38 protein-coding genes are annotated in these 41,256 nt (G+C 53.5%); 35 read left to right on the top strand and 3 right to left on the bottom strand.

Annotation, left to right across the window (positions count from 1 at the left end):
- Positions 1 to 402: 402 nt before the first annotated feature.
- From MSL71_RS25670 to MSL71_RS25695, 6 genes are all read left to right on the top strand, one after another.
- Positions 403 to 762 (top strand): DVU0772 family protein, encoded by a 360-nt coding sequence (locus tag MSL71_RS25670; protein ID WP_180147170.1) that lies wholly within the window; start codon positions 403 to 405, stop codon positions 760 to 762.
- A gap of 197 nt (positions 763 to 959) precedes the next feature.
- Positions 960 to 2,288: an NAD(P)/FAD-dependent oxidoreductase gene (locus tag MSL71_RS25675; protein WP_180147174.1), complete on the top strand. Its 1,329-nt coding sequence runs from the start codon at positions 960 to 962 to the stop codon at positions 2,286 to 2,288.
- A gap of 35 nt (positions 2,289 to 2,323) precedes the next feature.
- Complete coding sequence (locus tag MSL71_RS25680) at positions 2,324 to 3,148, top strand: rhodanese-like domain-containing protein (protein WP_180147177.1); 825 nt, start codon at positions 2,324 to 2,326, stop codon at positions 3,146 to 3,148.
- Between the two features lie 277 nt (positions 3,149 to 3,425).
- Complete coding sequence (locus MSL71_RS25685) at positions 3,426 to 3,803, top strand: desulfoferrodoxin (protein WP_180147180.1); 378 nt, start codon at positions 3,426 to 3,428, stop codon at positions 3,801 to 3,803.
- A gap of 2 nt (positions 3,804 to 3,805) precedes the next feature.
- Positions 3,806 to 4,321: a ferritin gene (locus MSL71_RS25690; RefSeq protein WP_180147183.1), complete on the top strand. Its 516-nt coding sequence runs from the start codon at positions 3,806 to 3,808 to the stop codon at positions 4,319 to 4,321.
- A gap of 202 nt (positions 4,322 to 4,523) precedes the next feature.
- Positions 4,524 to 5,471 (top strand): phosphotransferase enzyme family protein, encoded by a 948-nt coding sequence (locus MSL71_RS25695; RefSeq protein WP_180147186.1) that lies wholly within the window; start codon positions 4,524 to 4,526, stop codon positions 5,469 to 5,471.
- 453 nt (positions 5,472 to 5,924) lie between these two features.
- Here the strand turns inward: MSL71_RS25695 and MSL71_RS25700 are convergent, their stop codons facing one another.
- The gene (locus MSL71_RS25700) at positions 5,925 to 8,093 is read right to left on the bottom strand and encodes a thioredoxin domain-containing protein (RefSeq protein ID WP_180147189.1); all 2,169 of its coding nucleotides are present in this window, start codon (positions 8,091 to 8,093) and stop codon (positions 5,925 to 5,927) included.
- Positions 8,094 to 8,768: 675 nt separating this feature from the next.
- Here MSL71_RS25700 and MSL71_RS25705 point away from each other — a divergent pair.
- The 18 genes from MSL71_RS25705 to MSL71_RS25790 all read left to right on the top strand — a co-directional run bounded on the left by MSL71_RS25705 (position 8,769) and on the right by MSL71_RS25790 (position 28,098).
- Positions 8,769 to 8,948, top strand: a complete 180-nt coding sequence (locus MSL71_RS25705) for a rubredoxin (protein ID WP_180147192.1) — start codon at positions 8,769 to 8,771, stop codon at positions 8,946 to 8,948.
- Between the two features lie 185 nt (positions 8,949 to 9,133).
- Positions 9,134 to 9,763 carry a nitroreductase family protein gene (locus MSL71_RS25710; protein WP_180147195.1) on the top strand — a complete coding sequence of 210 codons (630 nt, stop codon included), beginning with the start codon at positions 9,134 to 9,136 and terminating at the stop codon, positions 9,761 to 9,763.
- Positions 9,764 to 10,372: 609 nt separating this feature from the next.
- Positions 10,373 to 11,164, top strand: coding sequence for a TIGR02757 family protein (locus MSL71_RS25715; RefSeq protein ID WP_246317956.1), 792 nt, complete (start codon positions 10,373 to 10,375; stop codon positions 11,162 to 11,164).
- A gap of 378 nt (positions 11,165 to 11,542) precedes the next feature.
- Complete coding sequence (locus MSL71_RS25720; RefSeq protein ID WP_180147200.1) at positions 11,543 to 11,830, top strand: hypothetical protein; 288 nt, start codon at positions 11,543 to 11,545, stop codon at positions 11,828 to 11,830.
- Positions 11,831 to 12,036: 206 nt separating this feature from the next.
- Positions 12,037 to 12,948: an MBL fold metallo-hydrolase gene (locus MSL71_RS25725; protein WP_180147203.1), complete on the top strand. Its 912-nt coding sequence runs from the start codon at positions 12,037 to 12,039 to the stop codon at positions 12,946 to 12,948.
- A 43-nt stretch (positions 12,949 to 12,991) separates the two neighbouring features.
- The gene (locus MSL71_RS25730) at positions 12,992 to 13,642 is read left to right on the top strand and encodes a class I SAM-dependent methyltransferase (RefSeq protein ID WP_180147206.1); all 651 of its coding nucleotides are present in this window, start codon (positions 12,992 to 12,994) and stop codon (positions 13,640 to 13,642) included.
- Positions 13,643 to 13,813: 171 nt separating this feature from the next.
- Complete coding sequence (locus MSL71_RS25735) at positions 13,814 to 15,406, top strand: eCIS core domain-containing protein (RefSeq protein ID WP_180147209.1); 1,593 nt, start codon at positions 13,814 to 13,816, stop codon at positions 15,404 to 15,406.
- A 66-nt stretch (positions 15,407 to 15,472) separates the two neighbouring features.
- The gene (locus tag MSL71_RS25740) at positions 15,473 to 15,763 is read left to right on the top strand and encodes a ssr3402 family protein (RefSeq protein ID WP_180147212.1); all 291 of its coding nucleotides are present in this window, start codon (positions 15,473 to 15,475) and stop codon (positions 15,761 to 15,763) included.
- Between the two features lie 76 nt (positions 15,764 to 15,839).
- Complete coding sequence (locus MSL71_RS25745) at positions 15,840 to 16,454, top strand: hypothetical protein (protein ID WP_180147215.1); 615 nt, start codon at positions 15,840 to 15,842, stop codon at positions 16,452 to 16,454.
- Between the two features lie 38 nt (positions 16,455 to 16,492).
- Positions 16,493 to 17,323 (top strand): gluzincin family metallopeptidase, encoded by an 831-nt coding sequence (locus MSL71_RS25750; protein ID WP_180147218.1) that lies wholly within the window; start codon positions 16,493 to 16,495, stop codon positions 17,321 to 17,323.
- Positions 17,324 to 17,350: 27 nt separating this feature from the next.
- Entirely contained in the window at positions 17,351 to 18,196 is an 846-nt protein-coding gene (locus MSL71_RS25755) for an ion transporter (protein ID WP_180147221.1), read from the top strand.
- A gap of 140 nt (positions 18,197 to 18,336) precedes the next feature.
- Complete coding sequence (locus MSL71_RS25760; protein ID WP_180147224.1) at positions 18,337 to 20,187, top strand: sigma 54-interacting transcriptional regulator; 1,851 nt, start codon at positions 18,337 to 18,339, stop codon at positions 20,185 to 20,187.
- Between the two features lie 370 nt (positions 20,188 to 20,557).
- Positions 20,558 to 21,787 (top strand): NAD/NADP-dependent octopine/nopaline dehydrogenase family protein, encoded by a 1,230-nt coding sequence (locus MSL71_RS25765; RefSeq protein ID WP_180147227.1) that lies wholly within the window; start codon positions 20,558 to 20,560, stop codon positions 21,785 to 21,787.
- A gap of 77 nt (positions 21,788 to 21,864) precedes the next feature.
- Positions 21,865 to 23,310: a trimethylamine methyltransferase family protein gene (locus MSL71_RS25770; RefSeq protein WP_218951142.1), complete on the top strand. Its 1,446-nt coding sequence runs from the start codon at positions 21,865 to 21,867 to the stop codon at positions 23,308 to 23,310.
- Positions 23,311 to 23,330: 20 nt separating this feature from the next.
- Positions 23,331 to 24,179: a 3-methyl-2-oxobutanoate hydroxymethyltransferase gene (gene panB, locus MSL71_RS25775; RefSeq protein WP_180147232.1), complete on the top strand. Its 849-nt coding sequence runs from the start codon at positions 23,331 to 23,333 to the stop codon at positions 24,177 to 24,179.
- A gap of 110 nt (positions 24,180 to 24,289) precedes the next feature.
- Positions 24,290 to 25,699, top strand: a complete 1,410-nt coding sequence (locus tag MSL71_RS25780) for a trimethylamine methyltransferase family protein (RefSeq protein ID WP_180147234.1) — start codon at positions 24,290 to 24,292, stop codon at positions 25,697 to 25,699.
- Positions 25,700 to 25,734: 35 nt separating this feature from the next.
- Positions 25,735 to 27,327, top strand: coding sequence for a BCCT family transporter (locus MSL71_RS25785; protein ID WP_180147236.1), 1,593 nt, complete (start codon positions 25,735 to 25,737; stop codon positions 27,325 to 27,327).
- Between the two features lie 135 nt (positions 27,328 to 27,462).
- On the top strand, positions 27,463 to 28,098 hold the full coding sequence (locus tag MSL71_RS25790; RefSeq protein WP_180147239.1) for a corrinoid protein: 636 nt from the start codon (positions 27,463 to 27,465) through the stop codon (positions 28,096 to 28,098).
- Positions 28,099 to 28,294: 196 nt separating this feature from the next.
- Here the strand turns inward: MSL71_RS25790 and MSL71_RS25795 are convergent, their stop codons facing one another.
- Positions 28,295 to 28,858, bottom strand: coding sequence for a cupin domain-containing protein (locus MSL71_RS25795; RefSeq protein ID WP_180147241.1), 564 nt, complete (start codon positions 28,856 to 28,858; stop codon positions 28,295 to 28,297).
- Between the two features lie 510 nt (positions 28,859 to 29,368).
- Between MSL71_RS25795 and MSL71_RS25800 the strand changes: the two genes are divergently transcribed.
- Together MSL71_RS25800 and MSL71_RS25805 are read left to right on the top strand one after the other, a co-directional pair.
- Entirely contained in the window at positions 29,369 to 30,040 is a 672-nt protein-coding gene (locus MSL71_RS25800; RefSeq protein WP_180147243.1) for a Crp/Fnr family transcriptional regulator, read from the top strand.
- 146 nt (positions 30,041 to 30,186) lie between these two features.
- Positions 30,187 to 30,504 (top strand): cupin domain-containing protein, encoded by a 318-nt coding sequence (locus MSL71_RS25805; protein ID WP_180147245.1) that lies wholly within the window; start codon positions 30,187 to 30,189, stop codon positions 30,502 to 30,504.
- Positions 30,505 to 30,545: 41 nt separating this feature from the next.
- Here MSL71_RS25805 and MSL71_RS25810 read toward each other — a convergent pair whose 3' ends face one another.
- A complete protein-coding gene (locus MSL71_RS25810; RefSeq protein ID WP_180147247.1) occupies positions 30,546 to 30,839 on the bottom strand; it encodes a hypothetical protein in 294 nt (97 codons plus the stop codon).
- 1,503 nt (positions 30,840 to 32,342) lie between these two features.
- On the opposite strand from MSL71_RS25810, the gene MSL71_RS25815 reads away from it, so the two are divergent.
- The 9 genes from MSL71_RS25815 (at position 32,343) to MSL71_RS25855 (ending at position 41,137) form a co-directional block, all read left to right on the top strand.
- A complete protein-coding gene (locus MSL71_RS25815; protein WP_180147250.1) occupies positions 32,343 to 33,539 on the top strand; it encodes an SIR2 family protein in 1,197 nt (398 codons plus the stop codon).
- Complete coding sequence (locus MSL71_RS25820; protein ID WP_180147252.1) at positions 33,532 to 35,343, top strand: ATP-binding protein; 1,812 nt, start codon at positions 33,532 to 33,534, stop codon at positions 35,341 to 35,343. Before MSL71_RS25815 ends, MSL71_RS25820 begins: the two co-directional genes overlap by 8 nt.
- The gene (locus MSL71_RS25825) at positions 35,336 to 35,548 is read left to right on the top strand and encodes a KTSC domain-containing protein (RefSeq protein ID WP_180147254.1); all 213 of its coding nucleotides are present in this window, start codon (positions 35,336 to 35,338) and stop codon (positions 35,546 to 35,548) included. The genes MSL71_RS25820 and MSL71_RS25825 overlap by 8 nt, the downstream gene beginning before the upstream one ends.
- 109 nt (positions 35,549 to 35,657) lie before the next feature.
- A complete protein-coding gene (locus MSL71_RS25830; protein WP_180147256.1) occupies positions 35,658 to 36,716 on the top strand; it encodes a pentapeptide repeat-containing protein in 1,059 nt (352 codons plus the stop codon).
- A gap of 149 nt (positions 36,717 to 36,865) precedes the next feature.
- On the top strand, positions 36,866 to 37,342 hold the full coding sequence (locus MSL71_RS25835) for a hypothetical protein (RefSeq protein ID WP_180147258.1): 477 nt from the start codon (positions 36,866 to 36,868) through the stop codon (positions 37,340 to 37,342).
- A 131-nt stretch (positions 37,343 to 37,473) separates the two neighbouring features.
- Positions 37,474 to 37,764: a hypothetical protein gene (locus tag MSL71_RS25840; protein WP_180147261.1), complete on the top strand. Its 291-nt coding sequence runs from the start codon at positions 37,474 to 37,476 to the stop codon at positions 37,762 to 37,764.
- 170 nt (positions 37,765 to 37,934) lie between these two features.
- Positions 37,935 to 38,342 carry a hypothetical protein gene (locus tag MSL71_RS25845; RefSeq protein ID WP_180147263.1) on the top strand — a complete coding sequence of 136 codons (408 nt, stop codon included), beginning with the start codon at positions 37,935 to 37,937 and terminating at the stop codon, positions 38,340 to 38,342.
- Between the two features lie 531 nt (positions 38,343 to 38,873).
- The gene (locus tag MSL71_RS25850) at positions 38,874 to 39,371 is read left to right on the top strand and encodes a hypothetical protein (protein WP_180147266.1); all 498 of its coding nucleotides are present in this window, start codon (positions 38,874 to 38,876) and stop codon (positions 39,369 to 39,371) included.
- 1,289 nt (positions 39,372 to 40,660) lie between these two features.
- Complete coding sequence (locus MSL71_RS25855; protein WP_180147269.1) at positions 40,661 to 41,137, top strand: DUF2569 domain-containing protein; 477 nt, start codon at positions 40,661 to 40,663, stop codon at positions 41,135 to 41,137.
- The last annotated feature ends 119 nt before the right edge of the window (positions 41,138 to 41,256 follow it).

A 41,256-nucleotide genomic window follows, 5' to 3' on the forward strand; every position in this document is an offset into this window, starting at 1 on the left:
CCCTATTCCCTATTCCCTATTCCCTATTCCCTATTCCCTATTCCCTATTCCCTATTCCCTATTCCCTATTCCCTATTCCCTATTCCCTATTCCCTATTCCCTATTCCCTATTCCCTACCTGATACACAGGTGTATCGACCATGTGTTGCATGGGGATTTGTGAAACACATAGCTCACTGTTAAATATGCTGTAAAAACGGTCTTGTATCTCTTTTTTATGGCTTTGGCACGGCTCTTGTAATGTATCTTGTCAACGGGCAAGGATGGCGGGTGCCACGCCTTGCAATGGACAGCCTGGACGGTAATGAAGAGCTTCATGGGGCCATCGGCTCCGGAGGGCAAGGCACGGGAACTTCGGGCCGGATGGGCATGGGATGAACGCCACGACACAGGAGGCGCCGAATGAAACGATTGGAAGAGCTTAAAAATGACCTCTCCCTGCTCAACAGCGTGGACTGGAACATCAACCCCGCCGCAGCGGTGGGACGTCATCTCGAGTGGGGCGCCGGCTGGTATTGCGACGAGCAGCGGGGCCGCGGAAGCGAGGACGAGTCCACCTATTTTGCCATCAATACCTGGGGTGAATATCCGGTGATCACCCTGGTGCACCGCAAAGGGTTCGATATGGAGGAGCTTGCCGTGTTCCGCATGCCCCCCAAGCTGGAGAAGGCGTTTATGAAGTCCATCAACAACCATCGCGGCATTTATGAACTGGACCCGAACATCAAAAGCTGGCTGAAAGATCAGCTCAATGTTCACTGATCAAGGCCAGGTGAAAGGGGCTCCCCGGCATGATCGGGGGCTGAGCCTGTATAAGAAAAAACGGATCTGATAAGGTGGGGCATCACGGCTTGTAAAAAGCCCGGTTTGCCCCACTTTTTTTCTTTTTGGCGTTTGTCTCCTGAAGCACGCACGTAGCGATCAACTGTTATCTATCTCAAAAACGGGAATCTGCGATTATGACGAAAGAGGTGATTATTGTCGGCGGAGGCTTTGCCGGCCTCAAGGCCGCCAAGGTCCTTGGCAACAAAGAAGGCATTCAGGTTACGCTCATCGACAAGGCCAACCACCATCTGTTTCAGCCCCTGTTGTACCAGGTGGCCACGGCCGGGCTCAGCCAGTCCGACATTGCCATGCCCATTCGGAGCATTTTATCGGAGTTCAAGAACATCAAGGTACTCCAGGGAGAGGTCTCCGGTGTGGACTTCGACGGACGCACCGTGATGACCGATTTCGGGCGATTGTCCTACGATCACCTGATCCTGGCCTGCGGGGTCCGCCACTGCTACTTCGGCAAGGAAACCTGGGAACCCCACGCACCGGGCTTAAAAACCCTGGAGCAGGCCCTGGAGATCCGGCGGCGCATTCTGAGTGCCTTTGAGGTGGCCGAGCGGGCCGAAGACGAAGCCGTGCGCCGTCGCGCCCTGACCTTTGTGGTGGTGGGCGGAGGCCCCACCGGCGTGGAGCTGGCCGGAGCCATCGGGGAGATGACCCGTTACACCCTGGGCCGTGATTTTCGCAACATCGACCCCAAACTCACCCGTATTATCCTGGTGGAGGCCGGAGACCGTATCCTTTCCTCCTTTCCCAAAAAACAGAGCAGCCGCGCCACCCGTGACCTCGAAAACTTAGGGGTCCAGGTCTGGACCAAGAGCCCCGTAAGCGGGATCCGTGAAACCTCCATTGAGGTGGGCTCGGAAAAAATCGAGACCATGACCGTGCTCTGGGCTGCCGGGATCACCGCAACGGACCTCAACCGGGGCCTTGGGGTGGAAACCGGGGTGCAGGGGCGCATCGTGGTGGACGCCTGCCTCAACGTTCCCGGTCGAAGGGACGTATTCGTGGCCGGGGACCAGGCCGCCTTTACCGATCCCTCGGGCAAGGTCCTTCCTTGTCTCTCGCCCGTGGCCATTCAGCAGGGGCAGTGCATTGCCGAAAACATCCTTCGGGATCAGGCGGGTGAGGCCATGGAGCCCTTTGATTATGTGGACAAGGGGCAGATGGCCACCATCGGCCGCAGTCGGGCCATCGTGGATTTCGGTTTTTTCAGGCTCCAGGGTTTCATGGCCTGGTTGACCTGGCTCCTGGTGCACATCTATTTTATCTCCGGTTTCAACAACCGCCTCTCCATCTTTTTGAAGTGGTGCCTTTCGTATCTCACCAACAAAAAAGGGGCTCGGATTATTTCTGGTGCAACGTGGCGATTTTTTGATACATTACCGAAAAGCAACCCGGGTGATGCATCCGGTGCCCCCTCAACCTCGACATCTTTCAAAAAAGCAGAGTAGTCCTTTCCCACCATTGAGCCCTTTCGGAGGCCCCCATGAGCGAAAACCGTGTTGTTGATGCAACCCCTGAGTCCGTCAAAGCGTATATGAGCGAGCATGAGGAGAGCGAATACCTCCTGTTGGACGTGCGGGAGCCCCAGGAGTACGAGCAGGCCCACATCCCCGGCGCCAGGCTTCTTCCCCTGGGGCAGCTGGAGACCCGCCTGGGGGACCTTCCCGAACACCGGGACATTATCTTTGCCTGCCGAAGCGGGGCGCGTTCGCGGGTGGCGGCCCACATGGCCGTGGAGAAGATGCCCCGGCACCAAAGCATCTACAACCTGGAGGGCGGGATCCTGGCCTGGCAGGGACATACCGTTACGGACTTTCCCCGGGTAAGGCTTTTGGTCCTCGAAGAGGGCATGCAGCAGACCCTCATGGCGGCCATGGACCTTGAAAAGGGGGCGTGGAATATCTATCGGCATATCCTTGAGGCGTACCCCGGCACCGCCCTGACCCGGACCATCGAGTCCCTTTGCCAGGCGGAGCTGGCCCATGCCAGGGCGCTTTACGACGCCTGGCAACGCCGGGAGGAGATTCCGCCCCGGTTCGAGGATCTGTTTGAGGGGCTCAAGGGCGAAATCCTGGAAGGGGGCATGCTCCTTGAGGAGGCTCTGCTTCGCCTGGAGAGCACCATGGTTCCCATGGACCTTGCCATCTATGAGCTTGCCCTGGACATTGAGTTCACCGCCTACGATCTCTATCGCTACGCCGGAGAAACCACCGGCGATCCCGCCTTGAAAGCCCTTTTCCTGGAGATCAGCGAGGGGGAGAAAAAACACATGAATACCATTGTGGGGGCCCTGGACACTGCTTTTTGAGGTGGCTTTCCGTGAGACACTTTTTGCGTCGGGTGTCTCATGGCCCGTATCGTCTCTTTGTTGCTTCCGAGCCCTGACGAATTCTGGGCCCGGACACCTTGTCATGAAATCAGTGTGTTGTCTCTTTTTTGTGCCGGCGACGCCGTGTGGCATGCTTATTGAAAAGATTTCCTGGGCAACAGGTTAAGGAAAGGGACCGAGCCCAAGGGGCTTGGCTCCGGCATGATCACATCCCTGCGGCGGATACAGAATCGGAAACGGAAAAGGAGACCCCACCATGATGAGGCGCAATCAACTCTACGCATGCGAGCACTGCGGCAATATCGTTGAAATCATTCAGGCTGGCGGCCCCACGGTAAGGTGCTGCGGGCAGGCCATGACCCTTTTGGAAGAGAACACCCGGGACGCCTCCCGGGAGAAGCATGTGCCCGTCGTGGCGGAGGCGGACGGGGGCATTCGCGTCTCCGTGGGCGAGACAGCCCATCCCATGACAGAAGAACACTGGATTCCCTGGATCGAGGTGACCCAGGGGGCAACCATCCTGCGAAAACACCTTCTGCCCGGTGAGAAACCCGAGGCGTTCTTCGCAGGGATCACAGGACCTGTGGTGGCCAGGGCGTACTGCAACCTTCACGGCCACTGGACAAGGGGGTAACCATGTTGAAAACAGAGGTTGAAGACGCACTGAACCTTCAGTTGAACCGTGAGATTTTTTCCGCGTATCTCTACTTTTCCATGTCGGCATGGCTGGGCAGCCGGAATTTGACCGGTTTCAGCCACTGGATGTACGCCCAGGGCGTGGAAGAGCTGACCCACTCCCAGAAGTTTTATGACTACATCCAGCAGCGGGGCGGCACGGTTCGTTTAAGCGCCGTGGAAGCGCCCAAGGCAGCCTGGGAATCTCCCCTGGCCCTGTTTGAAGAGACCCTGGAGCACGAGGTTTTTGTCACCGGGTCCATCAACGCCCTTGTGGACATTGCCCGTGACGCCTCGGACCACGCCACCGGGATTTTCCTCCAGTGGTTTGTCACCGAGCAGGTGGAAGAGGAAGAGAGCGTTGAGCAGGTCCTCCAACGGCTGCGCCTTGTGGGCGACAACCCCTCGGCCCTGCTCATGATGGACCGCGAGATGGCCGGACGCGCCATGCCTGCGGCAACCGCACCTGTTGAGTAGCGACGCGTACATTCAAAAGGCCAACCCACATTCCCATGACCGGACAAAGACCGCTTGCGAAAGCCGCATGCGGTCTTTTGGTTTGGATGGCCGCAGCCCCGGAGCATCGGCGAATCTGTTGCTCGCTTTCAGGCTCTGCCTGGGGGACGAAACCATACGAAGGGGGGCGTGGAACCGTGACCCAAAAACGAGATGAGAAACCATGGATGAGACAACGATAGAACAGGCTGCCCGGGCCTGGGGAATTGAAGGCGCGACGCTTTGCAATAAAGAAGTGCCTGCCGGGAGCCCGGAGCGCTCCCTGGGGCGCTGGGTGGTTGAAGGGAAGGAGGGGACCCGTTTTCTCCTGGAGCGCATCGACCCGGCAACAGCACCGAGAAAGCGGGAGATGGCAGGGTTTATGGGTGCCCTGGCCAAGGCCGGGCTTTCTGTGGCAGCACCCTGTGCCACCCAGGCCGGTGATTTTTTATCAACCCATGCAGGAAATCTCTGGCAGCTGACGCCCTTTGTGCAGGGGCTGCCCCTGGATCGGCCTGGGTACACACAAGAGGCCTGGCGGGGCGAGGTCCTGGCCGGGTTCCTGACGGATCTGCGCACCGCATCCGTTCCCCTTGCCCCCTCTTTTCCGGGGGCGGCCTTTGATCTGCCTGGGTACATCGATACCTTGACGGCAACCATCCAGGCACGGAGGCCCAAGGTGTCCTCCGCCCTTGACGAGGCCGTTCGTTACCTCTCCCATCGCCTCTACCCACACTGGTCTGGTCTTACCACGGCCCTGGCCCACGGGGATGTCCACGGCGTCAACATTCTCTGGAAGGAGAAGGGCATCGAAGCGGTCATCGACTGGGAGTTCTTCGGCCATAAACCCCTGCTCTACGATGTGGCCAACATGGTCGGCTGCTGCGGTATGGAGACCCCCGACGCCCTCCTTCACGGCCTGGTCCCCGCCCTGGTCCGAGCCCTTCGCCAGGCTGATTTTGCCGATGCAGCAAGCTGGAACCTTCTTCCCGAGTGCGTCATGGCCCTGCGCTTTGCCTGGCTCTCGGAGTGGCTCCGCAAAGACGACGCCGAGATGATCAACCTCGAACTCTCCTATATTTACCTGCTGATGGATAATCGAGAAAAATTGGTGGCGTCTTGGGGCATTTAAGAGGGGGCGCTACCCGACCATGGTGCACAGAGTGCACCCTAAGCGTCGTCGTTTAGCGATCCATAGTGCCATGTCCATGTCTTCGGTGGGCAAAGTCGATGGGATGAACCAGCCCCGTTGGAAGCCCCGTGGCCCGTAGGGTGCGTCCTACGCACCGAAACCGCAGGGCAACGCTCCTTGAAGCCGCCACTGCCACGATGTCCGGCCTGTCCTCAAAAGCGGGGGAAAAGTCCTCATGGGCGTGCTGCGTCGGCCACAGGGTACCCGGTCATGGTGCACAGAGTGCACCCACCGTGCCGTCACCTGAGCGATCCATCTCACCATTCTTATGCCTTCGTCCGGCGAAGCAGAAGGGCTGAACCAGCTCCATTGGAAGCCCCGTGGCCCGTAGGGTGCGTCCTACGCACCGAAACCGAAGGGCAACGCTCCTTGAAACAGCCTCTCCCACGATGTTCAGCTTTCCAAAACCGCCTTCCCGAATGCCCCCGGATCCGACACCGGGAGGCCGCATGTGCCCTCTTTACAGGGGTACAGGGTGGGGGCACCATCCAGAACGACTTTGCCCTTGGCCGCAGGCAGGTGTGCCTCCATGTTTTTTGTATCGTCGCCCTCCCGCAAGGGCGCTGTAACGGTATAGGGGGCGTACAAAGATGCCAGGGTACTTACGGCCTTGGTGTCTTTGGACGACGGTGTCTCCGGCAGGATCAGGAGCAGGGCCTTGGGGCCTGCCAGGTGAAAGTCCAGGGCCGCCACAAGGGTGGCATAGGGGGCCGGAGAACGGTCCGCTGCAAGGAAGGCTGAAACCGTTCCCAGGCCCTGGGTGAGAAGGGCCGCGTCTCCTGTGAGGGCGTAGAGCCTGAACAGGTTCATGGCAGCCACGCTGTTTCCCGAGGGCAGGGCGCCGTCTGTGCCTGGTTTTTCCCGGGTGATCAGGGCCTCGCCGTCGCTGCCGGTCATATGGTAGCCGCCCTTTTCCGAGGCAAAGAGGCGCTGGGTTTCGCCCTGGAGGTGAAGGGCACGGGTGAGCCAGGTGGCGTCGCCCGTGGCCTCGAAAAGGTCGATGAAACCTGCAATGACAAAGGTGTAGTCTTCTAAAAATCCCAAGGGCCCCAGGCCTTCCAGGCGGCTGCGGTGGAGTCTGCCGTCCCGGGTCAGGCAGGTCAGGACAAATCGTGCGGTGCGCTCTGCTGCGTCCAGGTACTTCTGGTTGCCAAAGGCGCGCCCGGCACGGGCAAAGGCCGAGATGGTCAGTCCGTTCCATGCGGCGATGATTTTTTTGTCGGTAAGGGGCGCTTGCCTTGCTGTTCGGGCTTGGCGCAGGATCTCCCGGGCGTTGTCCAAAAGAGCTTCAAGCTCTGCCACGTCCAGGCCGTGCTTTTTTGCGGTTTCCTTTACGTCCCTTCGGATGTGGGGAATGTAGCGCCCCTCGAAGTGGGGTACCCCGGTGAGGCTGAAGTGGTCCAGAACCGCTGCCCAGGAATCCCCGGGCAGGGCCGCGTCGAGTTCGGCCTTGCTCCAGGTAAAGAAGTATCCCTCTTCTTTGTGGCCGTCCGGCGTGAGGGAGTCGGCGTCCGTGGCCGAGTAGAATCCCCCTGCCGGGTCTTCCATCTCCCGCAAAAGGTAGGCCAGGGTGGCTTCGGCCACGGTTTTGAAACGCGGATTTTCCGTGGCCAGGAACCCTTCCACGTAGGCAGAGACCAGAAGGGCGTTGTCGTAGAGCATTTTTTCAAAGTGGGGGACCAGCCATTTGGGGTCGGTGCTGTAGCGATGGAACCCGCCCCCTGCCTGGTCGTGGATGCCTCCGTCGGCCATGGCTGTGAGGGTGTGCTCCGCCATGTGGCGGTACGCACCGATGCCTGTGCGCTGGTGGGCCCGCAAAAGGAGCTGGACGGGCAGGGTGGCAGGAAATTTGGGGGCGCCCCTGGTGCCGCCGAAGCTCGGGTCGTAGCTTTGGGAAAACAGGGCCACGGCCTTGTCCACCCACGCTCTGTCGGGCAGGGTCCCGCTCTCCTGACCGCCCCCCAGGCGGTCAATGGCCTGGGTGAGTTGGCTGGCGGAGAGATCCACCTTTTCCCTTTCCTTTTCATAGACCTCGGCAAGGCCCTTTAAGACGGTGAGAAATCCCGGGTGGGGCGGTCTGTCCCCGTCCCGGGCCGGAAAATAGGTGCCTCCGTAAAAGGGTTTGCCGTCCGGGGTCAAGAAGACATTCAGGGGCCAGCCGCCCCCGCCGGTGAGTACCTGCACCGCGCCCATGTATATGGCGTCGATGTCCGGCCGCTCCTCCCTGTCCACCTTGACCGGCACGAAATGGGTGTTCAGGAATTCGGCGATCTCCACGTCCTCAAAGGACTCTTCCTCCATCACATGGCACCAGTGGCAGGTGGCGTATCCGATGCTCACGAAAAGCGGGCGGTTCGTCTCCTTTGCCAGGGCCATGGCCTCTTCCCCCCAGGGGTGCCAGTTTACGGGGTTGTGGGCATGCTGCAAGAGGTAGGGGCTCTCCTCCAGAAAGAGCCGGTTCGTATAGGTTGCCGTGCCGTCGGGGTTCAGGTGTCGGGTGCGCGGAACGTACGCCGGACCTCGGGCTTTTGCTTTTTCTTTGATGCGGTCGTCAAGGCTCATGGCAGGTTTTTCCTTGGCTATGGGTGAAAAAGGCAGTCCCCCTTGCTCTCCGTGGTTCGAACAGTCAGGGTGAGAAGAGGCCCATGGTGACGACGGGCGTTGATGCTCGGCACAGGAGAAGCAAGGGATGCCAAAGTGGAAAAAACATGGACACCTTCATCATGGACTCGGGATCCACGCTGTTTCCCTCAGGGCGGTTCGGTTAGGGTAACCCCCGGGAATGTGTGTTGATCCCGAAACATGTGATCCGGCCACCTTGGCGGGGTGGGACCGCCTGGGAATAGTCCTGCAAGATGAAGACCATTGTCGCGAAAAATCGTGACGGCCGCTGACGCACCATTGACAGGGCAGCTTAACAGGCAGAGACTAAGGGGAATGCGTCGAAACTGTCCCGGAGAGAGCAGGCACATGAGACAGAATCATCTCATGATCTTCCCTGGTGACACCTCACCTTCCATGCCGCGCAGCTGATTTTACCATGATATGGCTCGAAATTTCAGAAGGATAATGCCTGCTTTGGGACCAGGGCTCGCAGATGGCATGCTTTTTGATATATTGTCGTCACTGTGAAGACCAGGGAATACGCCGGTGGCCCTGTTCCACGGCATGTTTTTGTATATTATTCATCGGTCCCGCCTGTTACGGCCCGGACCGCGATACCTGAAAGGAGATACCATGAGCCAGCCCCACGAAATGTACCAGTGCCAGATCGCCAACTGCGGATGCATCTACAACCCCGATAAAGGAGACAGAAAGGGCAAGATCGCCAAGGGAACCGCCTTCGAAGACCTGCCCGAGGACTGGAAATGCCCGGTGTGCGGGGCGAGTAAGAAAGCCTTTAAAGCATTGGGGTAAATAAAGAGGGCATAGGAAAAAAAGGTCGTAGATCATAGGGGAATAGGGAATAGGGAATAGGGGCGGCTGTTGCATCACGTCTCTTGCCGTGGGGTTGTTTCTCATGCACAGGGCGGATGCACGTTGTCCCGGCAACAGGTGAAACCTGAAAGGTTGTGAACCATTTCAACACGCAAGGAGGAACCATGGATTTTTCCGACGTTATTGCCACCCGCCGCGCAGTCAATCATTTTGACTCCAAACAAGATGTGCCGGATGCCCTGTTGAGAGAAGTCGTGGAGATGGCCGCCACCACCCCGTCGTCCTTTAACCTTCAGCCCTGGAGCCTCATGGTCCTGCGGGACGAAGAGGAGAAGATGCGGCTTCGCAAGCAGGCCATGGGCCAGGCCAAGGTGAGCGAGGCTCCGGTGACCCTCATCGTTCTGGCAGACCGCAGGGGCTGGGCCCCGGGCACCCCCTTTGCCGAGAAGAACTTCCAGGAGATGATCAAGGCCGGAACCATGACCGAAGACCGGCGGGACTGGTTTGCCAACGCCTGCACCAACCTCTACGGCACCTCCGAAGAGTCCCAGGTTGCCTTTGCCACCAAGAACACCGGTTTTTTCGCCATGGCCCTGATGCTCGCAGCCCGGAGCAAAGGCCTCCATACCCACCCCATGGATGGCTTCTCCCGGGAAGGCGTCATGAAAGAGTTCAACATCCCCGACCACTACTGGATTCCCCTTCTCATGGCCGTGGGTTATTTCAACGACGGAAAAGAACTCGCCCCTCCCAAATGGCGCAAAACCTATGATGAGATTGTTGTAAAATTTTAAAGAGAGAGTACCACCGGAAGCACCTGTGCCTATAAATGGTGTACGGAGTGAACCTTACGGTGTGGAATAAAGCCGCACAGGGGTGCGGCGCTCCACAGGCGAGGAAGAAAACCGGTTTTGACCGCATAAGCCGCCACCATTGGAAGCGCCGGGGCCCGTAGGGTGCGTCCCACGCACCGGAACCGAAGCGTAACGATCCTTGGAACGCATCCCAAAAACCAGGGCCGTTGGGTGTTCAATGATGGTGGGTGGAGTGCCCTGGCGGTGTTGCGGTTTGCGACCTTCGTCATGATGCCCCGGCCAGTTATGGACCAAGCGGTGATAAAAAAAGCCGCACAGGAGTGCGGCGCTCCACAGGCGAGGAAGAAAACCGGTTTTGACCGCATAAGCCGCCACCATTGGAAGCGCCGGGGCCCGTAGGGTGCGTCCCACGCACCGGAACCGAAGCGTAACGATCCTTAAAACGCATCCCAAAAACCAGGGTTGTTGGGTGCTCAACCATGGTGCACGGAGTGCACACGATGGGTGTGACGGTTGGCGATTACGGTTACGATGATCCGGCTTGCCATTGAAACGAAGGCAAATTGATAAAAACGAAGGACGGATTGGTTGAATAAAAAAGAGAAAGCCCTGAAAGCCCGGCTGGACGATCTGCATGACCGCTGGAACCGGCGCGAATACGTGAGCCCTGACCCCCTTGAGACCCTTTACGATTACGAGGATCCCATGGATCGCGAGGTGGTGGGCATGGTGGCCTCGGGCCTGGCCTACGGGCGTGTGGCCCAGATCCTCATCAGCGTTCGCAGGGTCCTTGGGCTCATGGGGCCGTCTCCCCGCGGATGGCTTCTCGACCGGGAGCCTGCCGACATCGAGGCGGCCCTGACGGGCTTTGTCCACCGCTTTACCAAGGACACCCATATGGCGGCTCTCCTCGTGGGCATCCGGGAGGCGCTCCTCACCCACGGCTCCCTGAAGGCGTGTTTTCTTGCCGGGTACGATGCCCGGGACAAGACCCTCCTGCCCGCCCTGTCTGCCTACGCAAAAAACATCAAAGGGAATCGGGACCTTCCCGGCCACCTCCTCTCCGACCCCGACGGCAAGAGCGCCTGCAAAAAGGCGAACCTCTTCCTGCGCTGGATGGTCCGGTGCGACGAGGTGGACCCCGGGGGCTGGCACGATGCCCTCCCTTCTGCCAAACTCATCATTCCCATCGACACGCACATGCATAAAATCTCCCTGGCATTAGGCCTCACCACCCGCAAAGCCGCAGACCTCAAAACCGCCGTGGAGGTGACAACCCGCCTCGGCCGCCTCTGCCCCGAAGACCCCACCCGGTACGATTTTGCCCTGACCCGCTTTGGAATCCGCGGCGAGTTGGAGCTGAGCGAATTGCTCGGGTAGCTTCCGCTTCTCAATTACTCGTACGGCGTGATCCGTTTCATAGTGAAAATATTGTGGGAAGGGTAGATACCTTTGCGCGTGGGTGTCCGGCACGGCTTCAGGCCGGGTTCCCGGGGGGGCGGGATTTGAAATATAAGAAAAGAGAGATGTACCTATTCAGCTATGCCTCCGGCGGGTCGCTTTTTTAAAAAAAGCTCCGCAAAAAACTTTTCTAACGCGGGTGCGAAAATGTCGAAATTGTTTCGGCGTAGCCTGGAAGACTTACTTAAGACCTGTTTGTCAAACCCGACTCATAAAATCGGGCAAAAGTTTGGCCCCCGGCAGGGCCGCCGGAGGCAATTTTGAGCTGAATAGTTACAGAGAGATAAGGAATCGATTATGGATGAGAAGGTGACGGTTTACAGGTTTGTGGGAGAAAAAGGCGAGAGCACAACCATCGAGGCTTATTTCAAGGGAGACAAGCTGGTGGTTCAGGGGTGCGACACAGGCGCTTCGGCAACCGGGGCGTTGGGGGACTGGGACTACGAGTACTGGCTCTATGCGGACAAGGCCATCTGCCCCGGCAATATCCTGGAGATTTTAAAAAGTGGTTTTCGTGGTTTTACGGCCATCAAGCAGTGGTTTGACGAGCAGCAGATTGGCTATGACGTCGTTTCCTATGCCTGAGTTTTCACGCCTGGATTTCTGGGTGCCATATACGTCACGTTGTCGACACAGGACCACATATGACCCCGTGTGATGCCGCATGCGATCCTTTGTGTGGGGTGCCGGATGTAAATTGCCCAAAACGGGGGGAATTTGATGTTCGGCATGGAACTTGATTCCGATACGTCCAGGCACAGCCCTTTTGTATGGTGAAGGGGCCGGGAGCCATGGCGCGGATCAATATCCGGGATCGCACACAGGAGGAGACAATGGACGCAGGCAAGGCAATATCCGGGAAAAAATATCACACCTGGGATGAGGTGTTTGAGGTGTCAACGCCCATGGCATTCAGGGCTCTCAACACGGGGACGATTACCTCCCCCCTGACGCCTTACACCCAGGCGGAGAGTATTCCGGCCGGTGTGGACACATCGAAGACCGTCTCCCACGCGGTGATGGCGTTTTATTTTCACCACCCGGAGAAGGGCGATATCCTCATAGACAGCGGGTTTGACAGGTCGTTTTACGAAAATCCCCCCTTTGGGAATTTGTCGCCCTTTGTCATCGATTTTCTCGAGGGCAACAGGGCCCGCTACACCCAGCAAAAAGATGAGGACTTAGAGTCCCGGCTTCGAAAAAACAATATCCATCCTACCCACCTCTTTTTGACTCACATGCACCCGGACCATACCGCCGGGATACCGGCCCTGTCTCCCTCGTGCAATATATGCTATGGAAAGAAGGAGAATTCGGCGCACTACCGCCTGATGACGGGGAGTCACCTGAAAGGAAAGGGGGATATCTCTCTTATTGATACCGATCCAGCTCCGGCGATTCCTCCGTTTGATCATGCGGTGGACCTGTTCGGGGACGGCTCTTTCTGGGCGCTGTCCACACCGGGCCACACAACGGACCATCTTGCCTACCTGATCAATGCGGAACCGTTCCCCATCCTTGTCGTGGGGGATGCGGAACTCTCGGCCTGGGGCATGACCCAGGGGGTGTTCATGAACTCCGATGGCGGGAAAGAAGGGCAGCAGGCCGTTCGGGAATCGGCAAATGCGATTCGCGGGTTTCATCGGATGTACCCCCGCGTGGCCGTGTGGTTTTCCCATGATGAAAAGCCCCTGGCCCCATGAGCGCCCAGACCTAATTACCCTGCAAAGACAGTAAGGAAGAATCATGGAAACAACAGCCCGCAGCCCCTGGGATACCGATTACAAAGGCACCGAACCGTCCCCTGTCTACGAGCCGCTCTGGCACATGCTCCAGCAGTTTCTGGGTGACTTTCCGGCGACATCGGTGCTGGATTTCGGATGCGGAGACGGTAACTATGCCTACCTCATGGCCGAAGAGGGGCTTCGGGTAACAGGGGTTGATATCTCGTTACGGGCCGTAGAAAAAGCCGTGGCCCTGGGCAACGCGCGGACGAACGGACGATGCCGATTCATGAGGCACGATTCCATTCCCGAGGACGTGCCCGACGGCTCCTTTGACGTGGTGGTGATGCTCAATGTCCTTCATTGCTTAACGTTAAAAGAACGGGTAGACTTACTCGTCAAGGCAAAGAGGGTGTTGAAACAGGGCGGGGTACTCTTCGCCAGCGTGCTGGACGTGGAGGACGAATCCTACCCGAGGCACGAATGGACGGAAATCGAGCCACATACCTTTGACGACGGCACCGGTAAACTCTTTCATTTTTATTCGCGGGAAGAACTGGCCGAAGAGTTGAAAGGGTTTTCCATTTCCGAGTGCGACATGCTTCGGAACATCCATCCTGATGTGGGAAGGCAAAGCGCCTTGTTTGTGGTGACTGCAACGAACAAGGGGTAAGGGCACGCATTCTGTGCCGTTTATCAATTGGGACTTGCTTCACACTGAAAAATATACAGATTCCATGGGAATACTTGCTGACGGTGGCGTTGAGGTACTCTCAACGCCAAGGGCGGGCTGAGACAATTCTGACAAACAGGCTTGTGCCTTTCGGGTGAAGGGAGACGTGCCATGCGTGTGTCGGCGGGAAAATCCAGGGCAGCGGAGGAGCGTACGGCAACGGCAACGGCAACGGTTACGGGTGCCGGTGTGCCACACCGGCCACATGCCGGGCCCTCCCTGTACGGCGGTCCGAACATCGCCTTGCAGCGGGCCCTTGGCAATCGGTCTGTGGAGAGACTGGCGCGGCAAGGCACCCATGCTTCCGTTCAGGCCGGGCTGAGGGTGAGTGCCCCCGGCGACGCCTGTGAGGGGGAAGCCCATCGCATCGCCGACGAGGTGGCGTGCAAGGCCTGCGAGGGCAGCACAGAGCCTTCCGTGGCCATCACCGGGCGGCCTGCCCCTGGCACCCCCTGGCTTTTTCAGGGGAAAGGCACCGAAGCGGTCACCCCCATTCCCCATGGCGGTGGAAAACCCCTGCCCGGAAAAACCAGGGCGCGTTTCGAATCCTCCCTGGGCCGGGATTTTTCCCGTGTCCGAGTCCACGCCGACCATAAAGCCGCCTTGTCTGCGGAGCGTCTGAACGCCGAGGCATATACTTGTGGCAATGATATTGTCTTTGCAAGGCAGCGATACGCCCCCGAGTCACCTTCGGGCCGCCACCTGCTCGCCCACGAACTCGTCCATGTGGCCCAGCAGCAGAGGGGCCCTGCACACCCCCAGGTGATCCAGCGCTCCTGCGCCAATAATTTTGCGGGCAACACCCCCCAGACCTGTCGCGGGAGCATCGATGTTCGGGCAGGGGAGATCTCCATGCCCAATATCTCTTTTTTTCACCTCTATGTGGTGTTCACCGACGCCAACGGCGACCCCTGGGCCATCCGGGGCGGCCCGGCAGGCGGGGGCCGGGGGTACGGCAACATCGTGACCAATTGCGGCGCCTACCGGCCGGGGTTCATCGATTACGACACCCGCTCTCCTTCGGTGACGGTTTATCAGGGGAACCAGGCGTGCACCAAGGCCCGGACCATGAAAAGCCACGCCAGGCAGATCAACGGCTGGAACATCCCGTATGCCCCGGACGGACCCAACTGCAACTCGGTTGTGGCCTCCATGCTGAGGAGCGCCGGGCTCCCCATGCGAAAGCCCAACGTGGCGGCCCCGGGATTCGACACGGTGCTGTCCCCCACCGGGCCGGTGAGCGCAGGGGGGCTGGGGGACAGGCGGCACCGGGTCTTTCTCCAGGTGAACAGCCTGGACCAGTTCCGCACCCTGGGTTTTGGCTACAGCATCGACACCTTTGAGGTGAGCGGCATCTCCTTTCCCCTGGTGCTCGGGGCCGAATACTCCATCGGAAACCAGGCTCTCCTGGGCAGGCTTGGCCTCGGGGTGGAGCTGCCTCTGCTCAACATCCCCACAACGCCTCTGGCGCCCACCCACCTGCGGCTGTCCGGCGGGTTCCAGGGCGGGGGCCAGCGTTCGGAAGAGGGGAGCGAACGGCGCATGGATACCCTTGTGGGCGGGTATTTCCAGGCCCAGCTCGGCCTGGACATCAGCCGGTTCCGGATCAGCCCGTTTTACAGGTTCAGCGCCCTGCGCAACATCAGCGACAGGACCACCACCAAGGCCCATGTGGGCGGTATCAACCTGGGGTTTACCTTTTAACGCAATGCGCTTCAAGCGCCCTTGGACAGGAGTGTCATGAACCGATTTCACAACGGGAGACGCCGGATGAAATGGATCGGTCTGTCGGGGATTGTTCTGGTTTGGGCATCTGTTGCCGTGGCTGCACTGCCACCCCAATACCAGAACATGAAGGACCTGGACGTGATGATGGACTATATCAAAAAACACCCCGAAGTGGCGGCCACGGTGACATCCATAGATTTGGAGACATACACCGTTTATTACGGCCAGGGGTGCAAAGCCGTCTTCGGACGGAAGGAAACGACAAAACCAAAAGGGTTTGTCGGACCGGCCGACCCTTTGGAGTTTAAGAAGCAAAGCTGCTCCGAACGCTAACCCGTCTATTTCACGAGCCGAGTGCACCCGTAATCCGGGTGAGGGGCGTATCCAATTAACCCACAAGGGGGAATGCATGAGCTATATCGATTCGTATGATCATGAGTACATCGGGTCCCTGGGCTATTTACCCATCTATCATCCCCTGGAGGAGATCGAGGGCGATGACTGGGGCGGCTATGATTTCAGCGCGTCCCCTTCGGACCTCATCCTGGGCGGGGGAAGCGGCGAGCACCCGGGCCTTGTGATCCATAAGCTGGAAAGCCCGGCGGCAAAGTTTCTGTACGATCAGCTCACCGAGGAGGAAGAGGAGACCCTGGCCGATGCCGAGCGGTCGTACCTCCTTGAGCTTTGCTACGCAGACGACGTCCTGGAGTTCTGCGACTGGTCCGTGCGGCAGTACGCCAACCTGGCTGCCATGGCAGCTTCGGAGACCTTCGGGGCTCCCCTGGGGGAAGACGAGTCCGTGGAGGACTGGCTGCGCAAATCCATCGGTGAGCTGGTCTATTACTCCCTGCCGGAGCTGAACCCCGAGCACGGAAAGCTGACGGAGATGTTCAGCCGCTTCAGCATCGATGCCACCATGCGCAATGTGCTGTGCGTGCCCCCGGGGTACCCCGCCTGCGGCGGTCGGAAGACCACCGACGGGGAGTCCACGTGGGGATATCACCGGTGGGGCGTGGCGCCCTGATGCGGGTTTGTGAAACAACGAAAGCACTGGTGTTCTGAATGATAAAAAAAGGTCTGATAGGTGTTCTTTTCCTGGTGTTGTCTGGCGTGGTGTACCTCTTCCTCTGGGGGTTTCTCTTTCCGTGGTCACCGGTGAAGCCCGGGTATGCCCACGAGGGGAACGCCCGGTGGTCGGTGTATTACCCCGAGGGTACGGCGCTGCCCGATGACTACGGGCATATCGGGGACCTGATGGAGGAAACCGAGGCCTTTCACCACCTGGCATACACCCATCCCGTGAAGGTGATCCTGTGCGCCACATCGGCGCAGTACCGCAGGTATTCGACCCAGCGATCCCATCTGTGCACCATGGGGACCGGGACGGTCATCTATGTCAACCCCACGGTAAAGGAGACAAAACGGGATATCCGAAGTTTCCTGAAGCATGAGTTGTCCCATGCCCTTGTTTTCCAGCACATGACCCTGCCCCATGCATTCAAGCTGAAGCGGTGGATCAGGGAAGGCCTTGCCGTGTACTACGGGAACCCCCACCATTACTACCAGGGCGATGCGTTTCTCTCCCTGGCCGTGGACAAAGGGTACTTTTTTGATTTCACCGGTGACGACGGGGAAAACCCTTCCCTGATCGGGCATATTCCCGCCGACCGGCGATACCTTTTTGAATACGCCGAGTACCGGTGTTTTGTTGATTACCTGATGACGCACTACGGTTCGGAACGATTTTTTGCCTTTCTGAACCTGGATATGCGTGCCCCAGAGGCTGAGAATGAAGCGTTCCGGCAGGTCTATGAGGTTGAGTTGTCGGCTGTGTTCCAGCAATTTAAACAAGAGGTGATGGCCAGGCACTGGCCGGGGCATTCTGATGCGTAGCCCTCGTCTTTTTATGGAGAATTGACAATGGCCGTTGCAAAAGAAGCGGTGCCGGGGTATCGACACCGGCTCCATGAGATCATCTTCGAAGCCGATACCCGGGCCGGGAAATGGTTTGACGTGGTCCTGATCGTCTCGATCCTGTCCAGCGTTCTGGTGGTGATGCTGGACAGCATTTCGGGCTTCAGCGCCCGTTACGGGTATTACCTCTACGGGTGGGAATGGGCCTTTACCCTGATGTTCACCCTGGAGTACATCCTGCGGCTGGCCTGTGTGAACCGGCCCTTGGCCTATGCGGGCAGCTTCCTGGGGATCGTGGACCTGCTGGCCATTTTGCCTACCTACATCAGCCTGCTGGTTCCCGGCAGCCAGTATCTCATCGTGGTCAGGGTCCTGAGGGTGCTGCGCGTGTTCCGGGTGTTCAAGCTGGTGAATTACGTGGGCGAGGCCTCGGTGCTGGTGCGGGCCCTGCAGTCGAGCCGTCGGAAGATCACGATTTTTCTCCTTACCGTGCTGACCCTGATGATTATTTTCGGCTCTCTCATGTACATGATCGAGGGCCCGGAGCACGGGTTCACCAGCATCCCCAGGAGCATCTACTGGGCCATTGTGACCATGACCACCGTGGGCTACGGGGACATCTCTCCCAAGACAAACGCCGGGCAGGCCCTGGCCGCACTGATCATGGTCATGGGCTATGCCATCATCGCCGTACCCACGGGCATCGTCACCTCCGAGTTGAGCCTGGCGGGCCAGAAGCGGGTTTCCACCCAGGTGTGCCCGGCCTGCATGGCCGAGGGCCATGACCCCGATGCGGTTTTCTGCCGGGTGTGCTCGGAGCGATTGAACCCGGAGACCGGCCGGGACACCTGACCCGGCTGCCATGGTGCCTCAACACTCTCCTTTGGATCCTCAGTAAATCAGTTCTTTAATTTCTAAATTATTTATTTTAGTATCTTCAGTTATCACGTCATTATCTGTGTTTTTCCATGATTTGATTTCTGGAGTGTGTGATGGCACAAGCGCCCAGTTATGAAGAGTTGGAGAAAGAACTTGCCTACCTCAAATTCAGGCTTTGCCAGCTGAACCCCGAGGAGCTTTTTTTTGAGGAGCGCAGTGCGCCCTACGAAACGGAAGAGCCCAAGCTGTGGGAGTGGGTGGCAGGGGAGGACAAAGCGGTGTGCAGCAGCGGCTACTATGCCATGCTGGGATACGCCCCGGATGAGCAGGACCCATCCCCCGGTATCTGGATCGACTATATCCACCCTGAAGACAACCGCGCCATCCGCAGAATCATGGCCCGGGTGCTGACCCAGCGAAGGGGGGCGGTGCAGGTGGCCTTTCGCCTCCGTGCCCGGGGCGGCGCCTATTACTGGACTCTCTGCCGGGGCACCCTTGATGAGAGCCCGGGCAGGCCCCTGCGTCTTTCGGGGCGTGTCTCCAGTATTTCGGGCAAAGAGGACTGGCAAGAGGCGTTTCTTGAGAGCCAGAGGCGCCATCAAACGCTTCTCCAGAACCTTCCCGGGATGGCGTATCGGTGCCGGGAGGTGGCGGCCAACGGCTGGGTCATGGAGTTTGTAAGCGACGGCAGCCTGGAGCTCACCGGCTATTCCCCCTCGGAGCTCATGGGCGACCGGGAGATTTACAACAGCCTTATCCATGAAGATGATCGCCCCCTGGTGTGGGACCAGGTGGAAAAGGCCCTGGGCCGAAAGCGGCGCTATGAGATCGTCTACCGCATCACCACGGCCACCGGCGGTGTTCGGTGGGTTTGGGAACGGGGCACGGGGGTTTTCGGCAACAGCGGTGAGCTGGTCTGTATCGAAGGGTTCACCATGGACGTCACCGCCCAGAAAACCATCGAGCAGGAGCTTCTGCATGAGAACCTGAGGCTCAAATCCCTGGTGACGGGGGAACCGGGGTTCGGGGAGATCATCGGAAACAGCCCGGCCATGCAGGACGTCTACGAGCTCATCGCAAACACCGCCGGGTCCCAGGCCAACGTCATCATCTACGGCGAGTCCGGCACCGGCAAGGAACTGGTGGCCCGGGCGATTCATAACCGCAGCAAACGCAGCAAGGGCCGATTTGTCTCGGTGAACTGCGGCGCCATCCCGGAGTCCCTTCTCGAGAGTGAGTTTTTCGGATGCAAGAAAGGGGCCTTCACCGGGGCCACGGCAGACCGGCCCGGCTACCTGGAGATGGCCGACGGCGGCACCCTGTTTCTTGACGAGGTCGGTGAGATCAACCTGTCCATGCAGGTGAAGCTGCTCCGGGCCATTGAAGACGGCGGGTTCACCCCCGTGGGGGGCCAGGAGGTGAAACGCCCCGATATCCGCATCATCGCAGCCACCAACCGAGATCTTGAAGAGCTGGTCAAAAAGCAGGCCATGCGTCAGGATTTTTTCTTTCGCATCCACATTGTCCCCATTTACCTTCCCCCTCTGCGCAAGCGGCGAAGCGATATCCCTCTGCTTATCTATCGATTCCTCGAAAAGTTCAGCGACGACAGCCACATCGCCACCATGCCCGAACATGTGATCCGCTCCATGCAGAATTATCACTGGCCGGGCAACGTGCGTGAGCTGCAGAACATGGTGCAGCGCTACCTCACCCTCAAGCAGGTGGATTTTATTGCCTCCACATGTCCCGAAAGCCCGGTGCCTGAAGATGGGGAGACCCTTGCCGTCTCTGTGGGCACGGAGAGCCTTTCAGAGGCCGTGGCACGGTTCGAAAAGGAGTTTCTCTTAAAGGCCCTGGAACGCCATGGCGGAAATCGGACCCATACGGCAAAGAGCCTGGGGGTGGGGCTCCGCACCCTGCAGCGACGGCTGCGTCAGCATGGAATCTCGCAAGGGGACTGAGGGCGCCAGGTATGACGCATGCGTCAGGATTGGCGGACCTGGGCCGTAACCCCTTTCAACACAAACTCTTTTTCAGGCAGTGCGTGCAACCGCGCCATTTTTGGCGCGGTTTTTTTGTCTCCGCCAAAAGGGGCGGTGGATTGAATAAAGCCTTTGTTTACAGGGTGTTGAACAGTGGGTGCGGCTGCTGGCACGACTCTGGCAATACCCAGAAGGCAGTTTCACCAAACGAGAGACGAAAAAAAGGCCAATTCGATGAAGGGGTTACCCCGGGTGATGCAAGGCCCTTTGTTTTTCGTCCAAGCCGTTTCACGGACACCCGTGAAGCCCATCATACGAGACTGTCTGAGCAACAAAGGAGATGTGACGCATGAACTTTATCGAGAATGTTCAAAACAAACCCATTGCCGTTTTGGGTGCCGGTGGCGTCGGCAAGGCTGTGGCCGGGGACTGCGTCCTGGCCGGGAACACTGTGCGTCTGTGCGACCTTCCCCCCTTTTCCGACCAGACCCTTTTCGGTGTGGAAAAGCAGGGCCTGAAGTTTTACGGCGATCAGCTCAACCTGTACGGGTTTGAACGTTCCGGTCGTGTGTTTTTTGACGGTGTGACAACGGATGTGGCCGAAGCGGTGAAAGGCGCGGGCATCGTCATCCTCACCACCCCGTCCCTCGGGCACCGGGCCTTTTTTGAAAAACTGATCCCCGCCCTTGAAGACGGCATGATCATCCACATCATTCCGGATAACTACGGATCGCTCCTGCTTCGAAAGATGATGCGTGAAGCCGGGTGCGACAAGAAGGTGATCATCGGCGGATGGTCCAGCTCCCCCTACGGAAGCCGGGTGGACATCAAGGGCGGGGTGGTGCTCCCCAGCATTCGCGCCTACTACCGCGCCATCACCCTTCGGGGGGCGTCCCTGCCCTCCCTGGACCAGGATGTTTTCCTGGAGTCCACCAAGCACATCGGTGCCTTTGATGCCATCACCAACGGGGATGGCGTTGCCGGGGGCGACACCGTCATGGACACCGGTTTTTCCAACGTCAACCCGGTCCTTCACTGCCCCGGCGTGATCCTGGGGGTGGGCGTCATGGAGAACTGGGGCGTTATCTACGGCGAAGAGAAGAACGACTTTTCCATTTACTCTCATGCCTATTGTCCCTCCATCTCCAAGGTTCAGTACGGGCTGTATGAAGAGCAGTGCGCCCTGGCCGAGGCCATGAACGTGGGCATCCAGTTTTTTGAGAAGAAGCAGTTTTTCTCCCGCGAGAACATCCTGGGCTGCGAGTACATGGGCCCCGATTACGAGATCCCCTTTGAAGAGCATGATTACATCCAGTACGGCACGGGGCCGTTCACCGTCCACAACCGCTACATCACCGAAGACATCCCCGTGGGCTGCCATGTCTATCACGAGCTTGGCAAGAAGTTCGGCGTGAAAACCCCCATCGTGGATTCCCTTATCAGCCTGGCCGGAGTCATGACCGAATCGGATTACTACGAGACCGGTTACACCCTGGACTACCTGGGAATCGGCCATATGAGCGGTGACGAGATGCTGGAGTACCTGCACAAGGGCACCTACAAGCCCCTGGAAGCCTAATCGCGAAGAGAGACAGGCCTGGGCCCCCCTTTTCCCCGGGGGCCCCAGGCGATTGGGAGGAGAGCATGGGAATTGAGATGAAGCGACAGATCGATGTCACCTTCCTCGGGCCGGAGAAGGTGGCGAAGATTCATGAGGCGAGCCTCACCCTTTTGGAAACGGTGGGCATGCGCGTGGGCGGGGAGCGCGGCATCCGGGTGCTGCGTGACGCCGGGTGCGAGGTGGACGCCGACGGCATGGTGAAGATCCCCAGGGCCCTGGTGGAAGAGGCTTTGGAGACGGTCCCCAAGGAACTGGTGCTCTACAACCGTGCCGGTGAGAAGGCCATGGTGATCAACGCAGAAAACGCGGTCCATTTCGGTACCCACGCCGATCAGCTGGAGTTTGTGGACCCGGACACCGGCAAGGTGCGCCCCTTTCTCAAGGCCGACACCAAGACCATGTGCACCCTGGCCGACGCCCTGCCCAACATCGACTTTATTCTGTCGGTGGGCATGAGCAAGGACGTGGCCCCGGAGATCCAGACCCAGATCTCTTTTATCGAGACGGTGAAGCATTTCAGCAAGACCATTAATTTTTCCACCAACGACATCGACAGCCTTCAGGAGGTGATCGATATCGCGGCCGTGGTGGCCGGCGGCAAAGAGGCCCTGGCCGAAAAGCCCTTTATCTTTAACTACTGCGAACCCATTCCGCCCCTCTCTCACCCGGAAGAGAGCACGGAAAAACTGATTATCAGCGCCTTGAACCGCATTCCCGTGGTCTATATGCCGTACTGCATGATGGGGGGCACCGCGCCCATGAGTTTTTCCGGTGCCCTGGTGCAGTGCAACGCCGAAGCCCTGGGAGGCCTTGTGGTGCACCAGCGCACATGCCCGGGGGCTCCGTTTATCTACGGTGCCATGCCCTCCATCATGGACATGATCTCATCCATCGGCAGTTACGGCGCGGTGGAGTTCCACCTGATGGTGGCGGCGGCGTCCGAGCTGGTGAGTCACTATGGCCTGCCTTTCTACGGCACGGCAGGGTGTACCGATGCAAAGGGACTGGACATCCAGGCGGTGTCGGAGGTGACCCAGGAGATTTTCTCCACCCTTCTGTCCAAGGCCAACCTGGTGCACGACGTGGGGGTCTCCGATCATTGCAACAGCGTCAACCCCGAGCTGGTGGTGCTCTGCGATGAGATTATCGAGAATCTCAAGCACTATGTGCGCGGCGTGGATGTGGACGACCTTGACGAGATGGTGGAGATCATCACCCGCACCGGTCCCGGTGGGGCTTATCTCACGGAGAAGCACACCATGAAGAACTTCAGGACCATCCATTATCCCAAGTTCTTCAGCCGCAAGATGAAAAACCCGGAGACGTCCGAGGTGAGGGCAAAAATCCGCGAATCCATGCACGCCATCCTTGCCACCCACAAGGTACCTGCCCTTGATGAGGCCATTTTGGCTGAACTGGACGCATGGACCCGGACACTTGAGGCAAGGCCCAACAGCAACCCGATGTCAGACGCGTCATAGACACCAGAGCGAGAAAGCACATGAAACGCAAACCCACCCGTTTTGACCTGCAGAAGATGAAGGAGAACCAGGAGAAGGTGGTCTGGCTTACCGCCTACGACTACCCCACCGCTGAGTTTGCCGAACAGTCCGGCGCCGAGATGATCCTCGTGGGAGATTCCCTGGGCATGTGCGTCTACGGCTACGACGGCACCGTGCCCGTGACCATGGACCAGTGCCTCATGCACTGTGAGGCGGTGCGAAGGGCCGCCCCGAATACCTTTATCGTCGGCGACATGCCTTTTTTGAGCTACCAGGTGAGCGTGGAGGACGCCGTGCTCAACGCCGGGCGGTTTTACAAGGAAGCGGCGGTGGACGCCATCAAGCTGGAAGGCGGCAAACGCGTCTGTCCCCAGATCCGCGCCATCTCAGACGGCGGCATGCTGGTCATCGGTCACATCGGGCTCACGCCCCAGAGTTCCGGTCAACTGGGCGGGTTCAAGGCCCAGGGCCGAACCGCCGAGACCGCCATGGCCCTTATCGAAGATGCCTACGCCATCCAGGAGGCCGGGGCCTTTGCCCTTCTGGTGGAGGCCGTGCCCCCTGAGGTGATGAAGATTATTACCGAGGGACTGGACATCCCGGTCTACAGCATCGGCGCAGGCATCCACGCCGACGGCCAGCTCATGATCTGCAGCGACGTCCTGGGGATTTTCCAGGCCTTTACCCCCAAGTTTGTCAAGAAGTACGCTGCCCTCGGGGCCGAGATCCGCAAAGCCTTCGAGGCCTACGGCGAGGAGGTGAGGGCGGGGCAGTTCCCGGCCGATGAGCACACCTACAAGATGGTGGAGGGCGAGCTTCCCAAGCTCCTTGACTGCCTTAAAAAGTGACCCGTGATGGGATGCCCCCCTTTTTCCGGTACGGGATCGCTCCGACAGGGGAGGGGGGCCTTGAAGCGGCCCAGCGTCTTTGCGAGTACACGCCATGAGAAGGAGGTGTAATGAACAGCCCGTTAAGCAGTATCCATGAAGCATCCATGAGCATCCTTGAAACCCTCGGCGTCCGGATCCACCATCCGGAGCTGCTGGAGATGCTCTCGGATCGCGGTATTCGAAGGGACGGCGATACCCTCTTTTTCACGCGGACACAGGTGGAGTCCCTCATCGCCTCAGCGCCGTCGGAGATCAGGCTCCACGCGGCAAACCCGGCATATGACATGGTGCTGGGGGGAGATCGGACGTATTACGGCGCGGGCTACGGGTGCCCCTCCATCCTTGATGGGGAGGGCGTGCGGCGAAGCGCAACCTTTGAGGATTACCTCACCTTCCTGAAGCTTGTGGAGAGCAGCCCGGCTTTTTGCCTCAACGGCGGGGTCCTTGTGCAGCCCTCGGACATCACCCCGGAGCACAGCTTTCCCCTGATGCTCCGCGCGGCCATCCTGCACAGCGAAAAGTGCCTCATGGGCATGCCGGGGCATGGCCGTGAGGTGGAGATTCTCATGGAGATGATGGCCATTGCCCGGGGAGGAAAAGAAGCCCTTGAGGCAAAGCCCCAGATCCTCACCCTGGTCAACGCCACCAGCCCCCTTCAGTTTGACAGCATCGCCCTGGAGACCATGGAGGTCTGCGCCCGCTACAGGCAGCCGGTGATCATCTCTCCGGGCCCCATCGCCGGTGCCACGGGACCGGTGACCCTGGCCGGAAACCTTGCCCTGGGCAATGCTGAGGCCCTGGCCGGTGTGGCCATCACCCAGCTGTTGAGGGAGGGGACCCCGGTGGTGTACGGGCTCCAGGCCACCACCGCGGACATGGCCACCGGCGGGGTCTCCATCGGCTCGCCGGGCTTCTCCCTTGAGGCCATGACCACAGCCCGCCTGGCAAAACGCTACGGCCTTCCCTGCCGCGGCGGTGGAGCCGGAACCGATGCCTGCTGCGTCAATGCCCAGAGCGGCTATGAGAGCATGATGTCCCTTATGGTCTCCCGTCGCGAAAAGGTGAACCTGATGCTGCACAGCGCCGGGATCCTCGATGCATACGGGGCCATGAGCGTGGAGAAGTTCATCACCGACCTTGAGGTGATCTCCATGGTGGAGTACCTGGAGGGCGGGTATGAGACCGCCACCGATGACCTGGCCGTTTCCGTCATTGAGCAGGGGGTGGAAGGCGTCCCCTTCCTGGCCCACCCCCACACCCTGAAAAACTGCCGCACCACTCCCTGGATCCCGTCCGTCAGCTGGCGGGGGCCCCTGAAGGGCCGTACGGGAAAAGAGGTGTTCGACGACCGCATCGACGCCGCCCGTGATCGCCTGCTGAGCGCATATAAACCGCCGCACCATGAACCGAACCGTCAGAACCAACTGGACACCTTCCTTGAATCATTGGGCATACCCGTCGGCCATACGGCAGGGTAGTGCCCGGCCAAAATGACATGAAGATGGAGGAACAGATGAAGACAAATCAAACGGATCGTCCCTGGCATCAACGCATAGAAATCCCGGTCGTCTTAAGCACCCTGGCCGTTGTGCTCGCTTTTTTCTCTTGGGCATTCACCGACACCGACGGCATGGGCGAGGTCATGAACCGCGCCTTTAAGGTGGCCACCCATCAGTTCGGCTGGCTCTACCTGCTGGTGGGCTTCCTTCTGGTGATCTTCGCCTTCTGGCTTGCCTACGGCCGCTACGGTGAGATCAAGCTGGGAGGCCCGCAGGACAAGCCCGAATATTCCTATTTCTCCTGGTTCGCCATGATCTTTGCCTGCGGTTACGGCGTGGGCCTCGTCTACTGGGGCGCTGCCGAGCCCCTTTCCATCTTCAAGGCCCCTCCCTTCGGGGTCGAGACCGGAACCCCCGAAGCAGGGGTGCTCTCCCTGGCCTACGCTTTTTTCCACTGGGGATGGACGCCTTGGGCCATCTACATGGCCATCGGTGTGCCCATGGCCTATTTCATGCACTGCAAGGGCGCAAGCCCCCGCTTTTCAGCCGCCTTTCGGCCCCTCATGGGGAACCGCGCCGACGGGTGGGCTGGCAAGGTGATGGACTCGTTTCTCGTCATCGGTGTTATCGGCGGCGTTACCACGGCAACGGGACTCGGCATCATGCAGCTTGCCTCCGGCCTCAACTCCCTGTTCGGGATCCCCGAAACGAAAATGGTTTATATTCTCATCGCCGTGGTCTGGATCTCCATCTTTACCTTCAGTACCGTCAGCGGCATCGACAAAGGCATCAAGGTTCTCAGCAACATCAACATCCCGCTGGCCATGGTTCTCATGCTGTTCGTCTTCTTCGCAGGACCCACCATTTTTCAGATCAACATGGGCATGGACGCCTTCGGCCTTTACCTGACCAACTTCTTCAAGATGAGCTTCTGGACCGACTCCGTGAGCAAGGGGGGCTTTCCCCAGGGGTGGACCATCTTTTACTGGGCGTGGTGGATTGCCTCGGCCCCTGCAACGGGCTTGTTTGTGGCCAACATCTCCAAGGGGCGGACCATTCGTGAGATGGTGCTCGTGCACATGTTCGTGGCCCCCATTGCCACATGGCTCTGGTTCACCGCCTTCGGCGGCACCGCCCTCTATCAGGAACTCATCGCCAAGACCGGCCTGGTGGACTCCATGGCAGAGACCGGCACCGGTGGCGTGGTTTTTACCATGCTTGAACAGCTCCCCATGGGAAGCGTCATGGCCGCAGCCTTTTTGATCCTTGTGGTGATTTTTCTCTCCACCACCGTGGACTCGTACTCATACGTCTGCGCCCAGGTCTCCACCCGCTCCGATGCAAACCCGGATCTGCCCCCCAAGGGAATTCGCGCCCTGTGGGCCATCGTCATCGGCCTTTTAGGGATCACCCTTGTCATGGTGGGTAAGGGGATCTCAGGGCTTCAGCTCTCCTCCATCATTGCCTCGTTGCTCATTATCTTCATCATGGTGGGCATGTGCGTCAGCATGGTGGTGTCCATGCGAAGGGACGACCCGCGTATTCCCGATTCCGAGGAGTGCGGCCCCGCCCCTGAGGTGCAGGAAAAGGAGCCTGTGAACGCTTGATATAACCATGGATGACAAAGAAAGGGCCCTGCCTCCGGCGTGTCGCCTTTGGAAAAACGCACCAAAAGGGCCGTCGGAGGCTGGTTCCAACGGAATAGTCACTTTGCAGTCACCACATCACAGAGGAGAACGTTCATGTCTAATCACGATGCCATCATGGCCTCATTGATGTCAGGAGATACCGACCAGCTCATTGATCGGGTCAACAGCTCACTGGACGCCGGTATTCCAGCGGTGGAGATTTTGAATGAGGGGCTGATCGCCACCATGGATCTCGTGGGTGAGAAGATGGAATCCGGGGAGATGTTTATCCCCGAGGTGATCATGTGCGCCCAGGCCATGACCTCCGCCGTGGAAATCCTTAAGCCCCAGTTGGGAGAAGGGGACAACCGCAACGTGGGCACCCTTGTCATCGGCACGGTCAAGGGCGACCTGCACGACATCGGCAAGAACCTGGTGCGTATGATGCTTGAAAGTTCGGGGTTTGGGGTGGTGGATCTGGGCGTGGACGTGGAGCCCGAGGCCTTTGTGGAGGCGGCCCGGAAGCATGATGCGGATATCGTGGCCCTGTCGGCCCTTCTCACCACCACCATGCCCATGTTGAAGAAGACCATGGACGCCTTCGAGGAGGCGGGCCTTCGCGATTCGGTAAAGATCCTCATCGGCGGCGCGCCGGTGAACCAGGGGTTTGCCGACGAGATCGGTGCCGACGGTTACGCCCCGGATGCCGGTTCCGCCAGCAAGCTTGCCAAGGCCGTGGTGACAGCATGAGTCCCCTGGCCCATGGCATGAATCGATTGAACAGCAACACCAAGGATTCTTTCGGATAATGGCAGATTTACAATTTACCGCCGGGTAAGGCACCGTTGTGCCTTCGACCCATGGAGAAGGGGGGCGATCCTGTGTGGGCAGTGACGCTGAAAGCGCCTGCCCGCAGGGACGATCTGCCCCCCCTCTCACCGAGCCATCACCTCTTGATGTCAATGATGTTTTGCAGGAGATGCCTGCACTTTCCACAGCCATTGCCAGCCCCTGTTGCCTCAAGCATTTTTTCAACGGTATCGGCACCTCCATGGAGGGCTTTCACCGCATCGTCCATGGACACATTGGTGCACCCGCAGGCAATGGACAGGATGTGTTCGATCTCCCCGATACAATTCCCGCACCCTGTACCCGCACCGGTGATTTCCTGAATTTCTTCCACTGTACGGGCCCCACAGGCCATGGCCTTCCTGATATCCGCGTAGCTGACCTGGTTGCAGTGGCAGACAATCCTGTTCACTGGGATGAGAATGGCCGTCAATACCATGGGCTCGTCATTTCGGATGGAGTGCATTTTCCCGGCAGGTGCCACAAACACATCCCCGGCCTTCAGCTCGAATTCCCGGTCTTCCACGATTCCAACGCCAGAGCCCTCATTGCAATAAAACACTTCGTCCAGGGTCGGGTGCTCGTGCAACGGCACCTCCCTGTCAGGTTGAATATGATATACCTTTGTTTCAATCGTTTCCTTCAGTGCGTCTATATCCATCTTTTCACTCCTTGTTTCTTTTTTTTCGGGGCGCTTTCATGGCGTTTTCTGCAACCGGGGTCGACGATGCTCTGGCATTGTGCCTTTGCATCGTCTTTGGTCCCGGGGTAAGTGATTGAAACCAAAGGCGCCTCTGATGTGGGACTACTGTAGCCCGTCCAACGAAGAGAAAAAATAACATTTGTTACGTTTTAAATTTCATGTGATCCATGGCATGAACCCGGCAGGCAGAAATGGGAGGTTGGTTATGGTTTCATCACGTCGTTGCCCGATGCCGGGCAAACCAGCCATGAGTTGCGGCTGCTGATCCGGCAGGGGTATGATAGTGTGTTGGTGGGACTGAATGACCGGCGGGATATTACGAAGCAGGCGCTGAGCCCGGATATGTCACGAGTCGAGTGCGCCAACATTCAAGGCGTCAGAGCTGCGGGTATGGTTGCTTCGTAACGATATTTTACTGATTTGGCCTGGCCGTTTTTCCATGAACTATCCGGGTGAGAGCAAGGGGGCATGATGACAGAAAGGCCATACGGCTTTCCGGACCATCAGAAGGTAAACATCATCATTGAAGGGATGAACACCTGCTGGAAAGAGATCCTTCACATGGCAACCCTGCAATCTTTTGCCAGGGGGCAGGTGGTGGACCAGGCGGCTGACGGGGTCTACCTGATCAAAGAGGGGTGCCTGAGCTACAGCTGCTACCTGGACAGCGGCGAAAAGCGTATTTTGTATTTTGTGGGGCGAGACTCCCTGTGCAATGAGGCCGGTTGCATGATTCACCACAAGGACCGGGTCTCCTTCGAGTTCCTGACGGATACCCAGGCCTATGCGTTTTCCCCGCGTCAATTCATGGATACCGATTTTGTCCGCACATACCCGGAGCTGTCCATCAACCTTTCCCAGTACATTATCTACAAGCGGATCTACCTCAGCCATTTCGTGGCAAACCTTTCAAACAACAAGCCCATCACCCGGGTCGCTGAAATCCTTTTCCAGCTTTATGAAAGAGATAACGAGATCACCATCAGCCAGCAGGACATCGGCAATTTTCTCGGTCTCCATCTCATGACCGTGTCCAGGGCTCTGGCCCAACTGCGCAGCGAGAATATCATCGGCAAGATCACCAAGAACAAGTTTGAGATATTCGATGTGGAGGGGCTTGCGGACTACGCTGCGTGGTGAGCCCTTTTGCTTTACTCTTCCGTGAACCATTCGGGATAGGTATGGGCGTAGGACGCGTTCTGTGGTTTAATTCCGGCGGCCTTTATGAATGACGTGTGTTGTTCGGTTTTGGCAGATCCTTTATCTATGAAGAAAGAGAAAAAAGAATGAATGATTTTATCACACCCAGGAATCACAAAGCGTTTAAGGCACTGGTTCTCTCGTCACACATCGATGACGAGGTAAAGGACTGCGCCATTGCCTACATCGACCCCCGGGGCGGTGGCCCCGACCCCGACCACACGCATCCCCATGACCACCTGTTCACGGTGATTGCGGGCGAAATCGAGATCAGGATGGACGGAGAGAGCTTTGCCGTAACAGAAGGGATGTCCCTGAGGGTTCCGGGAGAGACACGCCACTCCGTCTGGAATACAGGGCTAACCACCGCAAAGGTCATGGGGATTTCCCTTCGGAAGGAATAACGTATCCATCCGGCTCTGTGTGAGCTGCCCCGGATTTCCCGTCACCCCCTGTCTCTCCGGGCCATTTTCTCCTGTTCGCCTTTGTAAAACGCCACAATGTGCTCCACGGCCTGGTACTGCCGCTCCAGGAGATCCTCCGTGATGGTGCGAAGGCCCCATTTCTTGAAGTCAATCTGAAGGCCGTTTCCTCCCGGCGCCTCAGCGCCTTCCAGTTCGGAAAAGAAGGCCCCCACGGACGTGAGGAGGCGATGAACGTCTTTGATGGCGTCACAAAGCTCGGGTATCTCCGATCCCGAAAACATACCCGGGCCGGGTTGACTGTCCGATGAGATCATGATGAACCCCCATTTTTTTGTGAAGAGTAAATAGGCACGGGACTGCCCGGAGCCCTTTACAGAGCCCCGGGAGCCACCACCCCGTAGGGTGCACTCTGTGCACCATTTTCGTGAGTCGTGAGTGGTGAAGAGTGAATAGAGATGGGGCTCCGGGGTCCTTTACCGCGCCCCGTGAACCACCAGCCCGTAGGGTTCACTCTGTGCACCATTATCGCGACTCGTAAGTGGTAAATAGAGATCGGATTGATCGGGCCCACAACAGGACACCGGAGACAACGCACTACGTGGGCCCGTGAGGCTGATAGGTATAGGGGATAGGGGATAGGGAAGGGCACCATGGAATCGTACGGACCCCATGACCCATTGCCTATGATCTCCAATCACTACTCCCTATTCACCAATCACTATTCAAAAATAGGCCATTTATAAAGGCGGTTGCGTTGATGGACGGGGCGCAGGGTTGCGCGTGATGAGGAAAATACGACTTGAAAAGGGGGTGGGGGTGGTGTAAAAAACCGTGTAGCCATGACGACCTCCTGGTTAGGTTGTTTTGGTCAGGCCTGGCAGGATGTTGCTGCATCCTGTCGGGTCGCATCTTGAATTCCATGATTACCGTAATAACTAGTTATTACGTTCCACCCTAATTCCATCCTTTTTGCGTGTCAATAGTTTTTTTTTGTTGGTAAATCCCGCTGTTATTCATTTCGAAAACCACCGAATCAATTCCCTTCCCGGCATTTTTATCCTCATCATACCTTGCGGGCCTGTTTCCCAGTCCCGGGCTCACCGTTCATTTTTTCGATACCAAAAAAGATTACTCTCCTCTTTGGATCAATAAAAGAATCTACAGGTGGTGTTCAGGTTGATGTGGAAACCGAAGAGACATAGGCATGTCTGTTGAAGATAAAGAGTTATTTATACAGATTTACAGCCTGTTGTCCAAAGTTCTCTTCCAGGGATAGTGAGTTTTTGAGTTGAAAAATGGAGGTTTACGGCGTATGACTAAAAATACTGATCGGGCCTTGGTGCTCAGGGCACAGGTTCCTGTCTGGTGGAAAAGGTCCTGCGCATTACTCTAAGGCAGTTAGGTTGTGTGCGAAGCCTTTTTGCAGGGGGGTATTAAAGGCCAAACAAGGAAAATTTTCCGGGTATCGCCGTATTAAGGGACAAACACGGAAAATGTAATCGGGGTGTATCAATACCCTGTGTGGTTGGTGGCTACATGGTGGGTTGGCTCAAAATCTGAATAATATCAAACGGATTTTATAGGTGAGATGCTCGCGGTTTTTTTGGCGTGCAAACTATCTGGTTGTTGAGTGTACCGTTCAGCAGTATTGAACAGCAAAAAGTGGAATCTGAAACGGATATTTTTCCACTTTAACCCCTTGAATATCCGATACCCTGGAAAATTATCCATTTTATATGGGTGATACCTGGAAAATTGTCGGGGTATTCCTAATGTTATGTAAAAACCATATATCTACATTGAATAGGAAAAAATAAATGAAGAAATTTAATCTTGTAAGGGAAATTAGAGAATTAAAAAACCAACTTTCTTATTCTAAAAAATATGGTTTCTTTTTTGGTGCAGGTACTTCATGCGCACTTGGTGTACCCAACATTGCGACTTTAACAACCGAGGTGGAGAATGGTTTAGAAGTCGATTCTAAAGCTAATTTTATAAAAACAAAAGAAGACTTAGAAACTACGTACCCTGATAAGACTATAAACATTGAAGACATTCTAAATCATTTACGCCAAATAAGGTCAATTACTGGAGGAAAAAAAGATAAAAAATATATAGATATAAGTGGTGAAACTGCAAAGAAACTTGATAGTGAAATATGCAAAAAAATATACACTATTATTAGTGAAAAAGAATCGAAAGCAGATCTTTCAAGTACCAAAAAGTTTTTTGCTTGGCTGAACATGCAAAATAAAAACTATTCGACTGAGTTATTTACATCAAATTATGATTTGATAATTGAAAAATCACTTGAAGCTATCAAAGCACCTTACTTTGATGGTTTTGTTGGTTCATACGAACCTTTCTTTTGGCAAGAAAGTATTGAAAGATTTGTTGATAAGTCTGACCTGACTCAAAATTGGCTTAGGCTATGGAAGATTCATGGATCATTAAATTGGTTTTGGAAAGAAAACGGTAAAGCTGATTCTCATAGTATTTTTCGTGGAGGAAAAATTCCAAACATTGAAAATGTTAAAAATGAATTGGTAATTTATCCTTCTAAGGAAAAATATGATTCTTCAAAAAAACAACCATTTGTTGCATATTTTGATCGATTAAAAAGTGTACTAACTGCTGGTGAACTACTTTTTGTTTTTAGTGGTTATTCATTTTCAGATCAGCATATAAATGAGATTATATTTAATTCTCTTCGGCAAAATAATCGATTATCCGTTTTGGTATTTTTTTATCAGGACTCAGAAGTTGTAGAGCTATATAAAGCCTCTTCTTCATATCTAAATTTAACAGCTTTTGGGCCTACAAAGTCAATTGTCAATGGCACAATGGGCGAATGGGAATACAATGAATCAGATTTAAAACCAAATGAGAAATCAAACACTTACTGGGACAAAACAGAGAAGATACTGACACTTGGAGATTATAATAACCTTGTTGAATTTTTTATCACTAATTCTGGAAGGAAGAAAACTATAGAGGACGTTGCAAATGGATAGTGATATTACATATCTCGGGAAAATAATAAGAGTTGATTCAAGTACTGTTGAAGTAGAAGTTTCTGATGACATTCCCTCTTCGGCACCAATAATTAATGGGCGGTTATATAAAATTGGACAAATAGGCACTTTTGTAAAAATGCCAATGGGCAATATAATCACTTATGGGATTGTATCATCAGTAAGTAATACTCCAAGTAAACAAGAAGATAATCAAACTAAGCAAATTGTAGGTTCAAGATTTCTAAGTGTTCAGCTAATCGGTGAAAAAATTGGTGATGATGATTTTGAAAAAGGTATTGGAACATACCCAACAATTAATGATGAAGTTCATCTTGTTGTTGAACAAGATTTATTTGATATTTATGGCGAAAAGAATGCTGGCTCAATTGAAATTGGCAAACATTCTTCTTCTGATAATTTAAGTGTATATGTTGATATTCATAAACTTATACTGCGGCATTGTGCGATTTTGGGCTCTACTGGAAGTGGGAAATCAAATACCACTGTTAGTATTCTTAAAGCGATATTAGATGATTATCTTGGTTCACGGATTATTTTAGTCGATCCCCATGGAGAATACGCTTCTGCATTTCCAAAATCAAAAGTTTTTAGGATTAACGATTCTTCAGCTCCTTTGAATGTCCCTTTCTGGCTGATGACTTTTGATGAATTAGCATTTTTTCTTGTTGGAGCCAAGCCTACTGATGACCAAAGACCTGAGTATAGATTGTTGAGAGAATGGATAACAAATTTTAAAAAAGAGCATTATCAACTTAAGTCGGGCAATGTGAATCCAGATTTTATTACTGCTGATTCTCCAATTCCTTTTAGTGTTAGAAAGCTCTGGTACGAAATGAATTGGTGGCTTAATGCAACTTTTTCAGAATCAACAAAAGACAAGCAAACAAAAGATACGGTAGAGTTGGCAAAGGATGAAAATGGAAAATCTAAAAATGGCGATTATGAGAATTTAAAGCCTGCAGAATTTAAACCATACCCAATGGGTAATAGTGCACCATATAAATCCAAACACCAAGATTTCTATTCATATGAAAAAAAATTGTTATCACGTCTTAAAGATTCCAGATTTGATTTTATGTTCCATCCTGGCGATTACAAAGATATATCTTCCTCAAAAGATTTACATGATTTGTTAAATGATTGGATCGGCAGTGAAAGTAAATTAGCAATACTTGATTTAAGCGGAGTCCCTTTCGAGATTTTAGATATTACAATCGGACTAATTACAAGATTTGTTTATGACAGTATGTTTTGGGGCCGGAATAAATCTTACACGGGCAAAAATAGACCAATATTACTTGCATATGAAGAAGCTCATACTTATTTAAGCAAAAATGACAATAACAGTTATTCAAAAAATGCAGTTGAACGCATTTTTAAGGAAGGTCGAAAATTTGGGGTTGGTGCCTTAGTAATCTCACAACGCCCTTCCGAAATTTCTGAAACTATTCTTGCCCAACTTGGAACTCTTATCGCGTTAAGGTTAACAAATTCAGGTGATCAGTCAATTGTAAAATCTTCATCTCCCGACAATCTGAATAGTTTGATTGACTTATTACCATCATTGAGAATTGGTGAAGCCGTTATCGTTGGTGAATCAATAAAAATACCTTCCAGAGTTAGAATAAAACTTAACAACCCAAGGCCTACCAGTGAAGATCCCAAATTAGTGGAGTGCTGGAGCAAGAAGCATGAACCATGCGATGACAATTACAAGTCAGTCGTAACAAATATAAGAGAACAAAGAATAAATTCCACAAAAGGAGATTCAAATGGATAGAAAAAACATTGAATCATCAATGATTCGCAGTATTGGTTATGATTCAAGCAACTCCACTCTTGAAATAGAGTTTAATAGTGGAGCAGTGTGGCAGTATTTTGATGTCCCAGAAACATTATGGTATGAATTCGAAGGTGCTGAATCACAGGGGAAATTTTTCCACAGAGAAATAAAAAATCAGTATTCTGAATCACAAGTCGGGTAAAATTACATAACAATGCAAATTAACTCGGACTGGTAAAAGACGCGCCGCTTTGCTCTGCGCCTTTTCCAGCCGGTTATTTGCGGCGTTAGGTTTTAAAAAGGAGAAATTCTTGCCAATTTCGAAACATATAGAAATTTGGAAAAAAGGCGCTAAAGAATGGAATAAATGGCGAGATCTTAATCCAGATATTAGTCCTGATTTAAGTGATTCTAATTTTTTATCTGACCTATATGATTCTGAATATTTATATGATTTACCAGAATACAATGGTTACAACTTATCAAATTGTAATCTTAACAGAGTTTCATTGAGAAATTGTGTTTTCTGTGATTGTAACTTTTCAAAAAGTGACTTTCATTATTCGGATTTGGTAGATTCATATTGTTATAATTGCGACTTTAGCTTCGCACAGCTACAAGTTTCAAAAATTGGTTCCGCAAAATTTCAAAATTGTAACTTTGAAGGCGCAAATTTATCTTACTGCAGTGCAGAAGAAACGGATTTCTCAGGTTCAAAACTTTTTGCAACCACTTTAAATAATATGAGTTTAGTTAAAACAAATTTTTCTAACACTACAATAGAACAAGTAAGAGTCTATGGAATATCTGCTTGGGATCTAAATTTAGAAGGATGCAACCAAAGCAACATTTATATAGAGAAAGACCATTCTGCAATTACAGTCCCCACAATAGAATTAGCTCAGTTTATAGCTCTATTGGTTAACAGTTCAAAAATTCGAGATATTATTGACACTATAACGTCTAAAGTGGTTCTTATTTTAGGACGCTTTTCATCAGACAGAAAAAAAATTTTAGATCAAATCAAGAACGAAATACAGACTTATGGTTACCTCCCGGTAATATTTGATTTTGATGGCCCTGAAAATCGTGATGTTACTGAAACTATAATAACATTAGCTTCCATGGCAAAGTTTGTTATTGCCGATATTTCAAGTCCCAAAAGTATACCTCAAGAGCTATCACATATAATTCCCCACTTCCCATCGTTACCTATTCAACCAATTATTGAAATGTCTCAAAGAGAATATGGTATGTTTGAACACTTTGAAAGATACCCTTGGGTCTTAGATAAAATCACATACTCAGAAGAAGATTTGAAAACAATAGTAAAGCAAATAGTAAAAAATTGTGACAAATCAAAGAATTAAAAAACCTAACAAGTCGCTAAACTCGGACCGGGCTATGCTGTCCGCTCCTCCAGCGGCGCCGTAATTCAAACATTTTCGTTTCCAGGCCGATGTCGCTCGGCGCCACCTGGCCGGTTAGTTCAAGCATCATATGTTTAAAAGGAGAAGTGATGTCAGAAGAAAGTAATGAACTTAGTTTTGGCGTTGAACAAAAATATACAAAAAGGCCCTGGTACATATCAATTATGGCTATATGGGCCCTCTTTGGGATCGGTGGCTTTTCTATCAGTCTTGCACGATATTTATCTCATGGAAATCGAGATGTTTATCAGATATTAGGTGTTGTTATTCTTTCTTTAACAATCGTTTTGATGATTAATATTGTCAAAATGAAAAAGCCTATCATAATAGCTTTTGGTGTATTGAACATTGCATTGGGGCTTTGGCAGTCACTTAATTTGATAAACCATATTTTTAATGGTAGGCCACATCCCAGCATTATTGGATTCCTATTATTTATTATAATTCCATCATTAATCATGGCTTACTTGTCTTTACGGCCAAGCTTTTTATTTCATTCTGATAAATTCAGCGAATATAAAAATTTGCTATCAATGCAAAAAATATCACTCAAAAAAACCCATTAACTATTTCATATAACATGTGGCTAATGGCCGACCCCAAAAAGCTGGCCACGTCTTTCCTAACTACAACCGCTGCCCCTATCAGCTTTTTGGGTCGGCATAGCCAAGCGTTATAAAAAAATGAGGAGATAGCTATGAATTGCCCACATTGTAGTTCAAAAGTAAATCTCAGGGATAAAACAATAAACACTAAAGAGTTGCCTCGTCGTTGTCCTAAGTGCTCTGAACCAGTAACATTATATCTTGACACACCTTCCTTTTTAAAATTCGCTGCACCAATATTTATTATTGGTTCCATAATGAGAAGCTTGTTTTTCCCCAGCAATACTGTTGTTTTTGCGATAGCTTTGGGTTTAGGTTTATTGGCAGGCTACATGAATGGTTATCAACTTAAACCCTACGAAGAAACAAACATTAACTCATAAATCAACACGCCTATAAGCTTTTTTATTCGTATTTAAGCATATTTTATAACAATTGGCTTATGGCCGCCCCCAAAAAGCTGGCAACGTCCTTCCTAACTTCAACTGCTGCCCTTTTCAGCTTTTTGGGTCGGTATAGCCACGCGTTATGCATCAGAATGCAGAGATAAATCATGAAATATAGTGGCATTGGTATATTCAAACATTGCTTCGATGATCCGAAAAGAATTACACAATTTGAAGAACGAGTTGTGGTAACTGATGCATCATCACCTGAAGAAGCGGAAAGAATAATTCTTGCAGAGTTTGAAGAGTATTCGACCGACGGTGTTGAGTTTCTCGATACATATGAAATCAAAGAAATATACGAAGAAGAGAGTATCGTTACTGAAATTGCATGCAGTATAAGAATATTCGCCGGGACTGATGAAGAATATCTCAGCAAATATTGGCATGATCAAAGGCCTCTATCATGTGAGAGTGTTGGTTGGCAGCATGTATGGTTTAACAAAGGTAACGGTAAAAGCGGGTGTTACAACTGTCAGGAGGAACGTGACGGTGAATTGTGGAAAACTGCATAACATGCGTTTTTACAGTCGACCGTACGGAGAAGGGGGCAGGCCTACACATCTGACATTTTCTCTTTTAAAATCCATGTCTATGCATTTGAAGAATTAGATTTCTTTGCTCTTTAGCGTTCCTGTTGTATCTGTCTGAATTTTTGTTGTCTGTGGCTAAATCCTTTGTTGTTAGGGCTCTGTTTTTACCAAGAGCACTCGGTTTTCCCTATATACTACGTACCAGCGGGTTTGTTGCTCTATTGCAATCTATGAATTGAAATGAAAGGGCTCCTCATGGCCCGAAAAAACATCAATATCCTTAACGTGTTGATTCAACTTTCCGGTGGGTCGGGGTCGCGGACATTTTTCCCGTGTTCCCGTCAAACTCCTACGGATTAGGTCTTTTGTTTTTCTCCATGTAAGTCAGAAGGACTTTTTAAAACCCTCGTGGAGGTAATGCTTATTACGTCTGCAATTTCTTAAGTGTAATGGGGCGCAGTAAGGGCGGTATGGAACTATGGCTTGAAAATTATTTTTTCTCGGAGTGTAAACGTGAAAATAAATCTTATGTTATCCACCGTTATTATTTGTTTGTTTTTCCAAGCAGTTCTAATGCCAACGATGCTTCAAGCCTCTTCCTTAGCAATCACGTCACATGGGGTGGCAGGTCAAGGGGATGCTGAATGGAACCACGAATTCTATACTTTTGCACCCGTGTTCTGGAACAACAAAACCATACCTCTTGATAAACGAATATCTGTTACGCGCTATGTGTTGGGACGTTTAGAGTTTGAAAGAAACGTGTTTCCCCAGTTGGATGAAAAAGTGTCCATAAGCGGCAAGTTCAAGAATATTAGAGACATCATTGAGATGATGAATGGAAAATTAAACAACACATTGCCGGTTGTTTACCATTGCAACCTTGCCGTTACTCACAATGTAAAAATTGAGAATTATTCTGTGTACGAGATTATAGAGGCTGTATGCGCGGGCGCTGGTTACGACCCCATTTATCACAAAGATACACTCGAAATAAGGGACAGGCATTAGTTTCGAACCGGCAGTTTAAAGGCCGTGTCAGGCGACATGTAAAACAGCCTCTCTCCCACCCATAGAGAGATTCATGGAAAGGCGAGATACAAGGTTTTTCATTCTGCTTCTACAACGCGAATGAAGGGCCTTATGCTACAGCCCGATGAAGTCACCGATATATTGATATTGTGGATTAAAAAATTCGGATGGGATTCAAAAACGTTAGAAATAGCTGAAATAGGCTCTGAAATGGGAGAGGCAGGCTCTTTAAGCTATTAGAACTATCGGAGTTGACAGGCCGGCTTTTTCTGTTGCGAGGCATGGCATAATTGGTTGAGCGCGCGCCCAATGGACACGGCACTACCTTTGCCAATCCTACAATTCACGCGGTACGCATGCCATTTGACCATGCACACCTAAGGAATTTTACTGTAAATTCCCGTTTTTCGCCGTCGGTTACCAAAGAAGGAAACTGACCAACACCTCTGCCAATATGGGTGGTTCTCATATGAGCATATTGAATGTATAACGCTACGTTTTATTCTGAGGCACGAGGGGTAAAGCACCTACGATAACGAGTTTTAGGGGGCAACCCCTTGCAACCGGAGACTGTGCTTTAGAATCTGTATAAATACGGGCAAAAAGAGAGAGGTATTCATGAGAGAAAAATTCATTCTGGTCTGTCGCACCACCGGTTTTTTGATCTTTTGTTATTCGATCATGACAATTCTTGAGTCAGTCTCCATGCTCATCATGCCTCCTGACATGGAGAAAGTGATGGGGAACCCGTCATCGTACTTTGGGTCAGGGATGATGCATGAGTTTCTCGCGACATCCCAAGCCTCTGTGGAATATATGTGGGTATACTGTCTAAAGACAATTGCCTTGGGTGGCCTTATCCCGCTGTGCTTCGGATTGTACTTGATGGTCTCAGGCCGCTTCTTTATAGATCTTTGTTATCCTGTATCAATGTCACCAGAGCTCAGGACGGAGCCAAGTGTCTCATTCCAGCCGATGAAACCCCATGATAATGAGGACGATCGAAAATTTATGCCTCCGGAAATGAGGTGATTTGCATTTAAAAAAAATAAATAATCATAATATTAGCTCATTGCATTAATCGCTTGTTTTGCGCTCTTAAATTAGGGGCGAACCTTTGGAGTCGTCAATCTTCTGTTTAGCTGAGTTCTAATATTTTCAAAAGCCAGAAAAAGATTGTGTCACATGTGTTGATCGGCACCCTTTTTTCTCAGAAAAATGGGCTATTCTGTAGGTTTGTTAGGTATAATATCAGAAAGGATCGAATAATGACTCAGGAAAAAGATTTAGAAGGGTTAGGTGGTTGGCTTATTCTTGTAGGTATAGGAATAATTCTTTGTCCATTAAGAGGTATAGCCTTCATTTTGCCAACTTATGTGAAACTGTTTACAAATGGGTCATGGGAGATGTTAACCACACCGGGTACTGAGGCTTACAATTCGCTTTGGGCGCCCATACTTATAGGTGAAATATCGATAAATGTCGCTATGATCCTTGTTTGGGGGTTCATTGCTTTTCTGTTTTTTTCGAAGAAAGAAAACTTTCCGAAATGGTATATTGGAATTATTTTATTTACTACGGCATTCATTCTTGCGGATGCATTCTCCATAAAATTAGTTATGCCCGATGAACCAATATTTGACCCGGATACTGTGAAAGAATTTTCCCGCTCTCTTATAGTCACATTTATTTGGGTTCCTTATATGCTCACGTCAAAACGGGTGAAAGCAACCTTTATCAAGTAGGTTGAGCTTACCCCCAATCTTTGACCACGAAACGGCAAAGTTAAGGTGGAAAAAGCATCCTTTTTCTGGCTTAAACTCCCAGCCACCTCAAACGGCAGGGAGCCTTGCTGTCAAGGCTG

It is taken from the genome of Desulfoluna butyratoxydans, from assembly GCF_900699765.1.
Classification (GTDB): Bacteria; Desulfobacterota; Desulfobacteria; order Desulfobacterales; family Desulfolunaceae; genus Desulfoluna; species Desulfoluna butyratoxydans.

Bases quoted from the DNA above. Each gene is read 5' to 3' on its own strand.
- MSL71_RS25670 (WP_180147170.1), top strand. From the start codon at position 403: ATGAAACGATTGGAAGAGCTTAAAAATGACCTCTCCCTGCTCAACAGC.
- MSL71_RS25675 (WP_180147174.1), top strand. From the start codon at position 960: ATGACGAAAGAGGTGATTATTGTCGGCGGAGGCTTTGCCGGCCTCAAG.
- MSL71_RS25680 (WP_180147177.1), top strand. From the start codon at position 2,324: ATGAGCGAAAACCGTGTTGTTGATGCAACCCCTGAGTCCGTCAAAGCG.
- MSL71_RS25685 (WP_180147180.1), top strand. From the start codon at position 3,426: ATGATGAGGCGCAATCAACTCTACGCATGCGAGCACTGCGGCAATATC.
- MSL71_RS25690 (WP_180147183.1), top strand. From the start codon at position 3,806: ATGTTGAAAACAGAGGTTGAAGACGCACTGAACCTTCAGTTGAACCGT.
- MSL71_RS25695 (WP_180147186.1), top strand. From the start codon at position 4,524: ATGGATGAGACAACGATAGAACAGGCTGCCCGGGCCTGGGGAATTGAA.
- MSL71_RS25700 (WP_180147189.1), bottom strand. From the start codon at position 8,093: ATGAGCCTTGACGACCGCATCAAAGAAAAAGCAAAAGCCCGAGGTCCG.
- MSL71_RS25705 (WP_180147192.1), top strand. From the start codon at position 8,769: ATGAGCCAGCCCCACGAAATGTACCAGTGCCAGATCGCCAACTGCGGA.
- MSL71_RS25710 (WP_180147195.1), top strand. From the start codon at position 9,134: ATGGATTTTTCCGACGTTATTGCCACCCGCCGCGCAGTCAATCATTTT.
- MSL71_RS25720 (WP_180147200.1), top strand. From the start codon at position 11,543: ATGGATGAGAAGGTGACGGTTTACAGGTTTGTGGGAGAAAAAGGCGAG.
- MSL71_RS25725 (WP_180147203.1), top strand. From the start codon at position 12,037: ATGGCGCGGATCAATATCCGGGATCGCACACAGGAGGAGACAATGGAC.
- MSL71_RS25730 (WP_180147206.1), top strand. From the start codon at position 12,992: ATGGAAACAACAGCCCGCAGCCCCTGGGATACCGATTACAAAGGCACC.
- MSL71_RS25735 (WP_180147209.1), top strand. From the start codon at position 13,814: ATGCGTGTGTCGGCGGGAAAATCCAGGGCAGCGGAGGAGCGTACGGCA.
- MSL71_RS25740 (WP_180147212.1), top strand. From the start codon at position 15,473: ATGAAATGGATCGGTCTGTCGGGGATTGTTCTGGTTTGGGCATCTGTT.
- MSL71_RS25745 (WP_180147215.1), top strand. From the start codon at position 15,840: ATGAGCTATATCGATTCGTATGATCATGAGTACATCGGGTCCCTGGGC.
- MSL71_RS25750 (WP_180147218.1), top strand. From the start codon at position 16,493: ATGATAAAAAAAGGTCTGATAGGTGTTCTTTTCCTGGTGTTGTCTGGC.
- MSL71_RS25755 (WP_180147221.1), top strand. From the start codon at position 17,351: ATGGCCGTTGCAAAAGAAGCGGTGCCGGGGTATCGACACCGGCTCCAT.
- MSL71_RS25760 (WP_180147224.1), top strand. From the start codon at position 18,337: ATGGCACAAGCGCCCAGTTATGAAGAGTTGGAGAAAGAACTTGCCTAC.
- MSL71_RS25765 (WP_180147227.1), top strand. From the start codon at position 20,558: ATGAACTTTATCGAGAATGTTCAAAACAAACCCATTGCCGTTTTGGGT.
- MSL71_RS25770 (WP_218951142.1), top strand. From the start codon at position 21,865: ATGAAGCGACAGATCGATGTCACCTTCCTCGGGCCGGAGAAGGTGGCG.
- panB (WP_180147232.1), top strand. From the start codon at position 23,331: ATGAAACGCAAACCCACCCGTTTTGACCTGCAGAAGATGAAGGAGAAC.
- MSL71_RS25780 (WP_180147234.1), top strand. From the start codon at position 24,290: ATGAACAGCCCGTTAAGCAGTATCCATGAAGCATCCATGAGCATCCTT.
- MSL71_RS25785 (WP_180147236.1), top strand. From the start codon at position 25,735: ATGAAGACAAATCAAACGGATCGTCCCTGGCATCAACGCATAGAAATC.
- MSL71_RS25790 (WP_180147239.1), top strand. From the start codon at position 27,463: ATGTCTAATCACGATGCCATCATGGCCTCATTGATGTCAGGAGATACC.
- MSL71_RS25795 (WP_180147241.1), bottom strand. From the start codon at position 28,858: ATGGATATAGACGCACTGAAGGAAACGATTGAAACAAAGGTATATCAT.
- MSL71_RS25800 (WP_180147243.1), top strand. From the start codon at position 29,369: ATGATGACAGAAAGGCCATACGGCTTTCCGGACCATCAGAAGGTAAAC.
- MSL71_RS25805 (WP_180147245.1), top strand. From the start codon at position 30,187: ATGAATGATTTTATCACACCCAGGAATCACAAAGCGTTTAAGGCACTG.
- MSL71_RS25810 (WP_180147247.1), bottom strand. From the start codon at position 30,839: ATGATCTCATCGGACAGTCAACCCGGCCCGGGTATGTTTTCGGGATCG.
- MSL71_RS25815 (WP_180147250.1), top strand. From the start codon at position 32,343: ATGAAGAAATTTAATCTTGTAAGGGAAATTAGAGAATTAAAAAACCAA.
- MSL71_RS25820 (WP_180147252.1), top strand. From the start codon at position 33,532: ATGGATAGTGATATTACATATCTCGGGAAAATAATAAGAGTTGATTCA.
- MSL71_RS25825 (WP_180147254.1), top strand. From the start codon at position 35,336: ATGGATAGAAAAAACATTGAATCATCAATGATTCGCAGTATTGGTTAT.
- MSL71_RS25835 (WP_180147258.1), top strand. From the start codon at position 36,866: ATGTCAGAAGAAAGTAATGAACTTAGTTTTGGCGTTGAACAAAAATAT.
- MSL71_RS25840 (WP_180147261.1), top strand. From the start codon at position 37,474: ATGAATTGCCCACATTGTAGTTCAAAAGTAAATCTCAGGGATAAAACA.
- MSL71_RS25845 (WP_180147263.1), top strand. From the start codon at position 37,935: ATGAAATATAGTGGCATTGGTATATTCAAACATTGCTTCGATGATCCG.
- MSL71_RS25855 (WP_180147269.1), top strand. From the start codon at position 40,661: ATGACTCAGGAAAAAGATTTAGAAGGGTTAGGTGGTTGGCTTATTCTT.